This window comes from uncultured Nitrospira sp., from assembly GCA_902500695.1.
Classification (GTDB): domain Bacteria; phylum Nitrospirota; class Nitrospiria; order Nitrospirales; family UBA8639; genus Nitrospira_E.
Genome location: CABVRQ010000025.1, coordinates 1 through 48,582, shown reverse-complemented (window position 1 = coordinate 48,582; position 48,582 = coordinate 1). Strand labels below are relative to the sequence as shown.

Genomic DNA, 48,582 nt, shown 5'->3' with positions numbered 1-48,582 from the left:
TCAACATGGTAATGCTGTACATGAAGAAAGCTTCATGGTGCGTTCATGAGTTGTTCATGTCCATGGCGTATTGTACTGAATGTATAGTGCTTGACTAGCCCCGATTAAAAAAGAACTTGTTGTGAAAAATGACTATATTAACAATAATGAATCATGCGTTCGGGTAAAAGGTTCCACGGGTGTGGGCAGCTTCAGATACCATCCAGAGCAAAAAGTATTTCAGAGAAACAATCAAACTGCACCGATGGTTAGGGCCGTTGAGTGCGTGGAGACCACACATGGAAAATGAGTTGAGCACTGTTAAGATCGGCTTGGCACTCGTGCTGCTAGGGCTATTGTTTGGCGTGGGAATGGGTATTGTTTTTGGGGTCAATGAAGATCTGTTTAAGGATTATATAGCCCAAGGAATTGCGGCTAATCCGGATTTGCACGATGCCAAAAGTCCGGACAAAATTTGGAGGTATGCGCAACGAGCCCACTTTCACGCCACAGGTATTGCAGCCTTCTCGCTGGGCCTAGTCATCCTTGTCCTGTTTTCCACACTCAAACCTACCTATAAGAGGGCGTCGGCCATACTTCTGGGGCTGAGCAGTTTCTACCCACTGTCCTGGTACACGATGTTTTGGTTGGCTCCATCTATTGGTCGTGGACCCGCTCATGCGCATATTCTGACCGAGAGTTTCGTCTATATCGGCGTGGGAGGTTTATTGCTCGGAGTCTTTTTTCTTTGCGGAAATTTATTCCTCGGGCTTTTTCGAAAAGATTCCAGAATATTAGATCAGGCTTAAGACAACCTGCATCCCTGGACAGAGGGGTGTGCCAGCCTCAGCCTCTTTAAGGATTGTTCACGTAATGCGGGCATCATATTTAAGTTTTGTGTATTTCAGAAAATTCCCTCGCAAAAAGGCAGCTAGTTTTTTAGAGAAGTTGGGTTTGGGAAGGTATCGTTTGGGGGGAGAGGCGCACTATTAACGACATCTTGTCGTAGGGCTTGCCTAAGGAGAGGTCGTGAATCTTTATTCTGGACAGTTCGAGATGTTTTAGAAATTTCGGAAGAAAAGATAAAAGGGCTGAACAGAAACAGGAGCAACACCAAAGGCCAGAAGATGGGTTTCTTAAATGGGCAGTAAATGCAGGTATCAGATTTAGCAATTCGATGTTGTGACTTTTGTATTCCTGTGGGGCTGTAGCTCATTGGACTGCTCTGTTGGCTTACAGTGAATCCCTTTTGGCGGTGATAACGACCAGCCGTTATTTTATCGGGTGTTCCTCCTGATTTATTGACGATCCTCTCCTGATCATTGTCTTGACACCCATCTTTTGGATTTCCCTCAGCGAAATGTTGATTGGCTAACTCCCAAAATGCAGTGGAGAGTGAAACAGAATCTCGCTTGCTGAAGTATGGGAGGAGAGACCCCAAATGTTTGGAGCATTGTTTTACCGCTCTTAAATAGCTCTGATTTGGATTATCTATCTGCAGTCCCTAAAGTTTCCCCCATCCATTCCGATACTTTAGTTAGAGACCTTGAAACCTAAATTTCTCACCTAGGGTATATAGGCCTAGCAAGTCGAATCCGTTTTTAAAAGGCGAGACCAAATCTCTGAGTCCGACATTGAGCCTGGTTGCAAAAGGAGGGCTGCCCTCCCTGAGCAATACCAGGAAGACCAGTTCTTCTGCAGAAAATACCGCTAAGACCCGATAATTCTTGATTGTCCCTTCTTTGGAATTTCGTTCTACCCAACTGTTTCTAAGAGGTGTTTCGTCAATAAAAACATTATCAACACTTATGACAATGGATAAACCGTTTACACCGCATGCTGATGGCGCCAAATGGTTTTTTTATTGTCAAAAAAAAGGAGTTAACCAAATCTCATGAACAAAAATGTTCCACAAACCGTGACGACGTTGGAATGTCCAGTTTTAAAAAAAGAGTGCGAAGTCAACTTTGAAGTGAATGTCTTCCGTGGGGCGAATCATGGGGGTGTGGAGGCCACCACCTGTTCAGAATTTTTGAACAACAAAGGCGTCCCCACTTGTGGACAAAACTGTACCCATACCCCAGAAGCTCAAAAAATACACGAACAGGAGGTTGGCAAACATCAGAAAGAATTAGGTGAAATTGGGGCAAATGTTATTGGTTAGATGACAAAGATAATGGCTGAATAAGTGATACTACTTAATCAGAAAAGCCGAACCAGAAACATACCAAAACAAGAGAAAGGGGACATCCATGAAAGGTCAGGTTTTTAAAAGTTTTGTTTTTGCTACCTCACTCGCATTCTTCTGTGGGATTCTACAGGTACCAATCGTTCTGGCCTCATCCGTGGCCTCAGAGAAAGTCGAGTTGGAAATCACGGTCAAAGTCAGTCAAAAAGGGTTTATAGACCACAAAGGAAAACCGTTTGTTGGCAAAAATGTTTTAAATATTCCGAAAGATAAGCTTGTTCGAATTACCTTTGTGTTTGATGAAGACATGACCAGCTTGGCGTATGGAGATACACACCAGATCGCCATTTCGGGAAATGAAGGTTGGACCAAGGAATCTCAAAAGATTTGGGTGCTCAATAAAAAAGCCCATGTCACCTTTCAGACCGGAAAAGAAGGCGCCCACTATCGAGCCTATTGTATTTTAGATTGTATCGGGATGGAGCATTTAAATAATCTCATAATCCGAGTGGTCTAAGGGCACGACATCCCTGCCAGTGAAGGCGGGGACATCTATTGAGGTTTAAAGGACCAAGTTAAAAAGAGCTGCGCCAAAACACGCAGCTCTTTTTTTTTCCGTGGACTTCATGGACAAATAACCTTTCTGCTACTAGATGTCTCAACTCGCTTAGTGCAAAAACCAGGCGAATCCTTCCCATTGGTCAATGGATCACAAAAGATATTGCATCGGACATGACGATAACAGCGACGAATTGGACCGGGGATTGGATATTAAGCCGTTAAAGGGTTTCATCTGTGGCTCGCTGCTGAAGAGTCAGCAGGCCCTAGTAGGAAAAGTGGTCAAGGAATTAATACCGGTTGTAGGAATTTATTCTTCCAGGGTTGAAATGTCTCCGGGATCCTGGCCGAGTTCTTTGGCCTTTAAGACCCGGCGCATAATTTTGCCTGAACGGGTTTTAGGAAGGGAGGGAACAACCTCAATCTCGCGGGGGACGGCGATCTTGCCCAATTCCTGTAAGACGTGGTCCTTCAAACTTTTGATGAGATCAGGAGTCTCCTCTTGCCCTTGCTTCAGGATGACGAAGGCTTTGATCTGTTCTCCGGCGGTCGGATGCGGTTTGCCAATGACGGCGGCTTCCACCACCGCTTCATGGCTAACGAGGGCGCTTTCGACTTCCGCCGTGCCGATCCGATTCCCGGCGACTTTCACGACATCATCTGCTCGGCCCATAAACCACAAGTAACCGTCCTCATCCTTATGACACACATCGCCCGCGGTATACACACCGGGGATGGTATTCCAATACAGGAGATAGCGATCCGGTTCTTTGTAAATGGTTCGCATCATTGACGGCCAGGGTTTTTTAATGACGCCAAATCCTCCGCCATGCTCCACCGTGTTGCCTTCGCGGTCCATGACATCGGCTTCGATGCCTAAAAATGGGCGGGTGGCAGAGCCGGGCTTGAGTGGCACGCAGGGGAGGGGTGTGACCATGATCATGCCGGTCTCTGTTTGCCACCAGGTATCCATGATGGGTTTGGTGCCGCCCGTCACGCGATGGAACCATTCCCAGGCTTCCGGATTAATGGGCTCGCCCACCGATCCTAAAATTTTGAGGGACGAGAGATCGTATTTTTTAGGCCAGTCCTCTCCAAATTTCATGAGTAACCGTATGGCCGTAGGGGTGGTATAGAATATCGACACGCCATAACGTTCAATCAGATCCCACCAGCGCCCGGGATTAGGGTAATCAGGTTTGCCTTCCGCCGTTAAAATCGTGGCGCCGTTTAAGAGCGGGCCGTAGACGATGTAGCTGTGGCCGGTGACCCACCCAGGATCGGCCACGCAAAAATAGACATCTTCATCTTTGAGGTCGAAGACATATTTAGTGGTGATATAGGTGCCCACCATATAGCCGCCGTGGACATGGACCACACCCTTAGGTTTGCCCGTGGTCCCTGAAGTATAGAGAATATAGAGTGGGGTTTCGGAGTCGAGTTGCTCGGCTTCACACTTCGGGGATTGATCTTTGAGCCAGTCCTCCCAATCCATTTCTTTGGAAGCTTGAAGAGGGGAGGCTGATTGTTCCCGTTGGACGACGATGACTTTTTCCACGGTTGGACATTTGGCGACGGCTTCATCGACGACCGGCTTGAGCGGGATCTTTCTACTGCGGTCATATCCCACATCTGCGGTAATGACCACCCGCGCCTCGCACGCTTCTATGCGTGCGGCCAACGCAGTGGCGCTAAAGCCGGAATAGACCACCGAATGAATGACTCCGATGCGGGCACAGGCCAGCATGGCGACGATTTGCTCGGGGATTTTCGGGAGATAGATCATGACCCTGTCGCCCTTTTTGAGGCCCAGGCTTTTGAGGCCATTGGCGCACTTGTTGACCTGCCGATATAACTCGCCATAGGTCAGGATTCGTTCCTGACCTTCCTCTCCGACCCAAATGACAGCGACTTTATTTTTTCGCCAGGTTGCGACATGGCGATCAAGACAGTTGTAGGCAATATTGCAGGTGCCTCCCACAAACCATTTGGCCCAGGGATAGTTCCAGTCCAACACTTTATTCCAGGGGGAAAACCAGTGGAGTTCCTTGGCAACACCGTCCCAGAATTTTTCAGGATCCGCAATGGATTGCTTGTACGCGGTGTCATAGTCTTGAATGTGGGCATTGGCTTTTATGTCCGGGGGGGATGGAACCACCCGGGTTGATCGTTGCAGGGTTTCAATATTTTCATTCATTAGGTCTGTTCCTCCTTAGTTACGCATTTTGGGGACGCCATCAAGAACCCTTCCTCTCAGGGAATCGGTCGATAAGCCCATTATGCTGCCCTGGGCTCGTTCCTTCAAGAGGGCAGTGATTAAAGACCGTGAAGAAGAGGTGGAAAGTAAATAGGTAGAGGCGATTATGAATATGAGGACCAGCACGGACCGTAAGCTGTTTGGTCTTATATAGGAAGAATTGGATTGAAATGGATTAGATCAACTCAGAGAACCTGGGGTTTTTAATTAAATGCATGACGGGGTTTTGCGAATTGGGCTTGTATGTGTCCATATTTTGCGGCGTAATCCTGTTGACTCCGACGAATCACATCATGGGCCTCCTCTCGACCATAGACATGCGTGATTTCGCAATTCTTTTTTTGCGAGCCGGGAGCATCTTTGTAGGTCAAGAAGTAATGCATGAGGCGTTCCACAAAATGGACCGGACAGGCTTTGATATCGGTCCATTGTTCATGGAGGGCGTCGCCTTTGAGGACCGCCACAATTTTATCATCGGCTTCATCTCCATCGATCATACGCAAGCCACCTATAGGAATAGCCTGTAGCAAAACGTCTCCATGAATAATGCTTTTCTCAGTCAGGACACAAATGTCTAATGGATCCAGATCGCCGACGAGGCCAGGCCGATTGGTACAACCGGCGCTAAGTTCCGCGACGGATTTTCCGCAATACGTTTGGGGAATTAATCCGTACAGCGTGGGGCACACATTCGAATAGCGCTGTGGCCGGTCTACGCGCAAATGGCCTGACTTTTTATCCAATTCATATTTGACGGTGTCGGTGGGTACAATTTCGACATACACCGTGACGGTGAATGGTGCATCCTCTCCTATTTCGACACCGTGCCAAGGATGGGATTTACAGGGGAATCCAAAGTTTTGCCATAGAGAGAAAAATTCTTGTTCGTTCATGAAAAGTTTTCCGGTTGTGGGATGAGTGAGCCCAGTAAAAGTGCAATGACCTCCACTAGCTTTCGGTCTGAGGCTACTTCATCTTAACCGGCCATGCCTGTGGGGAATGTGCTGTTACGTATTGGAAAGGAACGAAGAGAAACGAAAAGAATGTTCACCCAAGCGGGTAGTGGTTACTTCTAATTCGACTCAGGTTGATGGGCGGGGTGAAGCCAATCAAGAAAGGTTTTGACGGGATTAAAGTTGGCGCGGGGAATTTCCACGAAAATAGTGATCCAATGCGCCATTCCTCCATTCCACAAGCCTGGCCATTCCAAGGCCTTGAGGGGGCGACCCTGGTAGGATTTCATGCCGATGAACCCAGTTCCGGGATCGACGAACTCCGGGAGGTTAAAGGGATTGCCTTGAAAGTCACGGACACCGCAGACCATATCAACCGGATTGAAATGCGTTCCAGAGGCAAACAGCTTTTGTTGAGCTTCCGAATCGGGATTGACCTGGGATTGCTCGACGATTTGCCTGGATGGGGCGTCCTCGGGGTGAGCGACCCAAAATGGTCCTCCGCCAGGATCGCCCGTATTGGGGACGACACCACAGATCCGGAGGGGACGATCTAAATACTGTTTTAATAATGTGGCTTGATCGGGAAGTGCCAATTCTCGATACGATTGGGGAAGTGGGAGAAGGAGTTCTTGCAGGATACAGGCTTCGGCCTGGTGAACACTTTTCGCATCTGCCGGGATTGAACTGAGTTGTTCTATATGGCGGAACACATGTTGTTGCAGTTCAACCAGATAGCCTGCCAAGGCCTTTCTCCATGCAACGATTGGATCTTTCAGATGGTCGGGGACGACATTGTCAATATTGGAAATGAACACAATGTCTCCCTGATGATCATTTAAATTTTCTAAGAGCGCGCCATGTCCTCCCGGTCGAAAAACCAGAGTGCCGTCATCACCTCGAAATGGCTGGTTGCCAGAGTCCAGCGCAATGGTGTCGGTCGACGATTTCTGAAAAGAGACCGTGCAATCGAGTTTCCAACCCTGTCGGGCCAATGTCTGTTGGATGGTGTGCAGGTGGTTCTTAATGGCCTGTTCGAATTGAGGAGAAACGGTCAAATGAATTTTTATCGAATGTATTTGATCGGGATGGTATCTGATGGTTTCATGAATATGTTCTTCCAGTGCGGTGCGGGACCCTTCCTGGTAACGATGGAAAGAGAGCAGGGCCTTGGGCAATTCGGCATAGCCAAGGCCCGGCGTCTTCAGGACCGCTTGAAGAATCGTATTAAGATCATGTGTGTGCTGATCGGTTAGAGAGGCTTGTCCCTGCCCATGGAGATACTTTTCTAATTCCGGAATAAACGGGAAATCCTGTAAGCGGGTCCATGCCTGGTCGACCGCGTGGGGAAGAGTGGGTGCCTGATTTGAAGAGGATTCGGATGAGGCCTCCTGGGACAAAAATTTGAGGAGGTCATTGAACATGCGAGTGGCGGCTCCGGACGCAGGGATAAATTTACTGATTCGATCCGCCTGACGGGCGGATTCAAATTGTTTTTGGTACTCTGAAAATTTTTCCGGACGGAGCTGGATAATACCATCATTCAACCGGCATGGACGGATGATGGTGATCGGAGGGACTCCATGACGCAACCGCTGAAGTTGTGATTCCACCTGGAATGTGGAAATCCCACGGCGTATTAACTCAAGATGATCCTCAGGCGTAAGCATAGCGTGTGTTTAATCCGGTTTGTATTCAGATTGATCAGAGATCACACCAGACAGGAGTTGTGTTTCATGATGAAAAATGTCAAAGTTTTAATGTACTCGATCCGACGAAAATCCAATTGTAAAGTGTCATGGCGTTTATGTCATGTTCATGAACTGAGTCAAGGAGAATTAACATGATACCAGGCTTTAAAACGTTTCAGGGTCTCGCGGCATTAGGGGTCTTCCTGTTGGGGATTTTTTCCGGTTGTACCTTCAAGGCGACACTCGATACCACTTCGGATGCCACCACCAATGTTTTGTCATCCACATCCGGCAAATCCTGGTGGACGGAAGATGGTCTTGTCAAACGTGGTGAACATGTCAGAGCCTTTGTGGCAATTAATTATGACACGCTCCTTCAAGAAATCGCCCAAGGGCACGGAGAATATGTCCAGGCCTTCGGGACGATTTTAGGAGTCCCATCTCATCAACAGGCTTACTTTCAGAAATTGATTCAGAACGAGTATCCCGTGCTGGTTGAGATTCCCATCTCGCTTGGCGATGATCACTTAAACAGGTTTATCGCTCATGCCCAGCAAGCAGGAATTCATTCTGCATCCTCAAATCTCTAACCCTGGTACCGTTAATAAGCCGGACAGGGGGTGAATCCCTTTCGTGCCAGTCATACATTATCTAAAAAGCACTACGGCTATTAGGAGGATGGAGGACAGGGTCAAGCTTCTGCTCCTCCTTTTAAATAGCCCAGGCCAATCTTTACCGCACGCCTGGTGATTTCCGCCCATCTGGCTTCCGGATATTCAGCCAAGACCTTGGCGGCTTTTGCATCCTGAATGTCCAGTTCTTTTACCCGGATAATGCCATCTTCAATTGTTACATCAGCCACAATACATCCTCCTTGGTTTCCTGCATGTCTCGAATGATGAGGAATGAAATTCGATGTGAAGCAGGGTAAGACGGTAAAAAGTCCAATTTTCTTGACAGGTTGTAGGTCCGATGCTAGCATTTTCTTAACCCGTCTGACAGGAAACTCTGATAAAAATTTTCTCAAAAAAGGTTAGGTTACCCTAATGATTGAACAAGGACATGAAATGCGTCGGATTGTTCTCCGCATCGGAGGGTTTGCTCTTCTTGCGTTCATGCTTGTGGCATGTGGAGGTCCTCCCAATTGGGTCAAGGAAGGATCGGGTGTCATGAATGCCGATGACTCCAAGTCTATTTATGGTGTCGGGGCGGTGGTCGGTGTAAAGAATGAACCACTCGCTTGGGAAACTGCTGAAAATCGCGCACGCGCCGAGTTGGCAAAAACCTTTCGCACCTATACGGCCTATCTCATGCAAGACTATGCCGCTTCAACTTCTGGGGGGAATTTCACCAAATCAACGGAAGAGCAAAACGTCGAACGAGCAGTCAAGACCTTTTCGGCGGTGACCTTAAATGGAGTTCGTCCCATTGACCGTTACAAGGACGACGAGACCTCCACCTATTATGTGTTGACCAAGCTGTCTTTTGCGGAAATGAAAGAAGCATTACAACAAGCGCAGGAACTGGACGAAGAGGTTCGTGATTTTGTGCGCAAGAACGCTGAAAAAGCCTTTAAAAAACTGGAGCAGGAAGAAGCCAAACGCCCGGGAGGGCTTTGATCCTGGGGAATTGGCTGTATTTTGGCTTCTTGTTTCATCATCATGACAAAGGAATCCCGTTGCCCATCATAGCCCGATTTATCAAATCCTGTGCGGTTGTTGTTCCCTGCCTCTGCCTTCTCTTGTTGGGCGGATGCGGAAAAGAAAAAAAAGTGACCCGCATAGACCCCGGGGTTGTGACTGATTTTAGTGGGCGGTGGAATGATACCGACTCCAAATTAGTTGCGGAAGCAATGATGAAAGAAATGGTCAGGCAACCCTGGTTGGAAAACTTTTCCAGTCAATATAGTCGGGTTCCCACGGTCATCGTTGGGACCATTCTGAACAAAAGCCATGAACATATCAATATGAGCACCTTTGTCTCGGATTTGGAACGGGAGATGACCAATTCTCAAAGAGTGCTGTTTGTGGCGAGTAAAAGTGATCGCGAAGAGATTCGCCAGGAACGGCAGGAACAAGCCGTTCATGCCCGGGAAGACACCCAGAAACGCCCAGGGCAGGAACTGGGAGCGGATTTCATGATGAAGGGGACCATTAGTACGATTGTTGATGAATCCGATAGCGTGAAGGGAATCTTTTATCAGGTTGATCTAGATTTGATCAATTTAGAAACAAATGTGAAATCCTGGTACGGACAGAAAAAAATCAAAAAAGTCGTCGAACGGAAACGTCTGCTGTTTTAACACAATGTCTTCCGGTGAACCATTTTTATTCTTTGTGGTTCTTGTGTAATCCTCATTCAGCCTATCTTCAGCGCTTTAATTCCTTCCCACGATCTCCTTTCTCCTGTCGGCACCATGAGGCCAATTACTGGTCGTGGTGGCGCCTTGGTCTGCTCAGTCTTGTTTTTCTCCTCGCGGGATGCAGCGGAACATTTTCCCATTATGTGGGAGTCGACCGCAGTCTCAAAGCGGGAAATCCTGACAAGGCCGTCACTCTGATTCAAGAAGCCGAAGACGACTATGGACGTAAAAACCGGCTTCTGTATTTGATGGACGAGGGAATGGCCCTGCATTTGGCCGGTCGGTACTCTGAGAGTAACACGGTCTTGGAAGAAGCCTATCTACTGGTTGAGGAACTGTATACCACACGGCTCCGGGATCAGGCTTCGGCGATTCTCATCAATGAAACACAGCTTCCTTTTGAAGGGGAACCCTTTGAACATGTGCTGATCAATGTCATTTTGGGATTGAATTATGCGTTGTTGCAAAATTGGAATGAGGCCTTGGTCGAAGCTCGCAGAATTGACCACCGACTTAATGTTTTGAGTGACCGGGTGGAAGGCGATGCGTACAAGGAGGATCCGTTTGCCCGGTATCTGACCGGAGTGTTGTATGAGATTGCAGGGGATCTGAATAATGCCTATGTGGCGTATCGCAAAGCGGAGGTCATTTATGACGAGGCTCAGGCCTGGTCCAAGGTGCCACTCCCGGATGGTCTGAAGACGGATCTGATCCGGGTGGCCGGCACTCTTCATTTGTCAGAAGATCTTGAGGAGTATCAAGCGAAATATCCTGAAATGGTCGCTGAGGCGTCCTTGCCCTATGATGCCGATATGGCTCAACTGATCGTTGTGAGCTACTATGGTCGAAGCCCGCAAAAGGAGGACCTCTTTATAGACGTGCCCATTAGCCTGGATGCGCTGGCTTTGGTTGCCTTGGCCAAATCGGTCGGAGGACAAAGCACACGATCAAACAGAGGAGGAGAGGCGCTGATCTATGGGATCCACGGGCAAATTGCTCGTGTGGCCTTACCCCGGCTCGTTCCACAACACACCAAGATTGCCTACAGCACTATCCAACTGACGGATGGAACGACGACCTTCGATGCGCGCTCTCAACGGGTGTACGATATTGGCGCCGTCGCAGAAAAGAATTTGGATGACGAGTACGCCAGCCTGGTTTTGAGGGCTGTGGCTCGAACCGCCATGAAAATGGCAGCGGCGGAAGGAATAGGAATCGGCGCCCGTTCCGCGGTATCTAAAAATTCACAAGATTGGGTTGGACTCGTCGCGGTTATCCTGGCGCGAATCTTAGTCTTAATCACTGAAGAAGCCGATATCCGCTCATGGCGGACTTTGCCAGGAGAAATTCAATTAACCCGCCTATGGATTCCAGCGGGATCCTACAACCTCATGGTAGACAAGGTTGATCGCCAGGGACAGGTCATTGGATCGCCAAACTCCGAACAACTTGATTTCCGGAGGGGAGAGGTCCGGCTGTTACTCCGCCAATATTCAGAATAAAAGGATTGTTGTGATGTGGGTCAAAATTTTTCTTCCCTTGATTGGTGCTCTGATGCTGTCCGGTTGCTGGTTTCGAAATACGCCACCTCCCGAGTGGATCCTGACCCCACAGAAGGCCTATCCTACCGATCGGTATTTAGTCGGAATGGGGGAAGGGTCTACCCGTGACCAGGCAGAAAAACGTGCATATGCGGCCGTGGCCAGAATATTCTCTGCCAACGTCCAAGCCAAGTCCCTTGATCAGGAATCGTATTCCCTGACCGAAACGAATGATCAATCTTCGACGCATCGGACCTTGCGGATTGATCATGATACCCAGGTGACGACAACCAAGCTCATTGAAAATGTCAAGGTATTGGAGGCCTGGTATAGAACCCTCGATCAACAGTTTTTCGTCCTAGCCGGCTTGGATCGACACCACACGGAGACCCTCCTGGTGGAACGTCTGGACGATCTGGATGCCACGATTGAACGATTGGTCGCGCAAGGTCGCTCTCATCCTCAAAAATTTCATCGCATTCAAGGGTATAAACAGGCTCTCGTTCTTCTGCAACAACGAAAGGTGATGAACACGGATTTGCGGGTCATTCGGGCCAGCGGAGAGGGGATACTCTCCTCTTACACAAGTCCACAGATCCAACGAGAATTTATGGATTTTGTCGCCCAACATTTGCTCATTTCGGTGGCTATTAAGGGAGAATACCATGAGGACCTTGAACGGGCGATCTTGGAGGGGCTCAAGCAGGAAGGCTTATTAGGTAGTCCCGCCAGTTCAAAGTCCTCAGAGATTGCGGACCTGGCTATTGTTGGGCAAGGACAATTTTGGACGGTAAATTTACCAGATCCCTTGTTCAAATATGTGCGATGGTGCGGCGATATTGATATCTATGAAAACCCTTCTCATCGACTCATCGGTGTGATTTCAGAGACGGGACGGGAAGGGCATGTGACCGAAAAGGAAGCGCGGATTCGTGCCAGCAAAGTGATGCAGGAAGTCATCTCCAAGAAAATCGCCCGTCTACTTACTCGGTCCGTGTTCAGTGCCGAACCGGATTCGTCTCAGAGTCAGAGTGTTCCCAACGCCTGTTCTCGCTAATACTCGGTCTTTTTGTTCCGTTTAAAGAAGTCTCTTTTTTCTTTCTGGCGACGGTAAATAGATTTGGTGGGTCAGGCCGATTGAGAAAGGCTAACAGGATAAGTCTTGCTTCAGGCCTTGGAGGAGTCTTTCCCATTCTTGGGTTTTTCCGATGTGCCTTTGCTGACGGTCCCTCAACGATTCATTAGTGAAGTCCGCCAAGGCCTTGAGGTCATTCTGTGATTGTTTCACCTTTTCATCAGCATGTGAGAGATATTGACAGACACCCTTGGAGGCAGGAGGCTGTCCTCCCGCTCGCTCAAAGAGCGCGAAGGCACGATAGCCCTGTTCTTGTCCTCTAAATAGGGTTTCTGCTGCCTGATAGAGAAAGCGAGTCGGTTGGTGTTCTTCCTTTTGAGCGAGAATTTTTGCCATGAGGGCAGCCTTTCCAATGGAGAGGGCGGCGCCTTCAGGATCCCCATTCGCAATAGCATCTTCGGCTTTTTGCTCCAGGCGATCCATTTCTCCAAGTTCCCCAGACACCTGCGCCAAGCCATTTCCCGCATACGGGACCGTGAGTACAATAAAGAGCACCCATATTGCCGGGGGTTGAATGAGAACCAGTTTCATGACGTCAGCTGATACACCTCAACATGGGTCTTGGAGAGAGGCTATGGCGCTGAATCAAATTGGTCACTGCTACTGGATCTGCGAATCCATTTCGATTTGTTTATAGGTCCAACTCGTGGCCTTCCGCAGTTCGGCCATTTCTTTCGAATTGTCATGAATCACCCAAATTTTATTTTCCAGCTCATAAATGGGAGCAATAGCTTTTGCATTTCGCAGCTTGCCTAAACTCCACACCACCTCCGTCATAACAGGAAAATCGATGTCCGAAGATGTCTTGATGTGTGAAAGATTCTCAACGACATAGGCGAGCATGGGGGGGGTGATATTGGGATCTCCGGTCAGTGAGGCAATTTCCCCTAATCCTTTGGCTGCGGCCGCTCGAATTGCTGAGTCCTTCTGGGAGTGAAAAATTTCCGTTAAGAGGGGAATAGCTTCACTTCCCGCGCTGGACAGTGCCACAATAGCTTCTTCCGCAATTTCAGGATCTTGGATGAGTTCTTTCAGTAAGGGAATGTATTGTTGGGATTGCACCTGAGGCATTAAGGATAGGATTCTAATCTTTCGTTTATTTGGGGTCTGAGGGTTATTAAGGAGCTTGAAAAGGCGGGTATCATGTCCCCATTCCGCAGCGAGCATAACGGGGAAATCGAATTCTCGAATTTGCCCGGCTAATTCCTGTATTGCATAAGGACCGGATTGTGGTGCATTGGCGGCCTGGGCGGCTTGGCCGGAATCTTCAAACTTGGTTCGTGCTTCTTTATACCAACCCAGATCTCGTCCATCTAACTGATAGGAAAAAAGGCAGGCCGGCCCTTTCCAAAGACGGGCAGGAGACCCGATTTGGTCGGCATCGCCGCCGGCACGAGTTGTTCCAGACCATGTTTTTTGTTCCTCGCATTTGACGCTCAGCTTCACATCGTATGGAACATCCCGACTGGTCACCACGGTATACCCCACTTCCTCCAAGCTCTGTCGTACAACATTTTCAATAACGGATCCATCTACTTTTCCATGCTCTGTCAAGGCCAGGACATGAATCAGAATGGTTTGAATGGCGTCGAGTTTCGCTTTTTGTTCTGCGTCGAGATATGTTCGCCTGGCCAAACCCTCTGAGCCGAAAAGCCCAACGAGCAAAACGATGGTGATGAATCCACATGTTGCCCATGCCCTCATACCTGACCTCCCACTGTACAATGTGAAGTGTTTAATGAGTATGATCACAAATTCCCAACCCTCATGCCCTCGTGGGTTTTGCCCTGGTTAAGAGCAAATTGACAAGAATTTCTCAGTATTGTCCCGCATATTATCAATAAGTTTGCAACATCGCAGCATCCTGCAAAGCTATGGCCTTATAGGCCCAACTGGTGGCCTCTCGCAATTCGGCCATTTCTGTCGAATTGTCATGAATCAACCACACTTTATCCTGTAGTTCTGAAATGGGCTTGATCGCGGGCCCCCATCGTAATTTCCCAATTGCCCAGACTACTTCGGTGAGCAAGGGGAAATTAATATCTTCCGAGGTTTTTAAATGTGGTAACACTTCGGAAACGTAATGTGCCAACGGAGGAATCGTGCGGGGATCTCCCGACTTGGACGCTATAATTCCCAAGGCTTTTGCCGCTTCGGCCCGCAGATTCGATTGACGACTGGTTTGGAATAAATCGATGAGTAGGGGAATAGAATCGACTCCGGCACCCGAGAGCGCATTGATGGCTTCTTGCTGCAAGTCCGTGGACTCGAGGAGTTTGGTCAGTTGCGGAAGCGCTTCCTCTGCATGAGCGTCACTGAGGACCGAAAGGATTTTTACTTTTCGCAATTTGGGTGTGCTGGGATTATCCAACAGTTTGAGCAGGCGATCGATTTGGCCCCACTCAGCGGAGAGGAGGACGGGGAAGTCAAATTCCACAAGTCTTTGGTTGAGATGCTCCATCGCATATTTTCCGGTATCGTCAACCTGGGAATCTTGGGCAGCCTGCCTGGCATCGGCAAAGGTCGTGCGGACCTCTTTTTTCCATTGAAAATCGTTCTGTTGGATGAAATAGGTCAACAAACAGGCTGGCCCCTTCCAGAGCCGATCTGGCGCATCGGCCAGGTCCACGTCCCCGCCGCTGGGAGAAGTGCCGGTCAATGTTTTTTGTTCTTCACATTTTACTTTCACTTCCACATCGTGGGGCTGAGACCTATCCGTGGTGGCCGTATACCCCATTTCTTCAAAACGCTCCTTGACCGTGGCAATCAAGGGCTGGGCATCATATCCCCCTTTTTCCGTTAAGGCGAGGACCTCGACCAACACGATCTGGGCGGTTTCTAATTTGGTTTTTTGCTCAGGGGTAAGAGAAATCTGCCGGGCATCGGATTGAGCGCCGTCAAACCACAAGATTGCGAAAATAAGGAAAACAGGCCAGGCTTTCATACCTCACCTCCTTGGCTTCTAATTTTTGACCATTGTGGATTGCAACGTAGGCGAAATGGGGACGAAACAAACGCTTCTAAACGATATTTGCCAGGGTTTTCTAATATACCCCTCACATTAAGCAAGGGGCAACCCAATGCCGTCGTGAAAACCTTCGACCAGGTTGCCTTGGCAGGCTACTGACAGCCCTACCTCATGCAGAGTCTTAAGTGAAGAAATTTGTTGTTCGATATCAATATTACTTAAAGAAACAGTCCTCAGGGGGGTGCATGAGAAAATATAGCTTAAGGGATTTTGTTAATATTTCCTGGGGATAAGTTGAACCCCTATTAGTCTCCGGCTATACTCGGCGCATGTCACAGTCACCAAAATTGGCATTTTTAGGGGCAGGCAATATGTGTGAAGCTTTGGTGACTGGAATTTTGAAGGCCCACCTTGCCTCTCCTGCCAATATTTCTGTTACCGATATTTCCTCAATTCGATTAGAGCATTTCCAAAAGACATTTCAAGTTCAGGTAGGATCTGATAACGCTGAAGAAGTGAAATCAGCTGATATCATAGTTCTCTGTGTGAAGCCTCAGGTTATGGATAGCGTGCTATCGGAGATCAAGGATCAGCTATCTCCAAATCACTTACTGATTTCTGTTGCAGCGGGCTATCCGTTGGCTCGCATTCAACAGCATGTTGGGGAAAATGTTTCCCTAATTCGTGCGATGCCCAATACCCCGGCAGTTATCCAGGAAGGCGTAACCGCTTTGGCCGGGAGTTCCGGTCTTCCCGCGCAGCATCTATTGCTGGCTCAATCCATATTCGAATCGGTGGGCAGAGTGGTCTCAGTGGAAGAATCCTTAATGGATGCCGTCACCGGCTTGAGCGGAAGCGGTCCAGCGTATATCTACCTGGTGATTGAAGCACTCGCCGACGGTGGGGTGCGAGTGGGTCTTCCACGGACCGTTGCCACTGTGCTTGCGGCCCAAACGGTATTAGGGGCGGCCCGGATGGTACTCGAAAGTGGGGAACATCCTGCTTTACTCAAAGATCGGGTGACCTCACCAGGCGGGACGACAATTGCGGGTCTGCAACAATTAGAAACCGGACGATTACGAGCGACACTAATGAATGCCGTCGAAGCTGCTACAGCTCGGTCCCATGAGCTGGGCCAGTAATAAGCTCGGTCGCGCTGGCGTGAGATACACACATGGCACAAGATTTTATTGAAAGGAGTACACGGTGCAGTATTGGGTCAAAGTCACTTTTGTTGATAATAAAGAATTAGAATTTAAGGACGCGATTCGGCATACCATCAGCGATGACATGGAAATTCTTGAAATTGATACTCCCAAGGAAGTCACCATCATACCCTTGAAGCAAATTAAGTATTTTTCTTGCGACGCGGGAGTCTTTGCCAAATCATAAGGTAGAGGCAGTGAGTTGGGTCAGGGGTCTATTAATATTCCGATTGGATTATCCGAAAGGAATTATAACGTGCTTGTTCTTGCTCGTTACAGGGTCAAAATCCCAATTTCCCTATTTAAAATGGGAATGTCGTAAATATTCAAATATTGGATCCCCAAAAGAAAGGTCTCAGTTTTCGTCTCTTATAAGGGATATGGAAAAAACTCTTCTTGCCTAATTTGTCCTTTTATGCCACCATAATCTTATTCCTGTAATCCGACGTGGATCTCCTTTCATTAGACACCCCTTCAAAACTTGGAATGTTAATTCGTTGAAGACGCAGAAAGAATGATCATGGTCATGGAAACGATCAAACAGGGCGGTAAGCAAATAGGTCTGGTCCTGGTCTTATTGCTCGGACTGTTGATCCTTTGGGAGCTTCCCCACCATGATCGAAATTTCCTCTCCCATCAGGAGCGGACTGCCCAATTAGGAACAAAGCTGCCTGCATATGAGGTAAAGACCTTTTTGCGCCATATTGAAACTAGGCTTCCTTCTTATCGTGAAGAATTCCAGCAAGCTGAAAAAAAATCAGGAATTTCATGGATGTTATTAGCGGCCATGGCCTATCAAGAGTCTCAGTGGAATCACAAGGCAGTTAGTCCCACAGGGGTTCGAGGAATTATGATGCTCACACGTTCCACCGCCTCGGATCTGGGAATAAAAAATCGGCTTGACCCTTCAAAAAGTATTGCCGGTGGAGCCCGCTATCTATCCTATTTGCAAAAACGGGTTCCTGACAACATTCGAATGCCAGATCGTATGTTTATTGCCCTTGCGGCTTACAATGTCGGCATGGGACATATTAACGATGCTCGCTTGCTTGCTGATCGCCTAGGTAAAAATTCCGATCAGTGGGAGGACCTTAAAGGCATTCTTCCTCTCTTGGCTCATAAAGAATATTACCAAGACCTACCTCATCGTTATGCCCGTGGATGGGAGCCTGTAAAATATGTGAAGCGTATTCGAGCCTACCGAAACATCCTTCAGCAGGTTATGAAGCGTGAAGGAAAAATGTCGCAAGTGGATATTTAATTCGTTCCTCTTTTGTATTTGATCTTTGGCCTCTCTCGGATAACATTTTTTCTGGCTTTACCCCCTTTGTGTTAGTTTTTTCACATTCCTTTATCTTCCCCATTTCTTCCTCCTTCAAAATATCCAGATGTGGAATGATTGTGCTTGGGCGTAACAAAAAAAACAGAGACCATTAATATTGAGACCTTGGAAGATGAAATGAAGGAATATTTGGGAAAAATCTGATCTCTAGGGCGTCTGGGTCCCAAGCGATTGATCTGGCTGGGCAGGTTCGATGGATAGTGCGATATCATTTGGTAAAAGTTTGGCTTTAATCCTATCCCCGAACTTAAAGGATCCTGAAATGGTTGTTTGAGGAGTAACCTCAATACGAATTTCTCCGCGGTCGCCTCTGACAATATAAATATTTTCATCAATCATTAAGACCTCAGCCACAACCGTACGAAATTTTGGAGGCGCCTTGGGAGCAGGGGTTGATGTGTTATTTTTGGGACGTGTTGATTCTGATTCTGGAGCAATCACAATGGAAGGCGCCGTCGGAATTGAGGGTACCAGCCCTTCTTCCAAGCGAATGCCGGGTGATTCATCTGGACTCGCACGGACAATGGATAATGCTTTATCCTGTGGGGTCACCCGTGCTTTAATCCGATCCCCAAACTCGAAGGATTCTGATAACTGGGTGTGGGGTGTCACTTCAATTTGAATCTCTCCATAGTCGCTTCTGATGATATAAAAATTTTTATCCACCATTAGTATGTCGGCAATGATGATTCGCACATTCGGTGAGACATTTGGAGTGGGAGCTGTCGGTTCGGTCTTAGTGCCTGAAGGGGGAGCGGCTGAGGGAGGGGAAGCCGTGGTGCCGGGAACTCTGCTTTGTGTCCCAATCGGTTCGTCTGGTTGGGCTTTTGTTATGGCAATCGCCTTGTCGTTTGGTAACAGAATTGCTTTTATACGATCGCCAAAGGTGAATGATTCCGCCAGTTGAGTTTCCGTGGTGATTTCTATTCGAATTTCTCCACGTTCCCCACGAACCACATAAAACGCGCCATCGATCATTAAAAGATCCGCAATAATAGTCCTAGTTTTGGGTGGAGGGGAAGGTCGAGAAGAGGTTTGAGCCACTTGTTTACCCTCACCTTCAGCGGCAGAGAGGGATTGGGATCCCAGTATTCCCAGACAGGCTACAAAAATCAACAACGATCCAGAAACATTGCGAGGAAACCTTTCGGGAGGGAAGGTTATGAGCTTCATGTGAGTAGGCGAAAATACACGTGAAGTTTTTGTTTTCGTGGTGCCGAGGCGCAGAATTGAACTGCGGACACCAGCCTTTTCAGGGCTGTGCTCTACCAACTGAGCTACCTCGGCACACTCGTAGATCTGTTCACTTCGACCCATTTTTATACCATAAAGGCTTCGTCCTTTTCCAATCAATTCCACCAACTTTTTCCTATTCGAAAAATTCCTACGACTTGATTTTTTTGACCATTCTGATCTCGGTTGCGGGTGATTCGGGGACTTATGTTTGTAAGGGGTGCAGCGACTTTTTCTACCAGGTGAATCGAATGAATCCTCCATTATATTCTGAACCGCTAGTTGAGGAAGGGAGAAGCAGGGGTTTCTCCTGCTTGAGATCCAGGCCTTTTGGTAATTTCTCTGAAGGGATGATCGATTGAAAAGCCTGAATGCTATGCATTTCGACTCCTAATTCAATGCCTGGGAGTTTTCCTGGTGATTTCAGGTGAAGCAGAGAGCTATTTTGCGACTGAAATCGGTTCTTTGAGAAAGTGTGTGGAGAAAAGGTTTCCCCCCATAACCTCTTCTCCAAACCTTGTGGCTTTCGTACGTCAATAGACCTTTTTATGGTCGAATTATCCTCTGGTACAGGGTCACCAGCGGTCAATACTTCGTTGGCATTCAGAGCTGCCTCAACGTTCGAAGTTTCCAAAGGGAAGAGAGTAAGACACGAAATAACTAAATTGAATGTGAGTGCCAGGAACGAAAGATTGCGTATTATTCCTTTCAACATAGGGCCACTCTCATCTTCATTCTGTAGTCAAAAGGTATTTTATCATAGATATGGACTGAAGGGATTGAGATGCCTTCTGCTTCCGGTTTTCAGATAGACGGTCCTATCATGCACCATTGTGCTTTCGCCGCAGATACGAATTTCAGGAAATCCTTTCTTGTATACTTATAGCGGGAATGGGATAGGTTCGGGACTAATTCCGAAATTAAAGCGTTTTCCTTTTTTGCCGGCTGAAAGAGAGTCACGTTTGATAGCAACTTTGGCAGTTGGCTTCAGAAGTGGGGAAGTATCTTATTAGTGGAATTTATGAGCTACTCAACACAAACGTTATGATCCATATTTTCATAATTTTTAATGTTAGTTCAGCAGGAAGGTATTGAGCCCTCATTCCATTCCCCGCTTCCTTGACGGTTTTTGTGACTGCCAGGTATTCTCCACAATATTCTGCCCATAATAGTGTCACCTCAATTTTTGGACACAGACCTCTATGACGACGGGAAAACATAAGACTATGCAAACAGATAAATCTCAAGATGATGGTGAAGTTTCAGGAGAGGAGAAAGAGCTCTCTCCCGAGGAATATCTCGCACCCCTACTGCAACGAGCCAAACTGGCTGCCCGCCCATTGAGTGGGTTGATTGCCATGAAAAAGAATGCGGCGTTAATGGCCATGGCTGATGGGTTAGAGGCCGGGGAAGAAGCAATCCTCGAGGCCAACGAAGAAGACCTTGCCGCATTCGAAGGGAATTCCTCACAGACGGCCATGGCCGATCGCCTTCGCTTGACGCCGGCCAGAATTGTCGATATGGCAACGCAGATTCGCGAGATTGCGCTATTACGTGATCCAGTTGGCGAATCGATGGGGTTCTGGCAACGACCCAATGGAATGAGAGTCGGTCGGGTGCGTGTGCCGATTGGGGTAATCGGGATTATTTATGAATCACGTCCCAATGTAACCGCTGATGCGGCGGCCCTCTGTCTTAAATCCGGCAATGTGTGCGTGCTGCGAGGGGGGTCCGAGGCGCACCATTCCAATTTGGCTATTGCGACGATTCTTGGGGAGGCGGCCCAAAAGTCTGGAATTCCCGAAGGAGCGATTACCTTTATCGACAAGACTGACCGGGAGGTAGTCCTTGCTCTATTGAAAAGCAACCGGTTTGTTGATCTCATCATTCCTCGTGGAGGCGATGCGTTGATGGACACGGTCACCCGGCATGCCACCATCCCGGTGATCAAGCACGACAAAGGGGTGTGCCATATTTATGTAGATTCTGATGTAGATCTGGCCATGGCCCAACGCATCAGTGTCAACGCGAAAACTCAGCGTTGCTCGACCTGTAACAGCATGGAAACCCTTTTGATCCATGAGAAAGTGGCCAAAAAATTCCTCCCGCCATTGGCCCAGGAATATATCGAGGCAGGGGTCGAAATGCGGGGTTGTCCGAAAACCTGCCAGATACTGCCTCAAGCCAAACCTGCCCAAGATGACGATTTCGGAAAAGAATTTTTATCATTAACGGTGGCGATCAAGGTGGTGAAGGATATGGAAAGCGCCATGGACCACATTCATCAATACGGTTCCCGCCATACGGACTCTATTCTGACTAATGACTATGATCGGGCTCTACGATTTTTGCGAGAGGTGGATTCCAGTACCGTGATGGTCAATGCGTCGACGCGCCTGAACGATGGCTATGAGTTTGGGTTGGGAGCCGAAATTGGGATTAGCACGACCAGAATTCATGCTCGTGGTCCTATGGGGCTAGAAGATTTAACCTGTTCCAAATATGTTGTATACGGTTCCGGTCAAATCCGGGAGTAAGGGCCTGATCGGTTCGATACCGTGTTCCCCAATTTTTCTCACAATAATCCCGTCTCGGACCTTTGTTTTCAGAAGCAATCTGCCTTCTGAAACTTCCCATTCCTCATCATGAACCTTCAAGCCATATTGGATCATCCCCAAGCCCTGCGTTTTCCTGCCAATCAGATCTATAGGCAGAAGTGGGAGTCGGCGGGTGGGCGGATCGTAGAACAACCCACCGGGCATTGGGTCTTGTATGGCAAGCATGGGCAACGGATTCTTTTAGTAGATCCAGATGGAAATCCCCTCCATGAATGTTTGTGGGAACAGAAACCAACTGGTGCGATTTCCCTGGCCTCTGCCCGTCTTCGATTGGATTGGGGACAATGGGTCGGGATTAAACCGGAAGGATTGGTCAATACCATTTCCCTGGATTTATCCCGGCGGCAAGGTTGGGAACGGATCACGCAAGACGACCTGCGTCAGATGGCAGCCCGATCATTGAATTCCGACTTGGCGATGGTCCGGTTTTTTTATCGGGATGAGGATGTCGTCCTTCATGGTGACGGGCAAGCCACGATTCACCAGGTTAAGGACGCCTTTTATGTGTTACCCAATGGGTCGTTTGAAGAAGCCAGGTTCATGTCATGTATGAGCCGGATGGAATGGAGTCGAATAGATTACCTGCCAGTGGTGGAGTTGTTTTTATCCCTGTTGCCGGGAACCGGTAGCGCGACCTTCGAATTCATCCGAGGTCTCTACGACGATCAAAACATCAATGGGGCGCTTCCCGTGCAATACAGGGGTATTCCGGTATATCCCTCCGAGGCCGCCTTCAGGCTTTTCAGCCTCTTTTTTACCCCGTCCGTTTCTTCCAGCCAATCCCCGCTGGAAGTGTTTCTGGATGTTGAACGGTCGCATGAAGTCCACTGGCTTCCAGCATCTGATTTCCCAGTCCGGTATATGGATGAGGAACAACATCTTTGCGTGACGGTCAGAAACCAGATGATTCAAAAAGTCACATGGTGGGATGATCCCTCTGGCCTAGCGTTTAACCGGATTCACGAATCAGGTCTGTCGTTGTCCGACAATCGGGGAGCGGGAGTCACGACCGAGGGCTTATGGCTATTTGATGGCCGTGAACAAAAGAAATTGACCATTCGACCATCCTGGCAGCTATCCAAACCTAACCATTCGGTTTCCTGGCAGCCGCTCGAGAGCACCTGGCGGGACGCCTTCCCGATGAGGACACCGATACTTACCCCCGTGGAAGCCTTCTCTTCGGTCCTCCTCTACCCGCAGAAGTCTGAGATGATTGGCGAACAAGAAAGCCAACCATTTGTTTTTGATTTTTTAGATGACTTCCTTGAAGAACACCAAGACCTCTTTCGCGCCAGATCTGACGCCACACATGTCTTGCTTTCGCTTTGCGAATCAGGATTGGGGTCGTGTCTTCAATACCAGGAATCTCAAATTCAAACGGTTTGGTACGACTGGCCACATTTTGCCCAAAAACATGCCCAATCTATTTGGAATAGGCTTTCCAGGATAGATCGGTTGGCGTGGTTTCCAAATTTTCAATTTATCCCCTTTGAGAAACTCCTGTTGAATCCATTGCCAACCAAGTATGATTGGATGTATCTCTGGATTCCCTTTTCAGATTATTCAAATTCCGGCATGCTCAACACTTGGGTGAAATTTTTAAAGACCCAACTTTCCGAGGGTAGTGTCGGTTGTCTGACTGGTCCCCCTGTTTTGAAAGAGAAGCTCCAAAGGCAAGGCCTTCAGATTCTCCATTCTGCCACAGGAGATTCATTGCCTCCCTTCCGGATTCACCAAACAATTCTTCCCAAAGGATGGTTGAACCCTGAAATGACGGTCTGGATTGTTCAAAACCCCGGTCGGTATTAGCTCCAAGGAGCCACCGTATCAGTTCAATTTTTAATGGCATCCTGTCGAGGGCCATGTCCCTTTCCGATCTTGACAGTAGGACATTGCGCGAATAGTATGGGGAAACCTTTAAAACTCATCCGGCGAGGTGGGTAAGGAGAGTAAACCAATGGCGGCCACTCAATTGGCCATATTATGTGTGCCCTTCTCATGTCGTTCTGAGAAGGGTTTTTTTTGTCTTCTTGGGGCGTGAGGGGACAATGACATGAACACTTCTTCACGATCACATGAAAGACTCTTAATGGATGGCCAGGAAATGGCCAGAACCTTAACCCGTATTAGCCATGAGATTCTGGAGCGGAACAAAGGCATCGAAGGTTTAGCGTTGGTGGGGATCCGCACGGGCGGAGTATTTCTCGCCCAGAGGCTTGTATCCAGAATTCAGCAAATCGAAAAACGGGACGTGCCGCTTGGAGAGTTGGATATCACCTTGTACCGTGATGATCTCTCCATTCGAAAAGATCAGCCGGAAATACGAAAAACGACTATTCCATTTCATATATCGGATTTGAAAATTGTGCTGGTCGATGATGTGCTGTTCACCGGACGAACCATTCGAGCAGCCTTAGACGGGTTGATGGATTTAGGGCGCCCTGCAGAAATTCAACTGGCCGTTCTTGTCGATCGTGGACATCGGCAGCTTCCCATTCGTGCCAATTATGTCGGGAAAAGCATTCCGACTTCCCGGGAGGAAAACGTACAGGTCTTTTTTGAGGAATTAGGGCAGGACGATCGGGTCTCTATTTTAACCTCATAAAGTCATTATGGGTCTACAACGCAAAGATTTATTGACTATTGCGGCCTTATCAGCCGACCAAATTCAATTAATTCTAACAACGGCCGAATCCCTGAAAGAGGTCGGGGGGCGGGATATCAAAAAAGTTCCAGCTCTGCGCGGGAAGACGGTGGTGAATTTATTTTTTGAGCCCAGTACCCGTACACGAACGTCTTTTGAGTTGGCAGCTAAACGACTGAGTGCTGACGTCATTAATTTTTCTCCTTCCACGAGTAGTATGGTGAAAGGAGAAACATTAGTCGATACTGCCAGAAATATTGAAGCCATGCAGGCGGATATTATTGTGCTGCGCCATCCATCTCCTGGTGCCGCAGAAAACCTTGCGCGTTCGGTCAAATCATCGGTGATTAATGCGGGAGATGGGTGGCATGAACATCCCACTCAGGCCCTCTTGGACGTCTTTACCATAAAAGAAAAAAAAGGACGCGTCTCGGGCCTCATGGTGGTGATTGTTGGTGATATTGCGCATAGCCGCGTGGCTCGCTCGAATATTCTTGCTCTGACCAAACTCGGAGCAGAGGTGAGAGTCGTGGCTCCACCCACCATGATCCCCTTCGGCCTTGAACATTTTGGCGTGGCGGTCTTTTTCAATCTGGATGAGGCGTTAATCGGAGCGGATGTGATCATCATGCTGCGATTGCAACGTGAGCGGTTGGGGCGGGCGTTACTTCCCAGTCTTCGGGAATATGCCAATCTGTTTTGTTTGACTCCGGAAAGACTCAAGCTCGCCAAACCGGATGCCATTGTGATGCATCCCGGGCCCCTGAATCGTGGCGTGGAAATTTCGCCTTCCGTGGCTGATAGCAATGTCGCGGTGATTCTGGATCAAGTGACCAATGGGGTGTCTGTGCGGATGGCCCTTATGTATTTATTGTCAGGATCTGGTGAACGTTCAACCCTTAACGAATGATCGGACAACATGACCAAAAAGACCGGACAGCCTGCCACCACTTCTCATCTCCTCTGTATTCAAGGTGGAATTGTGATTGACCCTGGCCACGTGAATGGACGGGCCGATGTGCTTATTCAAGATGGAAACATTCTTGAAGTCGGTTTTCCACTGACGAACCCCCTTTGGCAGGATTCATCGGTCACAATTCTTGAGGCCAATGGATGGATTGTGGCTCCTGGCCTTGTGGATCTGCATTGCCACTTACGGGAACCCGGTTTTGAATACAAGGAAACCATCTCAACAGGCGCGACCTCCGCCGTGGCCGGAGGGTTTACGACCATCTGCTGTATGCCGAATACCCAGCCCGTGAATGATAACGCTGCCATTACCAAGTTTATGTTGGCCCAAGGACAGGCGGCCGGCAAGGCCCGGGTGTTCCCGATCGGTGCAATCACCAAAAAATCCGAAGGAGAAGAACTTGCGGATATTGGTGAGTTGGTGGACGCCGGATGTGTGGCCATTTCTGATGATGGGCGGCCCGTGATGAATAGTTTGGTCATGCGACGGGCGCTGGAGTATGCCAAGGCTTTTGGCATTCCTGTTGTGGACCATTGCGAAGACCTGCATTTAACCGATGGCGGATGTATGAACGAGGGTATGGTGTCGACCGAACTCGGGATGCCTGGGATTCCCGATGCCTCAGAGGAGGTGATGGTGGCTCGGAACCTGGCACTGGCGGATCTTACCGGAGTTCATGTGCATCTGGCCCATTTGAGCACCGCCCGTTCGGTGGAACTGGTCCGTCATGCAAAAGGGCAGGGGTTACCGGTGAGCGCAGAAGTCTGTCCTCATCACTTTTCCATTACTGAAGAAGCCGTCCGCTGCTATAATTCCAATGCCAAAATGAATCCACCACTGCGAACGGATGACGACGTTCAAGCGCTCAAGCAGGGTTTGGTCGATGGGACCATTGATGCCATTGCCACCGACCATGCTCCCCATGCTCTCCAAGAAAAACAATTGGAATTTGATGCGGCGCCATTTGGCATCGTGGGGTTTGAGACCGCTCTTCCATTGACACTCCGCCTGGTGCATGAGGGAGTCTTGTCCCTTGAACAAGCGCTTGATAAGTTGACGAGATCTCCTGCTCGGCTTTTTCATCTGCCTGTTGGGAGCCTGCAGCCTGGCTCCCATGCCGATATCGTGGTGTTTGACCCCCATGAAGAATGGGTGGTGGATCCCACCAAATTTTTGTCAAAAAGTCAGAATACGCCATTTGGGGGTTGGACCGTGAAGGGAAAAGTGAAGATGACATTGGTTGATGGCAGGATTGTCTATGATGCCCGTTAATTCATGAATATGAAGCGGATAAATTGGGGGGTCGTGGGTTTTCTTTTTGAACTGTGTGCCTTAATCTTATGGGTTGGCGGTTTGGTTGTCATTATTTCGTTGGTAATTCCGGCTGTATTTAATTCCTTCGGGATGGAACCAGCTGGGCATTTTTTACGGAGAGTTTTTGATGGTTTTGGCTTGATGAATGTCTGGATTTTGATTGTGTTGAGTGTGGTGGCCGGGATTCGCTTCCGGGCATTTGGCCACAATCCCTCCGAAATGTTTGCCGTGTCTTCTGTGGAATGGTGGCTTCTGGCTGGAATGGCTCTCATCACGTTCAGCATTCTTGTGGTCCTTGGTCCCCAAGCAATGTCTTTACAGGAAGAGGCCTTTGCGGCGGTCTCAAAGGAAGACAAAGATATCGCCTATGCAGATTTTTTTCGCCTTCATATGATTGTGCGAGCTTGTCACTTGGTGAATTTTGGTCTGGCGGCCTCACTGTTTATTGTAAAGGTGCGGAAAATTCTCTTTTTCCACTCCATGGCTGCTCGGTAATAATTACTCTTGATCGTACAACGGAAATGAGAAGATGATAAAGGAAAGACCATGAAGCCCGCAGTACTGGCGTTAGCCGATGGAACCATATTTCGAGGACATGCCCTCGGGTTCGAAGGCGAAACCGTGGGGGAAGTCGTATTTAATACTGCCATGACGGGGTATCAAGAAATTTTGACCGACCCTTCATATAAAGGTCAGATCGTCCTGATGACCTCCACCCAGATCGGGAATTATGGGGTGACACCGGAAGATAATGAATCCCATCGGGTCTGGGCGGAAGGGTTTATTGTTCGTGAAGCCGCGAAGTACCGGAGTAATTGGCGGAGCAGGCAATCCTTCGAAGAATACTTAATTGAGCATCGTATTGTGGCGATTCAAGGGATAGACACGCGAGCACTGACCTGTCATGTCCGTGATCACGGCTCACAAATGGGAGTCATTTCCCATGTAAATTTCGATGCCGACGCCTTGAGGGAAACGGCGAAGGCCGTTCCCTCCCTGATTGGACGTGATTTAGTTAAAGAGGTCACCTGTCCGGCCACCTATGAATGGACCCAGAGATCGATCGTGATGGACCCGCCTCGTGGTGAATCATCAATTTTCCCTCAGGAGACCGCTCAACCTCCTTTAAAACTGGTGGTCATGGATTTTGGTGTGAAACAGAATATTTTACGAAGTCTCGTGGATCTGGGATGTCAGGTTCGAGTGGTGCCAGCTTCAACGACCGCGGAGGAAATCCGTCGACTTAATCCAGATGGAATCGTCTTATCCAATGGCCCAGGAGACCCCGAAGGAGTTCCCTATGCAGTCGAAACCGTCAAGCAGCTATTGGGCTGGAAACCGGTGTTGGGGATTTGCTTGGGACACCAAGTGTTGGGATTATCTTTGGGATTGCACACCCATAAACTAACATTTGGGCATCATGGAGCCAATCATCCAGTCATGGATCTTCGTACCAGAAAGATTGAAATTACCTCGCAAAACCATAATTTTGCCGTTGGCCTTCCTCACAAGGAAGATGGTGGTACGACATTGAAGTCTCAACAATTTGACTCTGTCGTTGGACGGATGGAAATCACGCATCGAAGCGTGAATGATGGGTGTTGTGAAGGAATGGCGGGAATAGAGAGTCCGATTCTTTCTATTCAGTATCACCCTGAAGCCTCTCCAGGCCCCCATGATTCTTCGTATGTGTTCACCCAATTTCTGGAAATGATGAAAGGCCGTGGATGATGATTATGACTCGGTGCTTCCTGATTCTTATTCTATTTTTTGTCAGCGGGTGCATACATATTGATCTGCTTCCCGGAGGAGGAACTCTCAAGGAAGCCACCTTATCTGGTGAAGGAGAGGATAAGGTGTTGTTGATTGATATTTCTGGCATGCTGACGACAGGCAAATCGTCGGGTATCTTAGAGGAACCAAGTCTTCCCGCACGAATCAAAGAGGAATTGACCAAAGCTGAGGAGGATGAACACGTCAAGGCCATCGTCCTTAGAATCAATACTCCGGGAGGATCAGTCACGGCATCAGATCTGGTCTATCATGAGCTGAAAGTCTTTAAGAGAAAACGCCCTGTACCGGTCATTGCCGCCATAATGGATTTGGGCACTTCCGGCGGGTATTACATCGCAATGGCGGCTGACCATATTCTTGCACATCCCTCGACTATTACCGGAAGTATCGGGGTCATTATGGTGACAATGAATGCCGAGGGTCTGTTGGAAAAAGTGGGGGTCCAACCAGCCGCGATTGTTTCGGGTCCTAAGAAATCTATGGGTTCTCCATTCCGGCCGATGAATGATGAAGAACGGGCTATTTTCCAAGAGACAATTGATCATTTGTTCGAACAGTTCCTTTCGGTGGTGAAAGAGGGAAGACCCGGATTAAGCATGGAGCAGATTCGCACGGTAGCCGATGGACGGATTTTTACCGCTGATATTGCCAAAGCCAAGGGTCTTGTGGATAGCATTGGGTATTTAGATGAAGCGGTCGATCTGGCCAAAAAGAAAGCGAAATTGGAAGAGGCCAGAGTCGTGACGTACACCAGGGGCGGAGGAACTCATCAAAATATCTACTCACGGTTCGATCCTCCTCAAATTGGGCCTATCGGGTTTCCCCAAGTCGATGCGCATTCTCTTTTCACCGTATTGACCGGAGGAACCCCACAAATGCTGTACATGTGGATGCCGTAAAGTCTGTTGTGTTCTGATGCGAAGAAAGTTGTGCCCATGACCAACGATTCACCCGTCTCTGGAAACCTATTTCAATACCTGTTGGCGAGTACGGTGTGTGCGCTCATGTTGCTGAGCTCAGCTTGTCAAAAGGCTCCAGGGACGGCCAGAGATCAATTAATTTATATTTCGGAGGAAAAGGAAATTGCCCTGGGACTTGCGGCATTTCGCGAGGTCTTGAAGTCGGCACCATTAAGCAGAGATCCGGAAGTGACGTTAATGGTGAATCGTGTGGGACAACGCATTGCTAAGGGAGCCAATAAACCGGAATATGTCTGGGAATTCGCCGTCATTCAGGATGATGATCAAGTGAATGCCTTTGCGTTGCCCGGTGGCAAAGTGGCGGTGTTTACCGGAATTTTGAAATACACCAAAACAGAAGCCGGGCTGGCGACCGTCATGGCCCATGAAGTTGCCCATGCGTTGCAACGACATGGAGCTGAGCGATACAGTCGGGGGATTCTGGAACAAATTGGTCAACTCGGGGCGTTGGCCGGCGCCGCCGCCGGGGGCGTCGACCCTGGCCTTGCGATTGGAGCCATGAGTGCCTATGGAGTGGGCGTGGCCCTTCCCAATTCCCGTGAACAGGAAACGGAAGCCGATTTTATCGGGTTGCAATTGATGGCCAAGGCCGGATATGACCCGCGGGAAGCTGTGCCGTTTTGGGAACGCATGAGTGGGTGTCCGAGAAAAATGATCGGGAAATTTTGTTTTCGTACTCAAAATTCAGTTCCGGAATTTTTATCGACTCATCCTTCTGATGTAAGCCGTATTAACCAAATTGAAGCCTGGATTCCCCAAGCAATGAGATTTTATCACCCTGAGGCATCATCTCCCGGATCACCTGAATCCCCCTCCCAAAAACCGATATCTGAATCAGACTTAAAATCCTGAGAGCCCAACATGCCACGAAGAAATGACATCAATCGAATTTTATTAATCGGTTCCGGACCGATTGTTATTGGTCAGGGTTGTGAGTTTGACTATTCTGGAACGCAAGCGTGCCGGGCTCTGAAGGAGGAAGGCTTTGAAGTCATTCTCGTCAACAGTAATCCTGCCACCATCATGACCGACCCGGATCTCGCGGACCGGACCTATGTGGAACCGATTACTGCAGAAGTGGTAGAGGCGATTATTGAGCGAGAGCATCCTGATGCCCTGCTTCCTACCATGGGCGGGCAGACAGCCCTGAATGTCACCATGGAATTAGTGAAGCGAGGTATTCTGGAAAAACACGGAGTGCAACTTATCGGAGCTTCCTATGAATCGATCCAAAAGGCCGAAGATCGGGAATTATTCAAACAGGCAATGACACGTATTGGATTAAACGTAGCGGCAAGCGGGTCGTTTCGCTCGAGGGAGGAAGCCTTACAGCTTCTTCAAACAATTGGATTTCCCGCCATCGTCCGTCCATCATTCACTCTGGGAGGAGCAGGAGGCAATATTGCCTATAACCGTGAAGAGTTTGATAAGTATATTGATTGGGCTCTTGTGACCAGTCCAGTTGGACAGGCCTTGCTGGAACAATCTCTTCTGGGGTGGAAGGAATATGAATTAGAAGTGATGCGGGACTCTAAGGACAATGTGGTCATTGTCTGCCCCATAGAAAATTTTGATCCGATGGGTGTGCATACCGGGGACAGTATCACCGTGGCTCCTGCCATGACCTTATCCGATAAAGAGTATCAGCACATGCGAGACGCGGCCATTCGGATTATTCGAGAAATCGGGGTGGATACCGGCGGGTCCAATATTCAATTTTCCCTGAATCCTGACAATGGGGCATTGATGGTTATTGAGATGAATCCTCGCGTGTCCAGGAGTTCCGCTTTGGCCTCAAAGGCAACCGGATTTCCGATAGCCAAAATCGCTGCGAAGTTGGCCATAGGGTATACCCTGGACGAGATTCCCAATGATATTACGCAAGTGACTAAAGCCTGTTTTGAGCCGACCATTGACTATGTGGTCGTGAAAATTCCACGGTTTACATTTGAGAAATTTGATGGTGTCGATCGAGTGCTGACCACGCACATGAAATCCGTTGGAGAAGCCATGGCACTCGGAGCCACCTTCAAAGAAGCCTTGCAGAAAGCTATTCGGTCCCTCGAAACAGACCGGTATGGGTTGATGTCGTTGCACGGGCTTGATGGGAAAAAAGACTCTGCCGGACCGGCTCATCCCCTGCATGACCGCCTTCAATCCCAGGTTCGAATCCCCACAGCCGATCGCCTTTGGTTTCTGGCTGATGCGTTCCGAATCGGGATGTCGGTGTTGGAGCTGTATCAATTGTCGCGGGTTGATCCCTGGTTTTTGCATGAAATTGAAGAACTCGTAGAATTTGAAGCGGAATGGGTTCGCAAATGTAAGGAAGAATTTAGGACCGATCGCTCATACGACATGCCCAAAGGATGCCCCGATTCCCTGGTGACTCTCCTTGAACAAGCGAAAGGCCTTGGATTTTCGGATCAACGGCTTGGGCAACTCATCGGGAGAGAGGAAGATACCATTCGGCAGTGGCGACAGGTCAGGGGATCCGGCTACGGCACCGTCTTTAAAAGAGTGGACACTTGTGGCGCCGAATTCGAGGCGCATACCCCCTATCTCTATTCCACTTCCGGTTTGTCCTGTGAATCTCGCCCTTCCCAAAAAAGAAAAATTATGATCTTAGGGGGAGGGCCTAACCGGATTGGGCAAGGCATTGAATTTGATTACTGTTGCGTGCATGCCGCGATGGCCCTAAAAGAAGAAGGCATTGAAACAATTATGGTCAATTGCAATCCGGAAACCGTCAGTACGGATTATGATATTTCCGATCGCCTCTATTTTGAACCCTTGACGAAAGAAGAGGTCTTGCGAATTATCCTGGCCGAACGTCCGGATGGGGTCGTCGTACAATTCGGTGGACAAACGCCTCTCAAGCTGGCCGTTCCATTAGAGCAAGAAGGGGTGAGAATTTTGGGGACACAACCCGATGCCATTGATCGCGCGGAAGATCGAAAACGGTTTAGTGATTTATTGATTGAATTGAATCTCCTGCAACCGCAAAACGGCACCGCACGATCCTCACATGAAGCTCATATTATTGCCGTCAACATTGGCTATCCAGTCATGGTGCGCCCTTCGTATGTGTTGGGGGGGCGTGCCATGCAAATCGTGTATGATGCGGACGCCTTGGATGAATACCTTCAGAGGCATGGCATGGATTTGGGAAGGCATCCCTTGTTAATCGATGATTACCTTGAGGACGCCATAGAAATTGATGTGGATGCCATTGCAGATGGGACAGACGTGGTGGTGGCTGCCATCATGGAACATGTCGAGATGGCAGGAATTCATTCAGGAGATTCGGCGTGTTCGTTACCTGCCCACTCTCTTAGTGCCGACATTCTTGAAACGATCAATCGCCAAACCATTCTTTTAGCCAAGGAGTTACAGGTGAGGGGTCTGATGAATATTCAATATGCGGTCAAGGGTGGGGCCGTATATATCTTAGAGGTCAATCCTCGCGCTTCCCGCACGGTCCCCTTTGTAAGTAAGGTCATTGGTGTACCTTTGGCCAAACATGCGATGAAAATTATGGCTGGGCGAACCTTGAAAGACTTAGGCTTTACGCAGTCTCCACTTTTTTCCCACATTGCCATTAAAGAGGCCGTCTTTCCTTTTACGAAACTTGGTGTCTCTGATGTATTGTTGGGTCCAGAAATGCGTTCGACGGGCGAAGTCATGGGGATTGATCGAACCTTCGGGTGGGCCTTTGCAAAATCTCAAGCCGCATCAGGGATGCCATTGCCTTTGGCAGGGACAGCTCTTCTTAGCGTGAAGGATGGGGATAAACCCGCGACGCTTGCTATCGCACAGCGACTGTCGCAACTCGGATTTCTACTGAATGCGACTAAAGGGACGGCCGCCTTTTTGCGGAAACATGGGATCACCGTAGTTACGGTGAACAAACTCAATGCAGCTCGCCCCCATATCGAAGATTTACTCAAAAATAAGGAGCTGTCTTTAGTTGTGAATACGGTGGGAGGTGCCTCTTCCCAGGATGATTCCGCACCAATTCGCAAAGCGGCTGTCTTCGGCGGAATTCCCTACTTTACTACGATTCAAGCCGCGCAAGCAGCCATATCAGGAATAGAGGCGATGAAGAAAACCTCCATGGAGGTTCTCTGCCTGCAGGAATATCATTCTGCGATGTCAGCCGGAAAAGCCTAAAAGGACGTAACGCGATGATGGATCACTGACCATCCAAGTTTCAGTATCTAATAAAGGGGAGTGTGGTTTCATGAAAATTCCTATCACAAAAAAAGGATATGAGGCACTGCAAGCCGAACTGGCCAGGCTGCGACGGGAAGATCGCCCTAAAAACATTCAAGCCATTACCGAGGCTCGTGAACATGGTGATCTCAAGGAAAATGCCGAATATAAAGCTGCCAAGGAGCAGCAGCAATTTATTGATACACGGATGGCTGAGCTTGAGCATAAACTCAGTATGGCTCAAGTGGTGGAAATATCGAGTGGGCAGAGTGACACGGTCGTGTTTGGGGTGACAGTCTCCATTTTAAGTTTAGAGTCACAAGAAGAAAAACGCTATACCTTGGTGGGACAAGAAGAAGCCGATATCAAAAATGGTTCCATTTCGGTTCAATCGCCTATTGGGCGTGCGCTGATTGGACATCGGGTCGGAGATATCGTTGAAGTGCATCGACCCGCCGGAGTTATTGAATATCAAATCCAGTCCGTTTGTTTTGAGGAGCTATAACCATGACTTCCGCCATTTCCTTAGTAACATTGGTCACTGATTTTGGGGATGTCGACTATTTTGTCCCCAGTATGAAGGGCGTGATGCTCGGAATTAATTCTCAAATACGCATCGTCGATCTGACGCATCGAATCCCGGCGCATGGGGTTGAACAGGCGGCGTTTTTTTTGAAATCGTGTTATCAATATTTTCCAGATGGAACGGTGCATGTGGTCGTCGTGGACCCTGCTGTAGGGAGCTCGCGAAGAGCGATCTTAGCCTCGACCTCCAGGCACTTTTTCCTGGCTCCGGATAATGGCGTCCTGAGCTACGTGCTTCAGGAGGAGACGTCGGTTGAAGTTCGATCTATTGAGAATAAACAATACCGATTGGATTCTGCGGGAGGAACGTTTGATGGCCGTGATTTGTTCGCACCCTCTGCCGCCTGGTTGACGAAGGGACAGGTTCCTGGATCGTACGGGCGGCTCATTCATGATTACGTCACAATTCCCCCAAATCCCCCACGTATGCAACTGCAGGCCCTTCACGGGCGAATTGTCTATGTCGATCATTTTGGTAATGCCATGACGAATATCACCATGGCCGATATCGAGACATTTCGATCAGCCACCAAGAAGGAATACTCCGGTTTAAAAATTGGAGATGTCGTCATTAATGGAATAAAAACCCATTATGGAGAAGGCGCCATGGGACTCCCGGAAGCCTTAATCAACAGTAATGGCCATGTCGAAATTTTTGTGAAGCAAGGGCGAGCGGTGGACCGGTGTGAGTTGCACGTTGGCCAAACCGTTGAGCTCATCTAGATTAAACTGAGGTGTGCTAAGAAACTTCAGGAGCTTTTTGTACTGAGGAAGATTGGCTGGATGAACGAACCACTGAGATAGCGAGTTGTAAAATTGATACCATTTGCTCGAGTTCCTTGACGCTGGCGGAAAGTGGAGGCATGAGAATCATAATCGTGCCGATGGGACGGATCAACATCCCCAAGGTTCTGGCGGTCATGGCTATTTTTTGGCCGATTCGGACGGCGGCAGGGAACGGATTTTTATGAGCCTGATCTTGAACCAGTTCAATCCCGACCATGTAGCCACATTGTCGGATGTCGCCGACCCAAGGATCTTCGCTCAGCGACTCAAGGGCCTTTCGTAATTTTGGGATTCGTCGTTGAAGCTTGGCAAGTGTGCGTTCGCTCTTGAAAATACTCAGGTTGGCCAGTGCTGCCGCACAGCCCAAGGGATTTCCCGCGTAACTATGTCCATGAAAAAAAGTTTTGCCTTCATGCCCTTCTCCCAAAAACGCGTCATAAATGGCGGCTGTCGTTAACGTGGCGGCCAAGGGTAGATACCCTCCCGTTAATCCTTTGGCAATGGCCATGATATCCGGAGATATTTCTTCATGCTCACAGGCAAACATCCGACCTGTTCGTCCAAACCCGGTGGCAACCTCATCTGCAATGAATAAGACTTTGTAGCGCGTGCATAACTCCCTAACGCGTTTCAAGTAACCTGGAGGGGAGGGAATGATTCCGGCGACCCCTTGCACCATGGGCTCAAGAATAAGGCCTGCAATTTCGTGATGTGATGTGTTCAGAAGCTTTTCAAGGGGATCAAGGCAGGCGAGTTGGCATTGGGGGAACTCCTTGTGAAGGGGACATCGATAACAATAAGGGGGCTCAATGGCATGGCTTGGAAAGAGGAGCGAAGAAAAAGGCCTGCGGAAGAGTTCGACTCCGCTGAGGCTCACGCCTCCCACTGTATCCCCATGATAGGACAGGCCTAGGTGGATAAATCGAGTTTTGTGCGGCTGGGGAGTTGGACATTGTTGCCAGTACTGGATAGCCATCTTTGCCGCAACTTCAACAGCTGTTGAGCCGTTGTCTGAATAAAATACCTTTCGTAAGCCTTTCGGAGCCAGGTGAATAAGTGCTTTGGCCAATTGAATGGCTGGTGGGTTGGAAAGCCCTAGTAGCGTCGTATGAGCCACCTGGGTCAGTTGCCGGCGGATGGCCTGATTAATGCGGGGATGTTGATGGCCATGGACATTGACCCAGATAGAGGCTGTGGCATCAAGATAGGCATTGCCGTCCATGTCATAGAGATAAGAACCTTTTCCGCGTCTGATAATGAGAGGAGTCTGGCCCTCCCATTCCTGCATTTGGGTAAAAGGATGCCAAATGTACTCACAATCGTCTTTTTGTAATGCTGTGTGTGGCATTTTTTGATTTCTTGTCCGGTTCAAGACGATAACCTAGCGGAATCCATCAATTTTTGACAACCTTTTAGGGTCTCATTACAATCATGGTCACTTCGAATGAGTAAAGCTTTTCCTCAAACCCACATCCGCAATTTTTCTATTATTGCTCATATCGACCACGGCAAGTCCACCCTTGCCGACCGGTTTTTGGAAATTACCGGTGCCGTGTCGGCACGTGAGGCGCGTGCACAATATCTGGATGCCATGGATCTGGAGCGTGAGCGCGGTATCACCATTAAAGCACATGCGGTCACAACGCGGTTCAAGAGCTCGGATGGTCAGGAATATCAATTTAATCTCATTGATACCCCAGGACATGTCGATTTTGCTTATGAGGTTTCGCGGAGCCTGGCTGCCTGTGAAGGCGCCCTTCTGTTGATTGATGCCACTCAGGGGGTTGAGGCCCAGACCATCGCCAATGCCTATCTGGCCATTTCGAATGATTTAGTGATTATTCCCGTCATTAATAAAATTGATTTACCGAGTGCGGATGTGGAGGGGGTTAAGGTCCAAATTCGAGATGTGTTGGGGTTGTCGAGTGAAGAGGCCTTTTTGGTCAGTGCCAAGGATGGACGGGGGGTCAAGGAGGTGCTTGAAGGTGTGGTGAAGGTCATTCCGGCTCCTGTCGGTTCCATTGAGCAACCCTTAAAGGCACTGATTTTTGACTCCTGGTTTGACAATTATCAGGGTGCCGTTGTGCTTCTTCGAGTCATGGACGGAGAAGTCACCCCCAATATGATGATTAAATTAATGTTTTCAGGACGTGAATTTGAAGTCCTGGAGGTGGGCGTCTTTTCTCCGAAACGGACCAAGGTTAGTCGGCTGGGGCCTGGGGAAGTCGGGTATATTTGTGCCGGGATGAAAGAGCTATCGGATACGAAAATTGGCGATACCATTACGGATTCAAAGCGTCCCACAAGCGTTGCCCTGCCAGGGTACCGGGATGTCAAACCGGTAGTTTTTTGCGGGTTATACACGACCGACAATGCCAAGTTTGAGGATCTGCGGGATTCTCTGGAGAAATTACAACTAAATGATTCCTCCTTTGTGTATGAACCGGAAACCTCCCTGGCTTTGGGATTTGGATTCCGATGTGGGTTTTTAGGTCTCCTCCACATGGAAATTATTCGAGAGCGCTTAGAGCGGGAATATGGATTGGATCTGATCAGTACCGCCCCGACTGTCGTCTATCGTGTGTTTACGACCAAAGGCGAAACTCTGGTAATCGATAACCCATCCAAGCTTCCGGACCCTTCCCAGATCGAACGAATTGAAGAACCCTACATCAAAGCCACGATGATTACCCCGGAGCGGTATATCGGAAATGTCCTTCAGCTATGCCAAGAGCGTCGGGGCATTCAAGTCGGGCTGCAATATTTAGATCCAACCCGGTCCATGTTAATCTACGAAATCCCCCTGAATGAAATTGTGTTAGACTTTTATGATCGACTGAAATCCCGGACTCAAGGGTATGCCTCGTTAGATTATGAATTGCTGGGCTATCGTGAGTCTGAATTGGTGAAATTGGATTTATTGCTGAATGGTGAGACAGTGGATGCGCTCTCCATCATTGCGCACAAGGATAAAGTGCAAAGTCGCGGGAGACAATTAGCCGAAAAGATGAAAGAACTCATTCCCAAGCAAATGTTTGAAATTGTCATTCAGGCGACGATTGGCAAACGCATCATTGCCAGAGAAACGATTGGCGCACTCAAGAAAAATGTGACAGCCAAGTGTTATGGTGGGGATATTTCCCGAAAACGCAAATTGTGGGAGAAGCAAAAAGAAGGAAAAAAACGAATGAAACAATTAGGGCGCGTCGAAGTCCCTCAAGAAGCTTTTCTGGCTATTTTAAAGACCGATCCGAATTGAACCGCTGATGGCCACACAAGATCCACAACAACCTAAAATGACCGAATCTTCCGAAAAAAATCTTCAAGAGGAATCTTCGGTTGCCTCAAGTTCCCAGGAGGTTGAGGTATCCAAGAAGTCGATTATTCGAGAATATGCCGAGGCCTTAATCATTGCGATTATTCTGGCTCTCACCATTCGAGTCTTTGTGGTTCAGGCCTTTAAGATTCCATCAGGGTCCATGATTCCGACGTTGATGATCGGCGATCATATTCTTGTTTCCAAGCTGTCCTATGGGTTTCAGTTGCCGCAAGACTGTGAGTTTCAGGTCTCGTTCCCGCCGGTGACGTGTTTTTCTTCGACGATCGTGATGAATTTTGATCCCCCGTCGCGTGGGGATATTATTGTGTTTCGCTATCCTGAGGATGAAAACAAGGATTTCATTAAGCGGGTGATCGGACTCCCTGGTGATACCATTCATATTCAAAATAAACACGTGATCGTGAATGGACAGCCATTGTTGGATGAAGGCTTTACGCAGAGGGTCGACCCTGGAATCATTGATGGTCGTATCAATCCTCGCGATAATCTTGGTCCCTTAACCGTTCCTCCCGAATCCTACTTTGTGATGGGTGACAACCGTGACCAAAGTTTGGACAGCCGGTTTTGGGGATTTGTGCGAATGGATAAGATTAAAGGCAGAGCCTTTCTCGTATATTGGTCATGGAATGGGCAGGGAGCGTGGACCGATTGGATCCGATGGGAACGAATCGGAAAGCTCATTGAATAGTGAGCGCAAAGCCACTTGACCCAACCAAACTTTAGCCTTGCGCTGATTCAAGGATGAAACCGTTATCTGTTGTCCCATCGATTTCCGCTCGGAAATTCAAGGAGTATATTCAACGCTTCTCTCGCGCTCGCATTCTGGTTGTCGGAGATCTCATTTTAGATCATTATGTCTGGGGCAAGGTGCATCGTGTTTCCCCGGAAGCGCCAGTACCAGTTGTTCATGTGGACTCTGAATCGTACCGAATGGGTGGGGCAGCGAATGTGTACCATAATATTCTGACATTAGGTGGACAGGCTGAATTGTGTGGCGTAGTCGGTGCGGATCATGTTGGGAAACAATTCCTTGCTGACATTCGACGGTCGTCCCCATTTACCTCCGGTGTGTTTGTCGATTCCAGTCGTCCTACAATTAAAAAAACAAGAGTGGTTGCCCACAATCAGCAAATTGTTCGGTTTGATGTGGAGCAACGCCATGACCTTTCGTCTCAACAGACAAAAAAAATGATACGACATGTGGCTTCCCGTCTTCCTGGAGCCTCCTGCCTGGTGATTTCTGATTATGCGAAGGGCATGATCACCGTTGAACTGATGAAGGCTATTCATACCCTGGCTGATCAGCTTGACGTGCCGATTGTGGTGGATCCGAAGGTGGAGCATATGGCGTATTACCAGGGAGTGACGGTGATCACACCCAATCATCTCGAAGCCAAACAGGCTGCAGGGTTTCTCCCAAGCCAGGATGTTCCGGTTGAAGAAATCGGCATTGCTCTGCAACAACGCTTACAGTGCCAGGCAGTCGTTGTCACGAGGGGAGAGGAGGGAATGAGTATTTTTGAAAATACCGGACAATCCTGGAGCATCCCGGCGGTGGCTCGGCAAGTCTATGATGTGACCGGAGCAGGCGATACGGTTATCAGTACTCTAGCCTTAGCGCTGAGTGCAAAAGCCTCACTTCCTGAAGCTGCAGTATTAGCCAATCAAGCCGCTGGTATTGTCGTGGGCATGGTGGGTACAGCCACAGTCACGCGAGCGCAACTTCAAGAGGCATTACTTCATGGCCACAACTGACTCACTCCTCAGTCTGTGTATTCCTGCTCGCTACGGATCATCTCGATTTCCGGGAAAGCCACTCGCTCTCTTAGCCGGAAAACCCCTTATCCAACATGTGTATGAAGCGGTTCAACAGATTTCGCAGGTGGGGCAAATCCTGGTTATCACCGATCAGGAATCCATAGAACAAGGGGTCAAGAACTTTGGTGGAGAAGTCTGTCTCGTCAAGGATTTCTGTCGAACAGGAACCGACCGGGTGGCGAAAGTAGCTTCTCAATTGAAATATGACGTAATTGTCAATTTGCAAGCTGATGAAATTCCTCAGCACCCTGGGCTGCTGGATGATCTTATTCATCCTTTTGTGTCTTCTCCGGCTGGAATAGGGACGTTGAAACGACAAATACACAACACACAGGACCTAACCAATCCGTCAATCGTAAAGGTGGTGACCGATGTCCACGGACAGGCCCTGTATTTCTCACGAAGTCCGATACCCTGCTGGCGGGATGGCATACCTTTTGGGAATAATCATATCGCCTATATGCATTTAGGAGTATACATTTTCAGGAAATCGGATCTATTACGATTTGCCGGGTTGCCAACGGGGTATCTTGAGGATGCGGAAAAATTGGAACAACTGCGAGCCTTAGAACATGGCCTTCCCATAATGGTTTGGGAGACAGAACACGAATCCATTCGAATAGATACTCCTGAGGATATCATTGCTGCGGAGAGTCTTTTATCGAAGAATCCCTGTGAGCCGAAAGGGAGGCCGTTGGGGACCACACAAAGGGTTGAAAATAGATAGAGCAATATGGTGGAGTCGAGAGAGAGAATCGTTTTACAGGGAGGACATGTGGGTCATCATACAACTAACCAGAAAAAATCATGAGTAAGTTTCTTTTTGTGACAGGTGGAGTGGTCTCGTCATTAGGGAAAGGCTTGTCGTCTGCAGCTATCGGGCATTTATTAGAAAGCCGTGGCATGACGATTACCTTTTTGAAGCTAGACCCCTATATTAATGTCGACCCTGGTACGATGAATCCCTATCAACACGGGGAAGTCTATGTCACCGATGATGGGGCGGAAACCGATTTAGACTTGGGTCATTATGAGCGATTTACCACGGTCCAGTTGCATCGTGAAAATAATTGTACGACAGGACGAATTTATGAGTCGGTGATTCAAAGGGAGCGAAGAGGAGAATATCTGGGAGCGACCGTTCAGGTCGTCCCCCATATTACGGACGCTATTAAGCAGACGATTCTCAACGTGGCCCATGACGTGGATGTGGTAATCGTGGAAATTGGCGGGACTGTCGGTGATATTGAAAGTTTGCCGTTCTTAGAGGCGATTCGGCAAATGCCCTATGAGGTCGGTCGGGAAAACGTCCTGTATATTCATCTCACGCTGGTGCCATATATCGGAACCGCTGGAGAACTTAAAACCAAACCCACCCAGCATTCCGTCAATAAACTTCGGGAAATCGGCATTCAACCCAATATTCTGTTGTGTCGGACTGACAGATTTCTTCCTCCTGGCGTGAAAGATAAAATTGCCATGTTTTGTAACGTAGATAAAGGCTCTGTCATCACGGCCAAAGATGTGGATTCCATCTACGAAGTGCCAATAATTTTGAGAAAAGAAGGACTGGATGAACTTATTGTCCGCTCACTACATCTTGAAACGCGGCCACCTAACCTTCGTGATTGGGATATTTTAGTCCAGAAGATTAAGCGGCCACGACATGAAGTTACCATAGCACTGGTTGGTAAATATGTAGAATCTCGGGAATCCTATAAAAGTGTGTCGGAAGCGTTGACTCATGGCGGATTACGCGATGAAACAGGCGTTCATATCCAATGGGTGGAATCGGGAGATATTGAGAAGGACGGTCCCGAACGCCTGCTAGCTGATGTGGACGGAGTCTTAATACCAGGAGGCTTTGGCCTTCGAGGGATTGAAGGAAAAATTGATACGATCCGGTATGCCAGGGATAGAGATCTTCCATTCTTTGGCATTTGCTTGGGTATGCAATGTGCGGTGATAGAAATTGCCAGAAGTCTAGGTGGACTTCAGAATGCCAATAGTTCCGAATTCAATCCAGATACCCCGTACCCGGTCATTGATCTGCTTCCTGAGCAACGATCGATCCAAGAGAAGGGCGGAACAATGAGATTGGGAGGCTTTCCCTGTCGAATTATTCCCAATACGCTTACATTTGCGGCCTACCAGGAATCGGATATTCGTGAACGACACCGCCATCGCTATGAATTCAACAATGAGTACCTGAAAGCGTTGACCTCAAAAGGTCTGACGATTAGTGGGACATCCCCGGACGGAAGGCTGGTAGAAATCATTGAATTGCAAGGGCATCCCTGGTTCGTGGGGACACAATTCCATCCAGAATTTCAGTCTCGACTGTGTTCTCCTCATCCCCTTTTTACGGCATTCATTGGCGCCGCACTTCAAAGAAAATTCGGCACATAACGAACAGGATCTATCATGGCTCAGCCAACTCAAGTCGACATTGGCCCGTTCTCCGTTGGCGGGAGTTGCCCTCATTTTTTAATTGCGGGGCCTTGCGTTATCGAAAGCGAGAAGTTGGTCATCGAGACCGCTGCAGCGATTGCGGAAATTGCTAAAGATCTTCGCATCCCATATATCTTTAAGGCGTCCTATGATAAGGCTAATCGCACATCGATATCGTCATTCAGAGGGTTAGGCATTACGGAAGGATTAAAAATTCTGAAGAAAATCAACCGTGAGTTAGGGGTCCCCATTCTCACGGATATTCACGAAGTCCACGACGTTTCTCAGGTTGCTGAGATCGTAGACGTGTTGCAAATACCGGCATTTTTATGTCGACAGACCGATTTGCTCTCTGCCGCGGCCAAATCCGGCCGGGTGGTCAATGTAAAAAAAGGACAATTTCTCTCCCCATGGGATATGGCCAATGTTGTCCATAAACTTCAAGAGGCCGGAACCAGGAAAATTTTCTTAACAGAGCGAGGAGCAAGCTTTGGCTATCAAAATCTTGTCGTCGATATGCGCTCATTACCTGTCATGAGAAATCTGGGATATCCGGTAGTATTTGATGCAACCCACAGCGTGCAATTGCCTGGTGGCGGGGGAACGGTCTCTTCAGGACAACGGGAATTTGTCGCGCCGTTAGCCAGAGCGGCAGCCGCTGCTGGATGTGACGGATTTTTTATGGAAGTCCACCCTCGGCCGGAGGAGGCACTATCGGATGGGCCAAATATGATCCGGTTAAGTCAGTTGCGTGGATTATTAGAACAACTTCAAGCGATTTGGCAGGTAACGGGAAAGGGAGAAATCTCTCCACTTACTTGAGATTTCAGGTAAAAATATCAGAGCTATTATGAATCATTCTGAAGTAGTAGTAAAAGAAAAATCTGAACAAAATGATGTAATTATGGGAGAAGCCTATCTCAATCTTCCTAATTCTCTTACTCTTTTGCGAATTTTGTTAATTCCAGTTTTTGTTTGGTTTTTCTCTGAATCCAGCCCTGAACGGGCCTTGGCAGCCGGCCTGGTGTTTGCTTGTGCCGCTTTCACGGATTTTCTTGACGGGTATTTAGCTCGAAAAAGCGGACAGATTACCAATTTAGGGAAATTGCTCGATCCGGTTGCCGATAAACTTCTGGTGGCTTCCGGACTTATTCTTCTTGTGCAATTTCAGCGAGTGGCCGTGTGGTTGGCTATCGTCATGATTGCACGTGAAATGATTGTGACGGGAGCCAGGGTGGTCGCAGCGAAAGAAGGCTTTGTGGTTCCAGCCGACTCTCTGGGAAAATTCAAAGTCATCGGTCAAATCGGAGGGATTCTCTGTCTTATTTTACAGGGAGTCTGGGTTCAAAGTGAGGGGCTACTGGCTACCATTGGAACAGGACTATTGTATATTGCCTTATTTTTCTCCTTATTTTCAGGTTGGCGATATCTCATGCAAATCTTTAAGAAAATTAGCCCACAATATTGGTAAGGGTATTCACCAGTCGCTAAGAGATGGAATTCTATTTATTAGGAGTAGTCGGTGCCTATCTCTTAGGATCTATCCCATTTGGCCTCGTCGTCTCTCGAATGTTCGGAAAGGATGACCCCCGCACTCATGGGAGCCACAATATTGGATTCACCAATACTCTGCGAGTATCAGGGAAAAAAGTAGGAATCATTACTCTAATTGGGGATTTAGGGAAAGGAACGGTCGCGACAGTTGTCGCAGGCTTAATGGGGTTTCCTTGGCTTTGGATTCTTGTCATAGGCTTTTCGGTCATTCTTGGTCATGTCTTTTCCGTTTTTTTACGATTTAAAGGTGGAAAAGGAGTAGCCACGGCTTTAGGGGCCATTTTAGGTATGCATCCGTTGATTGGATGGCTTCTTGTTGGTGTGTGGTTGGGAGCGGTATTGGTTTTCGGATATTCCTCAGGTGGAGCCCTCTTAGCTTTTGGGGTGTTTCCATTTTTGGTCTATTTCCTGACTTTTGATTTCTATTTTTGCCTTTTTGCTTTAGGGGTTATGACAATCATATTCATCAGCCATAAAGAAAACATCCTTCGTCTTATACAAGGGACCGAAAGTAAAATTAAGCTATCTTCTATTTAACATAATATTTATTATCCGACATTATGAAATGTAAGGTTTAGGATGAGTTTAGCTAAATTTTCCCTCATATTTTCATTATGTTGCCATCTGTTGTTTATTTCTCCGTCACCAGCATTTAGCCAGACAGCCAAAGAACTTAGAGGGCTAGAACTTCTTGGAGATATCGAACAGGCCATCACCAGTCTGGCTGAACGGGTGACGCCTACGGTGGTCAATATTACACCAATTCGTGAGATAGCTCAGGGTCAAGGGTTTCAACGACGTGCGCCATTTGCTCAAGGCAGTGGATCAGGTGTCATCGTGCGGGAAGATGGAATCATCGTGACCAATAATCATGTAGTTGGGGAAGACGCCACGGAGGCAGATGTCCGGCTATCCGATATGTCCAACATGATTGCTCAGGTCATAGGACGCGATAAAGAAACCGACATTGCGGTTCTTAAAATTCAATCTGACCGAAAATTTCCTGCAGCCCATTTTGGGGATTCCAATGCCTTAAAGGTTGGGCAATGGGTATTGGCTGTTGGAAATCCGATGGGGTTAGACCGCACAGTGACCCTAGGCGTTGTGAGTGGGATTGGAAGGGAACGTCTCAATTTATCCCGGTATGAAAATTTTATTCAAACGGATGCGGCGATCAACCCTGGAAACTCAGGAGGACCACTCTTTAACCTTCGAGGTGAAGTGATCGGGATTAATACCGCCATTATCCATATGGCACAAGGCATCGGATTTTCCATACCCGCCGACATGGTTTCGCGTGTGGTCGATCAATTAGTGTCCCAGGGGCGAGTGGTCCGGGGTTGGCTTGGTGTCGGGATTCAATCTCTCACCAAAGAACTTGCGGAACAATTTGGGATTAAGGAAGGCCATGGGGTTCTCGTCAACGAAGTCTATGAACACGATCCCGCCCATGTGGCCGGAATTAAACCAGGGGATATCATCGTGTCCGTAGACGACAGCTCGGTTGATTCGCCCAACCAACTGTCTAGACTTGTTGCACGTGTCGGACCTGGTGAGAACGCCAAAATTCTTGTGTTACGGGACGGCAAAGAACTGATCTACCTCGTGCCGATGGCGGAAAGGCAGGAGAAATCCATGTTGGCCTCACTCCCCTTACAAAAATCAGAAGTCACCTTAGGACTTGATGTCCAAGGGCTTACAGCTGCACTTGCCGAGCAATTTGAACTACAAGAAACCGTGGGTGTGCTCGTGACCAAAGTTGAACAAGGCGGACTGGCCCATTCCGAGGGGGTTCAAGAAGGAGATTTAATCAACGAGGTCAATCGGCAAACGGTTCGGACGGTCACGCAATTTTCTGAGGCAGTCGCCAAAGTGAAGCCGGGTCAGACGATTTTACTTCGTATTATTCGAAAGGCACGAGCATTTTTCATTGTGATCAAAACGCTGCCATAGCATTTCTCTCAGTTTATCATCAAGGTATTAGTGTGAGGAAACAGCTTCTTTTTCTTTTTTATGTTCTTCCACTATGCGAGTGAGGCAATCCTTCGGAACTTCCTCGTAACCTGAAAATTCCATCACATAACTGCCCTTCCCGGCCGTCATGGACGTTAAGGATGGAGCATACTTCAGCATTTCCGCTAGCGGCACAAAGGCCTTCACGATTTGATTGTGTCCCTTCGTTGCCATTCCCTGTATGCGTCCACGCCGCGAGTTCAGATCACCAATCACGGCTCCCACCAGATCATCCGGGACGAGGACATCTACTGACATGATGGGTTCAAGAAGGGTGCTTTGGGCAGCCTCCAGGGCATGTTTGAGGGCCATTGAGCCAGCCACTTTAAAGGCCAACTCGGAAGAATCGACAGGATGATGAGATCCATCATAGACAGCTACGCAGATATCAACGATGGGAAACCCGGCAATAATTCCGTGTTGTAGGGCTTCGATCACACCCTTTTCCACCGCAGGGATAAAATTCCGTGGTATGACGCCACCAACAATTTTGTTGTGAAATTCAAATCCGGCCCCACGCGGAAGGGGCTCAATTTGTAGCCAACAATCTCCATATTGTCCATGCCCACCGGTTTGTTTTTTGTATTTTCCCTGCGCCTGAGCCATGCGATGGATCGTCTCCTTATAGGGGACTTTCGGCATGTGCAAATCCACTTCAACTCCATATTTGCGCCTCAGCTTGTCTAAGGTGGCATCAATGTGATTCTGCCCTACCCCACTTAACAGCATTTCTTTTGTCTCTTCATTCCTGAGAAACTCCAGAGAGGGATCTTCTTCAACTAACTTATGAAGACCTAAGCTGACCTTGTCAATTTCATTCTTGCTTTTCACCTCTAAGGCATAAGACATGACCGGGCGGGATATTTTCAAGCCTGGGAATATGATGGAATGTCGTTCATCGCAAATGGTGTCACCGGTCTGGGTATCTTTTAATTTACCGATTGCCACAATATCTCCCGCAGAGACTTGAGGAACCTGGTGATGCTTCTTGCCGATGGAGAAGAAGAGATGTCCACCCTTCTCCTTGGTCTGGCGGGAGGCATTATAAAATCCTGAGTCTGCATGTAAGGTCCCGGACAGCACTCGCACAAATGAGAGCCGTCCCATAAAGGGATCGATCGTGGTTTTGAAGACGAAAGCTGAAAACGGATCATGTGGATCAGATTTTCGTTGACCTTCGTCATGTGTCTGAGGTTGCTGCCCGACGTTTGGATGGAGACTGGAACGATCGGAAGGAGACGGGAGAAATCGTTGGATCGCATTCAACAAGGTTGTTGTTCCGATATTGCGAATAGCAGATCCGCATAACACCGGAACAAGTTTCCGTTCCAATGTGCCGATCGTCAGCCCATCCCGCAAATCTTCATCTGAGATTTCACCCTGGGAAAGATATTTCTCCACCAATTGATCATTCGTTTCTGCCACCTGTTCCATGGCCCGTCGCCGGAATTCATTCGCCATGGGTTGGTGTTCCGCAGAAATCTCGGTTTGCTGGATTTTTGTCGTGTCGGAAAAGGAAGTGATGACATTCCTCGAAATGAGATCAATCACCCCAGTCGGCATGGCCCCCTCTCCAACTGGGATCGTGATTGGGACTCCGGTGAATCCCAATGTTTTCTCACACTCTGCCAAAATCGCGCGATAGTCCGCTCGCTCTTTATCCAGCTCATTAATAAACAGGAGACAGGGAATTTCGTGTTCCTGAATGAGATCCCAGACTCGTTCGATTTCTGACCGAAGTCCTGTACTGGCTCCGACAACAAGCACCACGCCATCCACCGCCCTAAGGGCGGATTGAATCTCAAAGGCATAATCGCTCATTCCCGGTGTATCAATAATATTGATTTTTGTCCCCTGCCATTCGAACTGACAAATAGCCGAACTGATTGAATGGTGTCTGTGGACCTCTTCCGGTTCAAAATCACCAATGGTGTTTCCCTGGGGAATGGTCCCCATGGTCGGGATGACTCCAGTGGAAAAAGCCAGTGCTTCACAGAGGGTGGTCTTTCCTGCCCCCGGGTAGGAAGTAATGACCACGTTGCGGATGGATAGGGCGGATTCGTGTGGCATGCGAACCTCCTCTCAATTTCC

Annotated in this window: 42 protein-coding genes and 1 tRNA gene; 32 read left to right on the top strand and 11 right to left on the bottom strand. The window is 48.4% G+C overall.

From position 1 onward, the window contains the following. Positions 1-278 precede the first annotated feature (278 nt). The 3 genes from AAH187_RS08630 (at position 279) to AAH187_RS08620 (ending at position 2,684) form a co-directional block, all read left to right on the top strand. Positions 279-788 carry a hypothetical protein gene (locus tag AAH187_RS08630; RefSeq protein WP_342348045.1) on the top strand — a complete coding sequence of 170 codons (510 nt, stop codon included), beginning with the start codon at positions 279-281 and terminating at the stop codon, positions 786-788. Between the two features lie 1,085 nt (positions 789-1,873). Beyond that, complete coding sequence (locus AAH187_RS08625; RefSeq protein WP_342348044.1) at positions 1,874-2,143, top strand: hypothetical protein; 270 nt, start codon at positions 1,874-1,876, stop codon at positions 2,141-2,143. An 88-nt stretch (positions 2,144-2,231) separates the two neighbouring features. Continuing rightward, entirely contained in the window at positions 2,232-2,684 is a 453-nt protein-coding gene (locus AAH187_RS08620) for a hypothetical protein (protein WP_342348043.1), read from the top strand. A gap of 351 nt (positions 2,685-3,035) precedes the next feature. On the opposite strand, the gene acs is transcribed toward AAH187_RS08620, so the two are convergent. From acs to AAH187_RS08605, 3 genes are all read right to left on the bottom strand, one after another. Next, the gene (gene acs, locus AAH187_RS08615; protein ID WP_342348042.1) at positions 3,036-4,922 is read right to left on the bottom strand and encodes an acetate--CoA ligase; all 1,887 of its coding nucleotides are present in this window, start codon (positions 4,920-4,922) and stop codon (positions 3,036-3,038) included. Positions 4,923-5,185: 263 nt separating this feature from the next. Then, entirely contained in the window at positions 5,186-5,875 is a 690-nt protein-coding gene (locus AAH187_RS08610) for an inorganic pyrophosphatase (RefSeq protein ID WP_342348041.1), read from the bottom strand. Between the two features lie 179 nt (positions 5,876-6,054). Further along, positions 6,055-7,605, bottom strand: a complete 1,551-nt coding sequence (locus tag AAH187_RS08605; RefSeq protein WP_342348040.1) for a DUF4301 family protein — start codon at positions 7,603-7,605, stop codon at positions 6,055-6,057. Between the two features lie 173 nt (positions 7,606-7,778). On the opposite strand from AAH187_RS08605, the gene AAH187_RS08600 reads away from it, so the two are divergent. Continuing rightward, positions 7,779-8,216 (top strand): DUF3015 family protein, encoded by a 438-nt coding sequence (locus AAH187_RS08600; RefSeq protein ID WP_342348039.1) that lies wholly within the window; start codon positions 7,779-7,781, stop codon positions 8,214-8,216. A 101-nt stretch (positions 8,217-8,317) separates the two neighbouring features. Here AAH187_RS08600 and AAH187_RS08595 read toward each other — a convergent pair whose 3' ends face one another. Then, positions 8,318-8,488 (bottom strand): hypothetical protein, encoded by a 171-nt coding sequence (locus AAH187_RS08595; protein ID WP_342348038.1) that lies wholly within the window; start codon positions 8,486-8,488, stop codon positions 8,318-8,320. Between the two features lie 184 nt (positions 8,489-8,672). Between AAH187_RS08595 and AAH187_RS08590 the strand changes: the two genes are divergently transcribed. Genes AAH187_RS08590 through AAH187_RS08575 form a run of 4 tightly spaced genes read left to right on the top strand, consistent with a single transcriptional unit; the run spans position 8,673 to position 12,586 of the window. Then, positions 8,673-9,245: a hypothetical protein gene (locus AAH187_RS08590; RefSeq protein WP_342348037.1), complete on the top strand. Its 573-nt coding sequence runs from the start codon at positions 8,673-8,675 to the stop codon at positions 9,243-9,245. A 59-nt stretch (positions 9,246-9,304) separates the two neighbouring features. Next, positions 9,305-9,928: a penicillin-binding protein activator LpoB gene (locus AAH187_RS08585; RefSeq protein ID WP_342348036.1), complete on the top strand. Its 624-nt coding sequence runs from the start codon at positions 9,305-9,307 to the stop codon at positions 9,926-9,928. A gap of 14 nt (positions 9,929-9,942) precedes the next feature. After that, complete coding sequence (locus AAH187_RS08580) at positions 9,943-11,490, top strand: hypothetical protein (protein WP_342348035.1); 1,548 nt, start codon at positions 9,943-9,945, stop codon at positions 11,488-11,490. Positions 11,491-11,503: 13 nt separating this feature from the next. Further along, positions 11,504-12,586 (top strand): LPP20 family lipoprotein, encoded by a 1,083-nt coding sequence (locus AAH187_RS08575; protein ID WP_342348034.1) that lies wholly within the window; start codon positions 11,504-11,506, stop codon positions 12,584-12,586. Between the two features lie 90 nt (positions 12,587-12,676). Here AAH187_RS08575 and AAH187_RS08570 read toward each other — a convergent pair whose 3' ends face one another. The 3 genes from AAH187_RS08570 to AAH187_RS08560 all read right to left on the bottom strand — a co-directional run bounded on the left by AAH187_RS08570 (position 12,677) and on the right by AAH187_RS08560 (position 15,608). Further along, positions 12,677-13,195 carry a hypothetical protein gene (locus AAH187_RS08570; protein WP_342348033.1) on the bottom strand — a complete coding sequence of 173 codons (519 nt, stop codon included), beginning with the start codon at positions 13,193-13,195 and terminating at the stop codon, positions 12,677-12,679. A gap of 69 nt (positions 13,196-13,264) precedes the next feature. Continuing rightward, positions 13,265-14,368, bottom strand: a complete 1,104-nt coding sequence (locus AAH187_RS08565) for a HEAT repeat domain-containing protein (protein ID WP_342348032.1) — start codon at positions 14,366-14,368, stop codon at positions 13,265-13,267. A 133-nt stretch (positions 14,369-14,501) separates the two neighbouring features. Continuing rightward, the gene (locus AAH187_RS08560) at positions 14,502-15,608 is read right to left on the bottom strand and encodes a HEAT repeat domain-containing protein (RefSeq protein ID WP_342348031.1); all 1,107 of its coding nucleotides are present in this window, start codon (positions 15,606-15,608) and stop codon (positions 14,502-14,504) included. A gap of 353 nt (positions 15,609-15,961) precedes the next feature. Between AAH187_RS08560 and proC the strand changes: the two genes are divergently transcribed. The 3 genes from proC (at position 15,962) to AAH187_RS08545 (ending at position 18,098) form a co-directional block, all read left to right on the top strand. After that, positions 15,962-16,774 (top strand): pyrroline-5-carboxylate reductase, encoded by an 813-nt coding sequence (gene proC / locus AAH187_RS08555; protein WP_342348030.1) that lies wholly within the window; start codon positions 15,962-15,964, stop codon positions 16,772-16,774. Between the two features lie 64 nt (positions 16,775-16,838). Then, on the top strand, positions 16,839-17,024 hold the full coding sequence (locus AAH187_RS08550) for a hypothetical protein (RefSeq protein ID WP_342348029.1): 186 nt from the start codon (positions 16,839-16,841) through the stop codon (positions 17,022-17,024). A 339-nt stretch (positions 17,025-17,363) separates the two neighbouring features. Next, positions 17,364-18,098 carry a transglycosylase SLT domain-containing protein gene (locus tag AAH187_RS08545; protein ID WP_342348028.1) on the top strand — a complete coding sequence of 245 codons (735 nt, stop codon included), beginning with the start codon at positions 17,364-17,366 and terminating at the stop codon, positions 18,096-18,098. A 228-nt stretch (positions 18,099-18,326) separates the two neighbouring features. Here AAH187_RS08545 and AAH187_RS08540 read toward each other — a convergent pair whose 3' ends face one another. Both AAH187_RS08540 and AAH187_RS08535 read right to left on the bottom strand, forming a co-directional pair. Then, positions 18,327-19,295, bottom strand: coding sequence for a hypothetical protein (locus AAH187_RS08540; protein ID WP_342348027.1), 969 nt, complete (start codon positions 19,293-19,295; stop codon positions 18,327-18,329). A gap of 95 nt (positions 19,296-19,390) precedes the next feature. Then, positions 19,391-19,466: transfer RNA gene (locus tag AAH187_RS08535), tRNA-Phe, on the bottom strand. Positions 19,467-20,638: 1,172 nt separating this feature from the next. On the opposite strand from AAH187_RS08535, the gene AAH187_RS08530 reads away from it, so the two are divergent. The 12 genes from AAH187_RS08530 to AAH187_RS08475 all read left to right on the top strand — a co-directional run bounded on the left by AAH187_RS08530 (position 20,639) and on the right by AAH187_RS08475 (position 35,252). After that, a complete protein-coding gene (locus AAH187_RS08530; protein ID WP_342348026.1) occupies positions 20,639-21,949 on the top strand; it encodes a glutamate-5-semialdehyde dehydrogenase in 1,311 nt (436 codons plus the stop codon). Positions 21,950-22,057: 108 nt separating this feature from the next. Continuing rightward, positions 22,058-23,839, top strand: a complete 1,782-nt coding sequence (locus tag AAH187_RS08525) for a hypothetical protein (RefSeq protein WP_342348025.1) — start codon at positions 22,058-22,060, stop codon at positions 23,837-23,839. Between the two features lie 244 nt (positions 23,840-24,083). Then, on the top strand, positions 24,084-24,635 hold the full coding sequence (gene pyrR, locus AAH187_RS08520; protein WP_342348024.1) for a bifunctional pyr operon transcriptional regulator/uracil phosphoribosyltransferase PyrR: 552 nt from the start codon (positions 24,084-24,086) through the stop codon (positions 24,633-24,635). A 7-nt stretch (positions 24,636-24,642) separates the two neighbouring features. Beyond that, a complete protein-coding gene (locus tag AAH187_RS08515; RefSeq protein WP_342348023.1) occupies positions 24,643-25,584 on the top strand; it encodes an aspartate carbamoyltransferase catalytic subunit in 942 nt (313 codons plus the stop codon). A gap of 9 nt (positions 25,585-25,593) precedes the next feature. Further along, entirely contained in the window at positions 25,594-26,916 is a 1,323-nt protein-coding gene (locus tag AAH187_RS08510; RefSeq protein ID WP_342348022.1) for a dihydroorotase, read from the top strand. A 3-nt stretch (positions 26,917-26,919) separates the two neighbouring features. Next, a complete protein-coding gene (locus tag AAH187_RS08505) occupies positions 26,920-27,453 on the top strand; it encodes a DUF4149 domain-containing protein (RefSeq protein WP_342348021.1) in 534 nt (177 codons plus the stop codon). A gap of 51 nt (positions 27,454-27,504) precedes the next feature. Then, positions 27,505-28,689, top strand: coding sequence for a glutamine-hydrolyzing carbamoyl-phosphate synthase small subunit (gene carA, locus AAH187_RS08500; protein WP_342348020.1), 1,185 nt, complete (start codon positions 27,505-27,507; stop codon positions 28,687-28,689). Positions 28,690-28,694: 5 nt separating this feature from the next. Next, the gene (gene sppA / locus AAH187_RS08495) at positions 28,695-29,651 is read left to right on the top strand and encodes a signal peptide peptidase SppA (RefSeq protein WP_342348019.1); all 957 of its coding nucleotides are present in this window, start codon (positions 28,695-28,697) and stop codon (positions 29,649-29,651) included. A gap of 36 nt (positions 29,652-29,687) precedes the next feature. Continuing rightward, positions 29,688-30,584, top strand: coding sequence for a M48 family metallopeptidase (locus tag AAH187_RS08490; protein WP_342348018.1), 897 nt, complete (start codon positions 29,688-29,690; stop codon positions 30,582-30,584). Positions 30,585-30,593: 9 nt separating this feature from the next. Then, on the top strand, positions 30,594-33,902 hold the full coding sequence (gene carB, locus AAH187_RS08485) for a carbamoyl-phosphate synthase large subunit (protein WP_342348017.1): 3,309 nt from the start codon (positions 30,594-30,596) through the stop codon (positions 33,900-33,902). Positions 33,903-33,972: 70 nt separating this feature from the next. Then, a complete protein-coding gene (gene greA, locus AAH187_RS08480) occupies positions 33,973-34,449 on the top strand; it encodes a transcription elongation factor GreA (RefSeq protein ID WP_342348016.1) in 477 nt (158 codons plus the stop codon). 2 nt (positions 34,450-34,451) lie between these two features. Next, positions 34,452-35,252, top strand: a complete 801-nt coding sequence (locus tag AAH187_RS08475; RefSeq protein ID WP_342348015.1) for an SAM-dependent chlorinase/fluorinase — start codon at positions 34,452-34,454, stop codon at positions 35,250-35,252. A gap of 16 nt (positions 35,253-35,268) precedes the next feature. On the opposite strand, the gene bioA is transcribed toward AAH187_RS08475, so the two are convergent. Next, positions 35,269-36,663 (bottom strand): adenosylmethionine--8-amino-7-oxononanoate transaminase, encoded by a 1,395-nt coding sequence (gene bioA, locus AAH187_RS08470; protein ID WP_342348014.1) that lies wholly within the window; start codon positions 36,661-36,663, stop codon positions 35,269-35,271. Between the two features lie 96 nt (positions 36,664-36,759). Here bioA and lepA point away from each other — a divergent pair, with 96 nt between their 5' ends. The 9 genes from lepA to AAH187_RS08425 all read left to right on the top strand — a co-directional run bounded on the left by lepA (position 36,760) and on the right by AAH187_RS08425 (position 46,431). After that, positions 36,760-38,574: a translation elongation factor 4 gene (gene lepA, locus AAH187_RS08465; protein WP_342348013.1), complete on the top strand. Its 1,815-nt coding sequence runs from the start codon at positions 36,760-36,762 to the stop codon at positions 38,572-38,574. Between the two features lie 7 nt (positions 38,575-38,581). Continuing rightward, positions 38,582-39,343: a signal peptidase I gene (gene lepB / locus AAH187_RS08460; RefSeq protein ID WP_342348012.1), complete on the top strand. Its 762-nt coding sequence runs from the start codon at positions 38,582-38,584 to the stop codon at positions 39,341-39,343. 53 nt (positions 39,344-39,396) lie between these two features. After that, positions 39,397-40,410 carry a D-glycero-beta-D-manno-heptose-7-phosphate kinase gene (gene rfaE1 / locus AAH187_RS08455; RefSeq protein ID WP_342348011.1) on the top strand — a complete coding sequence of 338 codons (1,014 nt, stop codon included), beginning with the start codon at positions 39,397-39,399 and terminating at the stop codon, positions 40,408-40,410. Continuing rightward, entirely contained in the window at positions 40,397-41,200 is an 804-nt protein-coding gene (kdsB, locus tag AAH187_RS08450) for a 3-deoxy-manno-octulosonate cytidylyltransferase (protein ID WP_342348010.1), read from the top strand. Before rfaE1 ends, kdsB begins: the two co-directional genes overlap by 14 nt. Before the next feature lie 80 nt (positions 41,201-41,280). After that, on the top strand, positions 41,281-42,882 hold the full coding sequence (locus tag AAH187_RS08445) for a CTP synthase (RefSeq protein ID WP_342348009.1): 1,602 nt from the start codon (positions 41,281-41,283) through the stop codon (positions 42,880-42,882). Between the two features lie 15 nt (positions 42,883-42,897). Next, a complete protein-coding gene (kdsA, locus tag AAH187_RS08440) occupies positions 42,898-43,746 on the top strand; it encodes a 3-deoxy-8-phosphooctulonate synthase (protein WP_342348008.1) in 849 nt (282 codons plus the stop codon). Positions 43,747-43,774: 28 nt separating this feature from the next. Continuing rightward, positions 43,775-44,395 carry a CDP-diacylglycerol--glycerol-3-phosphate 3-phosphatidyltransferase gene (gene pgsA / locus AAH187_RS08435; RefSeq protein ID WP_342348007.1) on the top strand — a complete coding sequence of 207 codons (621 nt, stop codon included), beginning with the start codon at positions 43,775-43,777 and terminating at the stop codon, positions 44,393-44,395. Between the two features lie 23 nt (positions 44,396-44,418). Then, complete coding sequence (plsY, locus tag AAH187_RS08430; protein WP_342348006.1) at positions 44,419-45,015, top strand: glycerol-3-phosphate 1-O-acyltransferase PlsY; 597 nt, start codon at positions 44,419-44,421, stop codon at positions 45,013-45,015. Between the two features lie 42 nt (positions 45,016-45,057). Beyond that, entirely contained in the window at positions 45,058-46,431 is a 1,374-nt protein-coding gene (locus tag AAH187_RS08425; RefSeq protein WP_342348005.1) for a Do family serine endopeptidase, read from the top strand. Positions 46,432-46,458: 27 nt separating this feature from the next. Here AAH187_RS08425 and fusA read toward each other — a convergent pair whose 3' ends face one another. Then, on the bottom strand, positions 46,459-48,561 hold the full coding sequence (gene fusA, locus AAH187_RS08420) for an elongation factor G (RefSeq protein ID WP_342348004.1): 2,103 nt from the start codon (positions 48,559-48,561) through the stop codon (positions 46,459-46,461). Positions 48,562-48,582 lie beyond the last annotated feature (21 nt).

Bases quoted from the DNA above. Each gene is read 5' to 3' on its own strand.
- carA (WP_342348020.1), top strand. From the start codon at position 27,505: ATGAAGCCCGCAGTACTGGCGTTAGCCGATGGAACCATATTTCGAGGA.
- AAH187_RS08625 (WP_342348044.1), top strand. From the start codon at position 1,874: ATGAACAAAAATGTTCCACAAACCGTGACGACGTTGGAATGTCCAGTT.
- AAH187_RS08610 (WP_342348041.1), bottom strand. From the start codon at position 5,875: ATGAACGAACAAGAATTTTTCTCTCTATGGCAAAACTTTGGATTCCCC.
- AAH187_RS08575 (WP_342348034.1), top strand. From the start codon at position 11,504: ATGTGGGTCAAAATTTTTCTTCCCTTGATTGGTGCTCTGATGCTGTCC.
- acs (WP_342348042.1), bottom strand. From the start codon at position 4,922: ATGAATGAAAATATTGAAACCCTGCAACGATCAACCCGGGTGGTTCCA.
- AAH187_RS08510 (WP_342348022.1), top strand. From the start codon at position 25,594: ATGACCAAAAAGACCGGACAGCCTGCCACCACTTCTCATCTCCTCTGT.
- lepB (WP_342348012.1), top strand. From the start codon at position 38,582: ATGGCCACACAAGATCCACAACAACCTAAAATGACCGAATCTTCCGAA.
- AAH187_RS08565 (WP_342348032.1), bottom strand. From the start codon at position 14,368: ATGAGGGCATGGGCAACATGTGGATTCATCACCATCGTTTTGCTCGTT.
- AAH187_RS08445 (WP_342348009.1), top strand. From the start codon at position 41,281: ATGAGTAAGTTTCTTTTTGTGACAGGTGGAGTGGTCTCGTCATTAGGG.
- AAH187_RS08620 (WP_342348043.1), top strand. From the start codon at position 2,232: ATGAAAGGTCAGGTTTTTAAAAGTTTTGTTTTTGCTACCTCACTCGCA.
- AAH187_RS08525 (WP_342348025.1), top strand. From the start codon at position 22,058: ATGAACCTTCAAGCCATATTGGATCATCCCCAAGCCCTGCGTTTTCCT.
- AAH187_RS08490 (WP_342348018.1), top strand. From the start codon at position 29,688: ATGACCAACGATTCACCCGTCTCTGGAAACCTATTTCAATACCTGTTG.
- AAH187_RS08605 (WP_342348040.1), bottom strand. From the start codon at position 7,605: ATGCTTACGCCTGAGGATCATCTTGAGTTAATACGCCGTGGGATTTCC.
- AAH187_RS08630 (WP_342348045.1), top strand. From the start codon at position 279: ATGGAAAATGAGTTGAGCACTGTTAAGATCGGCTTGGCACTCGTGCTG.
- AAH187_RS08590 (WP_342348037.1), top strand. From the start codon at position 8,673: ATGATTGAACAAGGACATGAAATGCGTCGGATTGTTCTCCGCATCGGA.
- kdsB (WP_342348010.1), top strand. From the start codon at position 40,397: ATGGCCACAACTGACTCACTCCTCAGTCTGTGTATTCCTGCTCGCTAC.
- AAH187_RS08560 (WP_342348031.1), bottom strand. From the start codon at position 15,608: ATGAAAGCCTGGCCTGTTTTCCTTATTTTCGCAATCTTGTGGTTTGAC.
- greA (WP_342348016.1), top strand. From the start codon at position 33,973: ATGAAAATTCCTATCACAAAAAAAGGATATGAGGCACTGCAAGCCGAA.
- pgsA (WP_342348007.1), top strand. From the start codon at position 43,775: ATGAATCATTCTGAAGTAGTAGTAAAAGAAAAATCTGAACAAAATGAT.
- AAH187_RS08515 (WP_342348023.1), top strand. From the start codon at position 24,643: ATGGGTCTACAACGCAAAGATTTATTGACTATTGCGGCCTTATCAGCC.
- AAH187_RS08425 (WP_342348005.1), top strand. From the start codon at position 45,058: ATGAGTTTAGCTAAATTTTCCCTCATATTTTCATTATGTTGCCATCTG.
- kdsA (WP_342348008.1), top strand. From the start codon at position 42,898: ATGGCTCAGCCAACTCAAGTCGACATTGGCCCGTTCTCCGTTGGCGGG.
- pyrR (WP_342348024.1), top strand. From the start codon at position 24,084: ATGAACACTTCTTCACGATCACATGAAAGACTCTTAATGGATGGCCAG.
- AAH187_RS08545 (WP_342348028.1), top strand. From the start codon at position 17,364: ATGGAAACGATCAAACAGGGCGGTAAGCAAATAGGTCTGGTCCTGGTC.
- rfaE1 (WP_342348011.1), top strand. From the start codon at position 39,397: ATGAAACCGTTATCTGTTGTCCCATCGATTTCCGCTCGGAAATTCAAG.
- AAH187_RS08530 (WP_342348026.1), top strand. From the start codon at position 20,639: ATGCAAACAGATAAATCTCAAGATGATGGTGAAGTTTCAGGAGAGGAG.
- carB (WP_342348017.1), top strand. From the start codon at position 30,594: ATGCCACGAAGAAATGACATCAATCGAATTTTATTAATCGGTTCCGGA.
- fusA (WP_342348004.1), bottom strand. From the start codon at position 48,561: ATGCCACACGAATCCGCCCTATCCATCCGCAACGTGGTCATTACTTCC.
- AAH187_RS08600 (WP_342348039.1), top strand. From the start codon at position 7,779: ATGATACCAGGCTTTAAAACGTTTCAGGGTCTCGCGGCATTAGGGGTC.
- sppA (WP_342348019.1), top strand. From the start codon at position 28,695: ATGACTCGGTGCTTCCTGATTCTTATTCTATTTTTTGTCAGCGGGTGC.
- AAH187_RS08505 (WP_342348021.1), top strand. From the start codon at position 26,920: ATGAATATGAAGCGGATAAATTGGGGGGTCGTGGGTTTTCTTTTTGAA.
- AAH187_RS08475 (WP_342348015.1), top strand. From the start codon at position 34,452: ATGACTTCCGCCATTTCCTTAGTAACATTGGTCACTGATTTTGGGGAT.
- lepA (WP_342348013.1), top strand. From the start codon at position 36,760: ATGAGTAAAGCTTTTCCTCAAACCCACATCCGCAATTTTTCTATTATT.
- proC (WP_342348030.1), top strand. From the start codon at position 15,962: ATGTCACAGTCACCAAAATTGGCATTTTTAGGGGCAGGCAATATGTGT.
- AAH187_RS08570 (WP_342348033.1), bottom strand. From the start codon at position 13,195: ATGAAACTGGTTCTCATTCAACCCCCGGCAATATGGGTGCTCTTTATT.
- plsY (WP_342348006.1), top strand. From the start codon at position 44,419: ATGGAATTCTATTTATTAGGAGTAGTCGGTGCCTATCTCTTAGGATCT.
- bioA (WP_342348014.1), bottom strand. From the start codon at position 36,663: ATGCCACACACAGCATTACAAAAAGACGATTGTGAGTACATTTGGCAT.